Source organism: Methanosarcina sp. WH1 (assembly GCF_000970005.1).
Lineage (GTDB): Archaea > Halobacteriota > Methanosarcinia > Methanosarcinales > Methanosarcinaceae > Methanosarcina.
On record NZ_CP009504.1, the window covers coordinates 3,689,515 to 3,747,185 of the forward strand.

At 41.9% G+C, this 57,671-nt stretch carries 55 protein-coding genes and 1 pseudogene; 32 read left to right on the forward strand and 24 right to left on the reverse strand.

Annotated features, from left to right (window positions below):
* Window positions 1-45: 45 nt before the first annotated feature.
* The 4 genes from MSWH1_RS16260 to MSWH1_RS16275 all read right to left on the reverse strand — a co-directional run bounded on the left by MSWH1_RS16260 (window position 46) and on the right by MSWH1_RS16275 (window position 4,965).
* The gene (locus MSWH1_RS16260; RefSeq protein ID WP_048129949.1) at window positions 46-1,032 is read right to left on the reverse strand and encodes a polysaccharide biosynthesis protein; all 987 of its coding nucleotides are present in this window, start codon (window positions 1,030-1,032) and stop codon (window positions 46-48) included.
* Between the two features lie 181 nt (window positions 1,033-1,213).
* The gene (locus MSWH1_RS16265; protein WP_082088192.1) at window positions 1,214-2,536 is read right to left on the reverse strand and encodes a glycosyltransferase; all 1,323 of its coding nucleotides are present in this window, start codon (window positions 2,534-2,536) and stop codon (window positions 1,214-1,216) included.
* Window positions 2,537-2,796: 260 nt separating this feature from the next.
* Window positions 2,797-3,768: a glycosyltransferase family 2 protein gene (locus tag MSWH1_RS16270; protein ID WP_048129951.1), complete on the reverse strand. Its 972-nt coding sequence runs from the start codon at window positions 3,766-3,768 to the stop codon at window positions 2,797-2,799.
* Between the two features lie 210 nt (window positions 3,769-3,978).
* Window positions 3,979-4,965: a glycosyltransferase family 2 protein gene (locus MSWH1_RS16275; RefSeq protein ID WP_048129952.1), complete on the reverse strand. Its 987-nt coding sequence runs from the start codon at window positions 4,963-4,965 to the stop codon at window positions 3,979-3,981.
* A 1,093-nt stretch (window positions 4,966-6,058) separates the two neighbouring features.
* On the opposite strand from MSWH1_RS16275, the gene MSWH1_RS16280 reads away from it, so the two are divergent.
* Together MSWH1_RS16280 and MSWH1_RS16285 are read left to right on the forward strand one after the other, a co-directional pair.
* Window positions 6,059-6,946: a DUF1616 domain-containing protein gene (locus MSWH1_RS16280; protein WP_048129953.1), complete on the forward strand. Its 888-nt coding sequence runs from the start codon at window positions 6,059-6,061 to the stop codon at window positions 6,944-6,946.
* Window positions 6,947-7,621: 675 nt separating this feature from the next.
* On the forward strand, window positions 7,622-8,827 hold the full coding sequence (locus MSWH1_RS16285; RefSeq protein WP_231591837.1) for a CPBP family intramembrane glutamic endopeptidase: 1,206 nt from the start codon (window positions 7,622-7,624) through the stop codon (window positions 8,825-8,827).
* Between the two features lie 261 nt (window positions 8,828-9,088).
* Here the strand turns inward: MSWH1_RS16285 and MSWH1_RS16295 are convergent, their stop codons facing one another.
* Window positions 9,089-9,334 carry a hypothetical protein gene (locus MSWH1_RS16295; RefSeq protein WP_048129955.1) on the reverse strand — a complete coding sequence of 82 codons (246 nt, stop codon included), beginning with the start codon at window positions 9,332-9,334 and terminating at the stop codon, window positions 9,089-9,091.
* A gap of 918 nt (window positions 9,335-10,252) precedes the next feature.
* Entirely contained in the window at window positions 10,253-10,450 is a 198-nt protein-coding gene (locus MSWH1_RS16300; protein ID WP_082088194.1) for a hypothetical protein, read from the reverse strand.
* A gap of 661 nt (window positions 10,451-11,111) precedes the next feature.
* Here MSWH1_RS16300 and MSWH1_RS19760 point away from each other — a divergent pair.
* Together MSWH1_RS19760 and MSWH1_RS17690 are read left to right on the forward strand one after the other, a co-directional pair.
* Window positions 11,112-12,266, forward strand: a complete 1,155-nt coding sequence (locus MSWH1_RS19760) for a hypothetical protein (protein ID WP_052723195.1) — start codon at window positions 11,112-11,114, stop codon at window positions 12,264-12,266.
* Window positions 12,267-12,498: 232 nt separating this feature from the next.
* Window positions 12,499-14,595, forward strand: coding sequence for a TIGR04279 domain-containing protein (locus MSWH1_RS17690; protein ID WP_052723196.1), 2,097 nt, complete (start codon window positions 12,499-12,501; stop codon window positions 14,593-14,595).
* Between the two features lie 85 nt (window positions 14,596-14,680).
* Here the strand turns inward: MSWH1_RS17690 and MSWH1_RS16320 are convergent, their stop codons facing one another.
* Complete coding sequence (locus MSWH1_RS16320) at window positions 14,681-15,577, reverse strand: SDR family NAD(P)-dependent oxidoreductase (RefSeq protein ID WP_048129957.1); 897 nt, start codon at window positions 15,575-15,577, stop codon at window positions 14,681-14,683.
* A gap of 398 nt (window positions 15,578-15,975) precedes the next feature.
* Between MSWH1_RS16320 and MSWH1_RS16325 the strand changes: the two genes are divergently transcribed.
* The 8 genes from MSWH1_RS16325 to dapB all read left to right on the forward strand — a co-directional run bounded on the left by MSWH1_RS16325 (window position 15,976) and on the right by dapB (window position 22,422).
* Complete coding sequence (locus MSWH1_RS16325) at window positions 15,976-16,863, forward strand: DUF1616 domain-containing protein (protein WP_048129958.1); 888 nt, start codon at window positions 15,976-15,978, stop codon at window positions 16,861-16,863.
* A 2-nt stretch (window positions 16,864-16,865) separates the two neighbouring features.
* The gene (locus tag MSWH1_RS16330) at window positions 16,866-17,741 is read left to right on the forward strand and encodes a CPBP family intramembrane glutamic endopeptidase (protein WP_048129959.1); all 876 of its coding nucleotides are present in this window, start codon (window positions 16,866-16,868) and stop codon (window positions 17,739-17,741) included.
* A gap of 420 nt (window positions 17,742-18,161) precedes the next feature.
* A complete protein-coding gene (locus MSWH1_RS20395) occupies window positions 18,162-18,335 on the forward strand; it encodes a hypothetical protein (protein WP_231591838.1) in 174 nt (57 codons plus the stop codon).
* 467 nt (window positions 18,336-18,802) lie between these two features.
* Window positions 18,803-19,567: a heparan-alpha-glucosaminide N-acetyltransferase gene (locus MSWH1_RS16340; RefSeq protein WP_048129961.1), complete on the forward strand. Its 765-nt coding sequence runs from the start codon at window positions 18,803-18,805 to the stop codon at window positions 19,565-19,567.
* A 310-nt stretch (window positions 19,568-19,877) separates the two neighbouring features.
* Window positions 19,878-20,192, forward strand: coding sequence for a hypothetical protein (locus MSWH1_RS16345; RefSeq protein ID WP_048129962.1), 315 nt, complete (start codon window positions 19,878-19,880; stop codon window positions 20,190-20,192).
* Between the two features lie 299 nt (window positions 20,193-20,491).
* Window positions 20,492-20,686: a 30S ribosomal protein S17e gene (locus MSWH1_RS16350; protein ID WP_048129963.1), complete on the forward strand. Its 195-nt coding sequence runs from the start codon at window positions 20,492-20,494 to the stop codon at window positions 20,684-20,686.
* A 72-nt stretch (window positions 20,687-20,758) separates the two neighbouring features.
* Window positions 20,759-21,634 (forward strand): 4-hydroxy-tetrahydrodipicolinate synthase, encoded by an 876-nt coding sequence (gene dapA / locus MSWH1_RS16355; RefSeq protein WP_048129964.1) that lies wholly within the window; start codon window positions 20,759-20,761, stop codon window positions 21,632-21,634.
* Window positions 21,631-22,422: a 4-hydroxy-tetrahydrodipicolinate reductase gene (gene dapB, locus MSWH1_RS16360; protein ID WP_048129965.1), complete on the forward strand. Its 792-nt coding sequence runs from the start codon at window positions 21,631-21,633 to the stop codon at window positions 22,420-22,422. The genes dapA and dapB overlap by 4 nt, the downstream gene beginning before the upstream one ends.
* A 446-nt stretch (window positions 22,423-22,868) precedes the next feature.
* Here dapB and MSWH1_RS16365 read toward each other — a convergent pair whose 3' ends face one another.
* Complete coding sequence (locus MSWH1_RS16365; RefSeq protein WP_048130723.1) at window positions 22,869-23,297, reverse strand: hypothetical protein; 429 nt, start codon at window positions 23,295-23,297, stop codon at window positions 22,869-22,871.
* Between the two features lie 345 nt (window positions 23,298-23,642).
* Here MSWH1_RS16365 and MSWH1_RS16370 point away from each other — a divergent pair, with 345 nt between their 5' ends.
* From MSWH1_RS16370 to MSWH1_RS16400, 7 genes are read left to right on the forward strand one after another with little or no spacing between them, the layout of a single operon-like run.
* Entirely contained in the window at window positions 23,643-24,098 is a 456-nt protein-coding gene (locus tag MSWH1_RS16370; protein ID WP_048129966.1) for a hypothetical protein, read from the forward strand.
* A gap of 34 nt (window positions 24,099-24,132) precedes the next feature.
* Window positions 24,133-24,750 carry a DUF1673 domain-containing protein gene (locus MSWH1_RS16375; RefSeq protein WP_048129967.1) on the forward strand — a complete coding sequence of 206 codons (618 nt, stop codon included), beginning with the start codon at window positions 24,133-24,135 and terminating at the stop codon, window positions 24,748-24,750.
* Window positions 24,747-25,457, forward strand: coding sequence for a DUF1673 domain-containing protein (locus MSWH1_RS16380; protein ID WP_052723197.1), 711 nt, complete (start codon window positions 24,747-24,749; stop codon window positions 25,455-25,457). Before MSWH1_RS16375 ends, MSWH1_RS16380 begins: the two co-directional genes overlap by 4 nt.
* A gap of 5 nt (window positions 25,458-25,462) precedes the next feature.
* A complete protein-coding gene (locus MSWH1_RS16385) occupies window positions 25,463-26,092 on the forward strand; it encodes a DUF1673 domain-containing protein (protein ID WP_048129968.1) in 630 nt (209 codons plus the stop codon).
* Complete coding sequence (locus MSWH1_RS16390) at window positions 26,089-26,706, forward strand: DUF1673 domain-containing protein (protein WP_048129969.1); 618 nt, start codon at window positions 26,089-26,091, stop codon at window positions 26,704-26,706. The genes MSWH1_RS16385 and MSWH1_RS16390 overlap by 4 nt, the downstream gene beginning before the upstream one ends.
* Window positions 26,707-27,321, forward strand: coding sequence for a DUF1673 family protein (locus tag MSWH1_RS16395; protein WP_052723198.1), 615 nt, complete (start codon window positions 26,707-26,709; stop codon window positions 27,319-27,321).
* Window positions 27,322-28,041, forward strand: a complete 720-nt coding sequence (locus tag MSWH1_RS16400) for a DUF1673 family protein (protein WP_048129970.1) — start codon at window positions 27,322-27,324, stop codon at window positions 28,039-28,041.
* A 48-nt stretch (window positions 28,042-28,089) separates the two neighbouring features.
* Here the strand turns inward: MSWH1_RS16400 and MSWH1_RS20400 are convergent.
* The 4 genes and pseudogenes from MSWH1_RS20400 to MSWH1_RS16415 all read right to left on the reverse strand — a co-directional run.
* Window positions 28,090-28,680: pseudogene (locus tag MSWH1_RS20400) on the reverse strand (RNA-guided endonuclease InsQ/TnpB family protein); the annotation flags it as partial.
* Window positions 28,681-28,698: 18 nt separating this feature from the next.
* On the reverse strand, window positions 28,699-29,190 hold the full coding sequence (locus MSWH1_RS20405; RefSeq protein ID WP_231591840.1) for a hypothetical protein: 492 nt from the start codon (window positions 29,188-29,190) through the stop codon (window positions 28,699-28,701).
* Between the two features lie 131 nt (window positions 29,191-29,321).
* Window positions 29,322-30,566 (reverse strand): IS110 family transposase, encoded by a 1,245-nt coding sequence (locus MSWH1_RS16410; protein WP_048129971.1) that lies wholly within the window; start codon window positions 30,564-30,566, stop codon window positions 29,322-29,324.
* A 276-nt stretch (window positions 30,567-30,842) separates the two neighbouring features.
* Entirely contained in the window at window positions 30,843-31,316 is a 474-nt protein-coding gene (locus MSWH1_RS16415) for a DUF5788 family protein (protein ID WP_048129972.1), read from the reverse strand.
* 31 nt (window positions 31,317-31,347) lie between these two features.
* On the opposite strand from MSWH1_RS16415, the gene MSWH1_RS16420 reads away from it, so the two are divergent.
* Window positions 31,348-31,725: a hypothetical protein gene (locus tag MSWH1_RS16420; RefSeq protein WP_156148222.1), complete on the forward strand. Its 378-nt coding sequence runs from the start codon at window positions 31,348-31,350 to the stop codon at window positions 31,723-31,725.
* A gap of 235 nt (window positions 31,726-31,960) precedes the next feature.
* On the opposite strand, the gene pyrI is transcribed toward MSWH1_RS16420, so the two are convergent.
* The 3 genes from pyrI to MSWH1_RS16435 all read right to left on the reverse strand — a co-directional run bounded on the left by pyrI (window position 31,961) and on the right by MSWH1_RS16435 (window position 33,938).
* Window positions 31,961-32,431, reverse strand: a complete 471-nt coding sequence (pyrI, locus tag MSWH1_RS16425; RefSeq protein ID WP_048129974.1) for an aspartate carbamoyltransferase regulatory subunit — start codon at window positions 32,429-32,431, stop codon at window positions 31,961-31,963.
* Window positions 32,428-33,354 (reverse strand): aspartate carbamoyltransferase, encoded by a 927-nt coding sequence (gene pyrB / locus MSWH1_RS16430; protein ID WP_048129975.1) that lies wholly within the window; start codon window positions 33,352-33,354, stop codon window positions 32,428-32,430. Before pyrB ends, pyrI begins: the two co-directional genes overlap by 4 nt.
* A 104-nt stretch (window positions 33,355-33,458) precedes the next feature.
* Window positions 33,459-33,938, reverse strand: a complete 480-nt coding sequence (locus MSWH1_RS16435) for a DUF5788 family protein (protein ID WP_048129976.1) — start codon at window positions 33,936-33,938, stop codon at window positions 33,459-33,461.
* Window positions 33,939-34,283: 345 nt separating this feature from the next.
* Between MSWH1_RS16435 and hxlA the strand changes: the two genes are divergently transcribed.
* Together hxlA and MSWH1_RS16445 are read left to right on the forward strand one after the other, a co-directional pair.
* Complete coding sequence (gene hxlA / locus MSWH1_RS16440; RefSeq protein WP_369798616.1) at window positions 34,284-35,555, forward strand: 3-hexulose-6-phosphate synthase; 1,272 nt, start codon at window positions 34,284-34,286, stop codon at window positions 35,553-35,555.
* 224 nt (window positions 35,556-35,779) lie between these two features.
* Window positions 35,780-36,556 (forward strand): A24 family peptidase C-terminal domain-containing protein, encoded by a 777-nt coding sequence (locus MSWH1_RS16445; protein WP_048129978.1) that lies wholly within the window; start codon window positions 35,780-35,782, stop codon window positions 36,554-36,556.
* 545 nt (window positions 36,557-37,101) lie between these two features.
* On the opposite strand, the gene MSWH1_RS16450 is transcribed toward MSWH1_RS16445, so the two are convergent.
* From MSWH1_RS16450 to MSWH1_RS16460, 3 genes are all read right to left on the reverse strand, one after another.
* Complete coding sequence (locus MSWH1_RS16450; RefSeq protein ID WP_048129979.1) at window positions 37,102-37,674, reverse strand: DUF1847 domain-containing protein; 573 nt, start codon at window positions 37,672-37,674, stop codon at window positions 37,102-37,104.
* 211 nt (window positions 37,675-37,885) lie between these two features.
* On the reverse strand, window positions 37,886-40,681 hold the full coding sequence (recQ, locus tag MSWH1_RS16455) for a DNA helicase RecQ (RefSeq protein ID WP_052723199.1): 2,796 nt from the start codon (window positions 40,679-40,681) through the stop codon (window positions 37,886-37,888).
* A gap of 1,378 nt (window positions 40,682-42,059) precedes the next feature.
* On the reverse strand, window positions 42,060-42,206 hold the full coding sequence (locus MSWH1_RS16460; RefSeq protein WP_197074605.1) for a hypothetical protein: 147 nt from the start codon (window positions 42,204-42,206) through the stop codon (window positions 42,060-42,062).
* Between the two features lie 271 nt (window positions 42,207-42,477).
* On the opposite strand from MSWH1_RS16460, the gene guaA reads away from it, so the two are divergent.
* From guaA to MSWH1_RS19500, 5 genes are all read left to right on the forward strand, one after another.
* Window positions 42,478-43,395: a glutamine-hydrolyzing GMP synthase gene (gene guaA, locus MSWH1_RS16465; RefSeq protein ID WP_048129981.1), complete on the forward strand. Its 918-nt coding sequence runs from the start codon at window positions 42,478-42,480 to the stop codon at window positions 43,393-43,395.
* A 45-nt stretch (window positions 43,396-43,440) separates the two neighbouring features.
* Window positions 43,441-44,481, forward strand: a complete 1,041-nt coding sequence (locus MSWH1_RS16470; RefSeq protein WP_048129982.1) for an archaeosine biosynthesis radical SAM protein RaSEA — start codon at window positions 43,441-43,443, stop codon at window positions 44,479-44,481.
* A 124-nt stretch (window positions 44,482-44,605) separates the two neighbouring features.
* Window positions 44,606-45,946: an MFS transporter gene (locus tag MSWH1_RS16475; RefSeq protein ID WP_048129983.1), complete on the forward strand. Its 1,341-nt coding sequence runs from the start codon at window positions 44,606-44,608 to the stop codon at window positions 45,944-45,946.
* A gap of 588 nt (window positions 45,947-46,534) precedes the next feature.
* On the forward strand, window positions 46,535-46,753 hold the full coding sequence (locus MSWH1_RS16480; RefSeq protein WP_048129984.1) for a PLDc N-terminal domain-containing protein: 219 nt from the start codon (window positions 46,535-46,537) through the stop codon (window positions 46,751-46,753).
* Between the two features lie 99 nt (window positions 46,754-46,852).
* Window positions 46,853-47,047, forward strand: a complete 195-nt coding sequence (locus MSWH1_RS19500) for a hypothetical protein (RefSeq protein ID WP_156148225.1) — start codon at window positions 46,853-46,855, stop codon at window positions 47,045-47,047.
* Between the two features lie 252 nt (window positions 47,048-47,299).
* Here MSWH1_RS19500 and MSWH1_RS16485 read toward each other — a convergent pair whose 3' ends face one another.
* Window positions 47,300-49,345: a heavy metal translocating P-type ATPase gene (locus tag MSWH1_RS16485; protein ID WP_156148226.1), complete on the reverse strand. Its 2,046-nt coding sequence runs from the start codon at window positions 49,343-49,345 to the stop codon at window positions 47,300-47,302.
* A 599-nt stretch (window positions 49,346-49,944) separates the two neighbouring features.
* Here MSWH1_RS16485 and MSWH1_RS16490 point away from each other — a divergent pair.
* Window positions 49,945-50,604, forward strand: coding sequence for a hypothetical protein (locus MSWH1_RS16490; RefSeq protein WP_231585508.1), 660 nt, complete (start codon window positions 49,945-49,947; stop codon window positions 50,602-50,604).
* 233 nt (window positions 50,605-50,837) lie between these two features.
* On the opposite strand, the gene MSWH1_RS16500 is transcribed toward MSWH1_RS16490, so the two are convergent.
* Window positions 50,838-51,065 carry a DUF2892 domain-containing protein gene (locus tag MSWH1_RS16500; protein ID WP_048129988.1) on the reverse strand — a complete coding sequence of 76 codons (228 nt, stop codon included), beginning with the start codon at window positions 51,063-51,065 and terminating at the stop codon, window positions 50,838-50,840.
* A gap of 209 nt (window positions 51,066-51,274) precedes the next feature.
* Here MSWH1_RS16500 and MSWH1_RS16505 point away from each other — a divergent pair, with 209 nt between their 5' ends.
* Window positions 51,275-52,549 carry a YcaO-related McrA-glycine thioamidation protein gene (locus tag MSWH1_RS16505; RefSeq protein WP_048129989.1) on the forward strand — a complete coding sequence of 425 codons (1,275 nt, stop codon included), beginning with the start codon at window positions 51,275-51,277 and terminating at the stop codon, window positions 52,547-52,549.
* Window positions 52,546-53,211, forward strand: coding sequence for a TfuA-related McrA-glycine thioamidation protein (locus MSWH1_RS16510; protein ID WP_231585509.1), 666 nt, complete (start codon window positions 52,546-52,548; stop codon window positions 53,209-53,211). Before MSWH1_RS16505 ends, MSWH1_RS16510 begins: the two co-directional genes overlap by 4 nt.
* A 183-nt stretch (window positions 53,212-53,394) precedes the next feature.
* Here the strand turns inward: MSWH1_RS16510 and MSWH1_RS16515 are convergent, their stop codons facing one another.
* On the reverse strand, window positions 53,395-53,652 hold the full coding sequence (locus MSWH1_RS16515) for a hypothetical protein (RefSeq protein WP_048129991.1): 258 nt from the start codon (window positions 53,650-53,652) through the stop codon (window positions 53,395-53,397).
* Window positions 53,649-54,572, reverse strand: coding sequence for a hypothetical protein (locus MSWH1_RS16520; protein ID WP_048129992.1), 924 nt, complete (start codon window positions 54,570-54,572; stop codon window positions 53,649-53,651). Before MSWH1_RS16520 ends, MSWH1_RS16515 begins: the two co-directional genes overlap by 4 nt.
* 193 nt (window positions 54,573-54,765) lie before the next feature.
* Here MSWH1_RS16520 and MSWH1_RS16525 point away from each other — a divergent pair, with 193 nt between their 5' ends.
* Entirely contained in the window at window positions 54,766-55,224 is a 459-nt protein-coding gene (locus MSWH1_RS16525) for a universal stress protein (protein ID WP_048129993.1), read from the forward strand.
* A 55-nt stretch (window positions 55,225-55,279) separates the two neighbouring features.
* On the forward strand, window positions 55,280-55,795 hold the full coding sequence (locus MSWH1_RS16530; RefSeq protein ID WP_048129994.1) for a ferritin: 516 nt from the start codon (window positions 55,280-55,282) through the stop codon (window positions 55,793-55,795).
* A gap of 250 nt (window positions 55,796-56,045) precedes the next feature.
* Here MSWH1_RS16530 and MSWH1_RS16535 read toward each other — a convergent pair whose 3' ends face one another.
* Window positions 56,046-57,026: a radical SAM protein gene (locus MSWH1_RS16535; protein ID WP_048129995.1), complete on the reverse strand. Its 981-nt coding sequence runs from the start codon at window positions 57,024-57,026 to the stop codon at window positions 56,046-56,048.
* A gap of 78 nt (window positions 57,027-57,104) precedes the next feature.
* Window positions 57,105-57,515 (reverse strand): DUF5320 domain-containing protein, encoded by a 411-nt coding sequence (locus MSWH1_RS18630; RefSeq protein WP_048129996.1) that lies wholly within the window; start codon window positions 57,513-57,515, stop codon window positions 57,105-57,107.
* Window positions 57,516-57,671 lie beyond the last annotated feature (156 nt).

The window sequence follows — 57,671 nt, forward strand, 5'->3', positions numbered from 1 at the left end:
AAGAGAAATTTATGAATTTAGCAAAAAATGTGGAACACTCTAAATTTAGTCCAATGAGCCGGCAAATTTAATGAGATCCAGAGACTCTTTTGCATCCAATATTTTTGTGTTGGCAGATGTGAAAGGCTCAGGCATAACAACATCTTTGCCGTGATAGAAGTAGTCTCCAATGTTTGCATCCAATTTTGGAATCTTCATGTATTCAATACCATCATCAGTAAATGTGGTCGCTCTACAAAGTTCTTCAGGAGTAAGGAGAGTTTCGTCCATTTTCTCTCCGGGACGAATCCCGATAATCTGTTTCTCAAGCTTTTTCCCATAATGCAATTCAAGTGCTTCGACAACAGTTTTGATAGTAGCTGCTGGAGGTCTTATAACAAAAAGATCCCCACTTTGTCCGATTTCTAAACACTTTTTTGAAAGATCAACAGCATGGCTCAAAGGAAGTAAGAATCTTGTCATGTCTTCGTTGGTTATTGTAAGAGGTAAGTTATTTTTAGCCTTGTCGACGAATAGGGGAATTACGGAGCCCCTTGAACCAATAACATTACCATACCTGAGATTTACACAAACAGTGTCTCCTGTATGAGCACTCATCAATTTTTCAGCTAGAGCTTTACTCATACCGTAAGCATTAATGGGATAAACTGCTTTGTCGGTGCTTAAATTTACGATTTTTTCAACACCGCATTCTTCAGCAGCCTCAATAACATTTTTTGTACCTAGAATATTGGTATTAATAACCTCTTCCGGAAACTGTTCACCTGTTGGGACATGCTTCAAAGCAGCAGCATGCATTACGTAATCTACATCTTTGAAATGTTTTAAGAGCCTGCTCTTATCTCTGATGTCTCCTACAACATACTCGATATTATTGTCGTTTCTTTCAACAAACATATCATGCTGCTTTTTTTCATCCCTGCTGAAAACAACGAATTTTATATCACAATCTTTTGAAAAATTGATAAAAGCATTCCCAAAAGAGCCTGTACCACCTGTTATTAAAATTCTTTTTCCTTTAATAAAATCCATATCAGATCACTCTTTTAAATAAAACAATACTGAAAATGTCAAACTATTGAATCAGGTCTCATAAACTAGACCCATGTTTCGCGGATTAACAATTCAAGGTATTAAAATGAAACAGATTAAATGCATATAGATTAAACCGGTTTTAAAATTAACATAGCCCTGTACTTGTACGTATGTTCTTTCAAAATACTCTGCCTGGCTCTTCACCGATCTTCAGCCCTTTCTTCCTCAGAGGAGGACAACAACTATTCAGAGGTTCCCATGGCTTCATCTTCGATGTGCTCACTTCAATCATCATCTCAGCCCTGAGCCCGTAAGCAGGTTCATTCAAAATACTTGGCACTGTTCCTTTTACCGACGTAACAATCGTTTCAGCCCTGTGCCTGTATGTATGATCTTTCAAAATCCTCTGCCTTGCTCGTTCACCGATCTTCAGCCTTTCTTCTTCAGAGGACAACAACCATTCATAGGTTTCCACAGCTTCATCTTCACTGTTGACAACGATAATTTCCTTACCAATCTCAAACCATTCCTCTATCCCATTATAAGGCTGGGAAACTATGCAGGCTCCATAGGCTGCAAGCTCGAATGGTCTGGCTGTGGCAGAAGCATAAACATTTGTGTGAGACCATCTGGTAATGTTCAGGTTGATCTTGCTTTTGCAGCAGAATTCACGGAAGGCGCTGTATGAGACAGGGCCGACAAGGTTTGCATTGCCCATGTCTGTCCCGAAATTGCCACCTCCAACTGCGAAGTTGGCATCCAGCATTCTTTTGCTGGGATTTGAGATCATATTTGTCATCCATTCTTCCCTTAGTTCACTTCCATGGCCGTAGAATGAGACGTCAATGGTCTGTTCCACATTTACGGGGGCGAAAAGGTCAGGGTCTGCTGCGTAGTATAGAGGGATTACTTTTTTTGCACCGGCTTCCTTGAGGTCTTCGATTACGCCTTTTGAGTTGACAAAGAATACGTCGTATTCGGAAAGATCGGCTTCTAGATAATAGTCAAACTTAAAGCCGCGAGACATTGCATATTTTGGAAGGATTGTGGGCATGTCTCCATCGTAGTAAAGGCATGAAATCCCGAATTCCGTTTTGATCTCGGAAGGAATTCCGGTGATATGGTTGAGGGGGATATTCATGAAAAGGATGAAGTCAAGATCTTTTTCGTTGTTTATGATGTCCCATAGTTGTTTTTTGATCTTGGGCTTGATACTGAGGTTTATCAGGTTTTTCATGATTGGAGAAAGAAAAAAGTTTGTTTTTGAAGAGTCAGTAACTTTTCCCGGAGATTTCAGGAAGTTATTGTACAGAATGCTTTCAAACTTGCAAGAATTCTCATAAGTCCTCCACCAGAGGCTTTCCACTGCCCCTCCAAGATAAGGGACCACTATAACTTCATTTCCGGTTTCGTGGAGAGCTTTCAGTAACTGCCACCATGAAGGTGTGCACCCCAATTTGTACTTCAGGTCTATAGTGGAGACAAACGCTAATAGTTTCATTGAATAACCCTTCTGTTTCAAAATAATTAAACACTTATTTAAAGCTTATCCGTATTTTTGACTTTTCCAGATCGAATAAGACATTAATCCAATAATCTCACAAACGTCCCTGAAAGAACATAGAATCATGCGAGGTTGTAAGCCAGAGATTCAGCGCAGTGCCCCTTCAGGAAACCATATAAAAAGTATACAATGCCCTGAACTCGCCTGCTGCCTGAAGTTTTAGCGCATACACTTAATCAGAACCATTTCCGTGAAATTTAAGCTGTCTTCACTTCCCTCACAACCGCAGACATCGAATGCAGCAAAATCCCGGTCAGTGCCATAAAAGTCCCTACAATAATAAACAGGATCATGAGCATCGTAGGCCCGAAATTCAAGCTCCCTCCGGCAACAAAGATTTGCAAGAAGTTTGCTCCCATATACAGCCCTCCGACTCCGAGGACAATGCCAGGGGCGGTCAAGTAATATAGAGGCCTGTTGAACTCGATGTCTTTTAAGACCATGACAAGGACGCCTAAACCGTGCTTTATCGGGCTCATGGTTGAGCCGTCAACGTCATAGCGGACTCCGATTTCTACTTCTTTTATGCGGAGGCCGGAGCGGCCTGCATCGGCAAGCATTTCACTCTCGATTGCCATTCCTTTTGCGTTGAAGCGGAAGACATCTTTTATTGAGCCTGCAAATGCGCGGAAACCACTCTGGGAGTCTGTGATCTTGAGGCCCGAGTTCATATTTGTGGCAGTGTCAAGGATTGCCTGGCCGACCCGACGGTAGACTGGGGTGTTTTTGTCCGTATGGTTCAGGTAGCGGCTGCCGTTGACCATCTCGGCGTAGCCGTCGATGATTGGGGCTACCAGCCGGGGGATTTCAGAGGGGTTGTGCTGGCCGTCGGAGTCCATAGTAACTATAATGTCGGCTCCGAGGGCGGCTGCGGCTGTAAAGCCGGTTTTGAGGGCGCCTCCTTTACCCGTGTTGGTCTCGTGCACAATCACATGGGCTCCTGCTTTCCTGGCGACTGCGGCGGTCCTGTCTGAGCTGCCGTCGTCGACTACGATTACGTTATCTGCGTAGTGCCGGGTCAAGAGGACTATGCTGCCGATGGAAACCTCCTCGTTAAAGGCGGGGAGAATCACGGTTATATTTTGAGGGGTTGTTCCTCTCGTATCTGAACTTTCCTCATTTTTAGATATTAACTGGGCGCTCTTACTCATAACCAACTCATGATTCATTCGAATAACCCCATAATAATATAATCAAACGTAGGTAAAATTACAAAGATGTGATCACATATAAAGGTATTGTGTAGTGTAGATAACCTGATGATTATAAATATACCAATATTGTCATATAAATAATATAAATCGATTTAATTTTCAAATTAGTGAGCCTGCATCTTTATTTGCGTCTAGTTGTTGAAGATAATCAAACTGAAATACCGTCTAGTGAAATAATATATCAGGAGGGTCGGTTTGTCTAACCGGCCCTGCCATGGAATGTGCTATAATTCCCCTGAGAGCCATGTATGCCCCTGCAAGGAACAAGAAGACCATAAGGAATGTGTGCTCGAAGTTCAGGCTCGTACTGCCCAGGAAAAAGGCTTCAAGAAACTTGAAACCCATACAGAAGCCGCAGGTAGCGAGGGCAAAGCCCGGTACCGTATAGAAGTACAGGGGCCTGTTTGCTTCCATATCTTCGGCTACGGTTTTCAGGGCTCTGACGATGTACTTTACCGGGTTTCCAGGTGAAGCTTCAGAGTCGTTGAGGACTCCGATTTCGACTTCCTTTATGCGAAAACCTGATCTGCCTATGTCAGCAAGCATTTCGTTTTCTATGGCGGTCTTTTTGCCGCTGAACCGAAAGATGTCTTTTGTTGAAGCTGCAAAGGCGCGGAAGCCGCTCTGCGTATCGGTTATTTTGAGGTTGAAGTTCATTTTTGCGGTGGTATCCTGCATCTTCTTGCCTGCACGGCGGAAAATGGAGGAGTTTTTGCCCTGATAGTTCAGGTAACGGCTGCCGTTGACCATCTCGGCATTTCCTTTAAGAATGGGGGCAAGGAGATTCGGGATGTCGGCAGGGTTGTGCTGGCCGTCCGAGTCCATGGTAACTATGATATCTGCGCCGAGGGCGGCTGCGGTTTTGAATCCTGTTTTGAGGGCTTCGGCTTTTCCTTTGTTGGCTCCGTGAGCAACCACTTCAGCTCCGGCTTTTCTGGCGACTTCAGCTGTCCGGTCAGTGCTGCCGTCATCGACAACGACCACATTGTCGGCATAGAGTCTGGTAAGAAGAACCAGGCTTCCGATTGAGACTTCTTCGTTGTAAGCTGGAAGGATAGCGGTTATATTTTGAGAAGATGTTCCCCTGAAATGCCGGTTCTCTTTATGGGCTGGGTACCGGGTACTGTTGCCCACAAGCTGTTCGTTACTCATTTGTATGACCCCTGTGAAATTGATATTATGAAGTAAAAATGATTATAGAGGCTCAAAAGCCCCTGAATACCGATTATGGTGTGATTGTATGAATTTCGAATCGACTGTGTAAGTTCCTAATATACTTTAATTTTTTAGATAGACATCTGGAACACAAATATATAAATTTATTGACAGAAGGACTGCTGCATAATAGTTAATTAGTAATAAAAAAGACGAGAGAGCCGTTAATTGGACAAATATAACATTATATGACCAAGATATTTTCCTGCAAAAAAAATAAGAAATATCAGGGTAAAAAATATAAATACTCAAAAATTAAAAAATGACCCAGAAAAAAACAGTATCGTGAGAACACTAGAGTTCCGTACTTAGGTACCACCTGTTTTCCAGGATTCCCGGGGATTTATTTCCAGAGGTCTGAAACTTTAGAGCCCAACTCAACTCCATCTCCCACTTGCCGCATCTGTATAAAAAAAAGAAAAAATGTGAAATAGAGTAATCTGGAAAAATAAATTGAATTAGACTACCCCAACTTGACAGGAGGAATGCACCCAAAAATTAAAGAAGTAAAAGCAAGAAGTTAAAGCAAAGACTATACATATTAATAAAATGAAAGAACTTTAAAGTAACACATATGAATAAAATGAAAAGAACTGTAAAGTTAAAGTAAAAATGACTGAGTAAAATGACTGAGTAAAATGACTGAGTAATGGTTGGGTAACATAATTGTGAAATTTGCCCTGTTAACCAGCTTGTCTGAGCATTGTGATGACAGCAAAATACCTATATCCTATACTTGATTATTGCTTTGGGATTTCAGCACGGCGTAATAGGCTTCAAAATAGAAATAAATAATCAGAATCAATTACATTAAAACTTGAGGAAGTAGATATATATATTCCATGAAATTAAGATTTCATGGGGTTTACACTTCTTCCTATAAAATGAAAAATAGCGAAAGAATAAAATGTATGAAAAAAAATAGTACTTCCCCGAAAGAAGCCGGAGAAATTCGAAAGAAACCGGAGAAATTCGAAAGAAACCGGAGAAATAGAATACCTTGTTGAAAATTATATACCGGATGACCTGAATGACCGGAAAAAAAGTTCCTTCAGACCTCTTGACCGTTATTGGGCTTGTGATCCTTACTGATCTTTTTGTACTTATGCCCGGATTAAGTGAAACTGTGTTCCGCAATATACTCGGCCTACCCCTTGTACTTTTCCTGCCCGGGTATGCCCTGATTGCTGCACTCTTTCCTGCAAAATCCGACCTTGACGGGATTGAAAGGACAGCCCTCTCTTTCGGGCTGAGTATTGCAGTCGTACCCCTGATCGGCCTCTTCCTTAACTACACTCCGTGGGGAATACGGCTTCTGCCAATTCTACTCAGCCTATCATTATTCACATTTGCAATGTGCGGGCTTGCGTACCTTAGGCGGGTGGAACTTCCCGAAGCTGACGCATTTGAGGTGCCCTTCAAGAAAACGGCACTTGGGCTTAAAGCCGAAATCCTGGAAAAACCGGGATCAGGACTTGACAAAGCCCTTACAATTATTCTAGTTCTGTCCATCCTCCTGTCGGTTGTAACTCTTTTCTATGTAATACTTACCCCGAAAGAAGGGGAACACTTCACAGAGTTCTATATCCTCGGGCCTGAAGGGATAGCTGACAACTACCCGACAAACTATACACTCGGGGGAAGCGGGACCGTAATTGTCGGGATCGTAAACCACGAGTACAGCCCGGTAAATTATACAATGGATGTAAAGCTTGAAAACAAATCCCTTCCCCTCCCCGAAAATCTGCAGCAGATCACGCTTGCCCATAACGAGACCTGGGAAGAGCCCCTGACGCTCAGTCCTCCGATCGAAGGAAAGGACATGAAGCTTGAGTTCCTGCTCTTCAACGAAACCGACAAAAACACACCCTACAGGGACCTCCATCTCTGGATAAACGTAAACTCAACAGATAATTAAGGGAGAATAAATTAAGGGAGAATAAATTAAGGGAGAATAAATTAAGGGAGAATAGAAACTCAGCAATAGATGAGGGTGCAAATGTCTCTGAGACTGCAAAAACGTGGCTGGAAAGCAACAGTTTCCAGAGCTCTCAGACTGGCAACCTTAATATTAAATACCGGCTGCCCTTTCAAGCTTTATCTGCCTTCATTCCAGAGCTTCCTTTTGAAGAAACTCATCCGAACTGGGCATTATCTATAAATTCTCTTAATCAGTAGAGAGTATGGGCAACAGGTCATGTCAACTAACCCGCTAAATTTAAAGATTTAACGGGTTTTCTGCTGAGGTTTTATGAGTGAAATACATTTACACAATTCCTGCGGGATTGTGAACTTTTTTTGCTTTTGGATTTCAATATCCGACTGAGGTCGGATGTGAGAGGATAGTGATGAAAAGTCCAATCATTCCAGCTTTCAGGAAGTTCACAAAAATTAAAATTCATCATTAGTTCATCATTTAAAATAGCCAACTATCGACAAAACTTTATACAACATTCACAATAAATGCTTGTATAATATGAGATCTGCATAGTATCCCTTAAAATTTTGTAATAAAAAAACCAGTAAAAAATTTTAGTAGGAAATACACAAAATAGGTCTGAACCTGCCCCGATTTGAAAGAGGAGAAATTTCCGTGCAAAAGTTAATTAATTCTCATAAAAAACAAAAAGAACTGAATCTTCTAATTATCGTTTCAGTTCTGATTCTGGCTTTACTGGCAATTTCTCCGGAAGCCGCATCAAGCAGCAACCTGGAGTTATCACCTTCTCCGGAGAGGGGGCCTGTTTCAGAACAGATACGTGCCGACACCCTGGAAGAAACAGGAGATTCCGGAGTTGTTATAACCTCGAATGAAGATCCTGAAACACCCCTGAAAATGGGACAGTATCTACACATTGGGTATACGATAATGGGAATAGGGGCAGCAGTTCTGGTCCTCCTTGCATATCTGCGCATGGATCCGGGAGAGCCCAGACTTGCAAAAAATTTTCTTGGGGACCTCCGTTCGCTTAAAATCTGGAAAACAGCCAGGACCGAAGAGTCTGAGGAACCTGCAGAAACTGATAAGGAAAAAGACGAGGTCAAAAAACTCAGGCTCCTTACCGCATTGCCTGTCCTGAGCATAACCCTTGCCGAAATCCTGATCTTTTCAGGCAGGATGGGAGCAGCTGTCTGGATACATATAGGTACCCTTATTGCTCTTTCCCTTTCCAACATATTAATAAGAGATCTCGAAGTCCACAAAATCTATCAGGCCATGATGTTGCTTCCGGTCCTCAGGCTGATAAATCTGTCAATGCCCATTTTTTATGAAACAACCCTTTATACCTTCGTTTTCATCTACGGCCCCCTGGCAATCCCCCTGGCAATCATAGTAATGAACCAGCAGTATTCCCTTGAACAGATCGGGATTACTCAGAAACACATAATACCCTACATGCTTCTCTCAGTCCCACTGGGTTTCCTGCTTGGACTTGGAGAGTATCTGACCATCAGGACAGATTACCTGATCCCTGATCTCACCTTCACAAATCTTCTCAAGCTTACCATTATAATGGTTTTTTTCGTGGGTCTTGTAGAGGAACTGATCTTCAGGTCAGTCCTGCAGACCAGGCTCGAAGATGCGCTCAGTGTGCGGGAAGCCTTGTTAATTTCAAGCCTTCTGTTCGGGCTAATGCACTCCGGATACGGCACCTACCAGGAAATCCTCTATACCGGCTTTGTAGGATTTATCATGGGTTTTGTATATTATAGAACAAAAAGTCTGCCCTTTATTACTGTGCTCCACGGTTTTGTCAATGTTTTCCTTTTCGGCATCCTGCCTCACCTGAGCATTTGATCTTGTTTATCAACCCCAAGAGAAATCATATAAAAATTCTTTTTTTGAGAAAACTCCCCCGGGCAATCGGCACTCAACCTCCTTTTTTTAGATCTGCCTCCGGAAAAAATCCTGAAGACCCTGTAGAAGAAAAAAAGGGGAATGGGGCCTTAAGCAAAACCCGAAGAAAAGGCCATTCCTGAAGAGAAAAAGACTCAGTAAAAACAGTCCGGGCATGAAAAAATTAAATGAAAAAGAGAATTCTTTTTTCAAAAATCGGAATTAAAGAATCGTGGAAACCTTGAAGATGACAATTGCAGTAAAACTCAAAAGCAAAGGAATAATTGCCACATTAAAAGAACTGTTAATTAATTTATTCCAGTATTTGGACGCCGAAAGGACTTCCTTAAGAGAAAGGAGAGCAATAAGTCCGACAACCATATCGGACCCATACTGAGGAAGTCCTGGGATCGTAACCATGTAAGATACAGTTTGAGTAGCACTTGATGAGATTATACTTAACAACATACAGACGCCTCTATAAACACAAAAGCATATACCTCGAATAGTTCAGAATCACCTGTATAAGAATAAATTACTGATATAATATTAGATTATTGGCATAATAATACAATATACTATAAAGTCCTTATACTAATTCCAAATTTTAAGATTAGGAAGGTTCTTTGGCAGCCCTCAAGTCAAAGGACTACATTTTTACAATTAAGCAAAGTAAGGTTATGACTTAAGTCAGGAAGTATTTAGGCTCGTAACACAGAAACATTGGCATAATAGTACAATTATACTATAAAATTCTTTCTACAAATTCCTAAATTTTAAGAGGAGGAAGGTTCTTTGGCAGCCCTCAAGTCAAAGGACTACATTTTTACAATTAAGCAAAGTAAGGTTATGACTTAAGTCAGGAAGTATTTAAGCTCGTAACACAGAAATAAACATCATGAGAGAGAAAATGCTGGACATAAGAAACTCGAATTCCACAAAATCCAGGGCTTCAACAAACAAAATAAAATAAAGAATTGATATAAAAAATAGGCAATGAAACTGTGCAAATAATCCGGGTCGGGTCCCTGCAGACAGTTGTTAAAAAGTTGCCCCTTGTAGCCTATATTAGTCAGCTTTTCCCTATGCTCAATCTCGCCCTGGTTTTTATCAATTTTCCGGCATTAGTATTTCCTTAAGTTATTTTATTTTTAGCAGCCCTCAATATTGTTTACTTTTCTTTGCTTTTCTTAGCTTTTGAATATTCTCGCATCCCGGTCCTTCAGACATTCCAGATTTCAGGCTCTTGACCCTGAATTCATGAAAAAGAAAATCGGCAGATAAAATACAGAAAAAAAGTCACTAAAAAAGAGAAAAGTAGTGCAGAAATGCACGAAATGAGTTTATTGGTGGCAAAAAAGAAGAGATGATTCCGGAAGCCCGGAATTAAATAATCATGGCAACCTGGAAAATGACAATTGCAGTAAAACTGAAGAGTAAAGGCAGGATTGCCATATTAAAAGAACTGTTAAGGGACTTGTTCCAGTGTTTGGATGCCGAAAGAACTTCTTTTAAAGAAAGAAGGCCTATCAGCCCGATAACTACCGCTGCACCGAACTGAGGAAGCCCGGGACTCGTAACCATGGAAATCGCACTCGACGAAATTATGCTTAATAGAATAAAGATACCTCCCATAAATAATGACTTAGACACACACAATACTTAGTTAAATTAGTCATATAGAAAGAGCATATACTATATAAAAGTTTCTTGAAAGATTGAATAATTAGGATGTGATATTGATTTGATATTGATTTGATTATTATCATAGAATTATAGACAAAAATCTCACCGAAATTGGAAAACAAGGAGAAAAATCAAGATACATAGACCTAAATACAGTTTAAGAGAGAAATTTATCAGCCAAGATTAATTATAAACGTAGAGAAGAAACGCAAGAAAAGAATATAACCATTAAATAACATTAAAGAAGTATTTGATAAAAACAAAAGAGAGTTAAAATAAAAATTATACATATTGTTAATTTTAAAAAAAAATAGGTAGTAGGCAGAACTCAGGATATACTATTAAAAAAACAAACAAAATATAAAATTTTATAATTAATTTGTAGAAAATTTAACTCACTATCAATAGAAATGTATATAACATTCACAGTAAAAACCTATAGAATATTCTTTTAATAGCATAATTATAAATGTTTATTTTTGTTAATTATGTCAAAAAATTTAAATAGACACATGAGAAACATAATTAAAAAGTTCTGGTTTGAAAAGGAGTAGTGCCCGTGCAAAAATCCATTAACCCCCATCAAAAGCGAAAAAAAACTGCCTTTATGATCACCTCCCTTTCGGTTCTGATTATGGCTTTACTGATAATCTCACCTACAGCTGCAGCAGTTAGCAACTGGGATTTATCCCCTGAAAACCCCGTTCTTGGAGATACCCTTCGAATTAAAGGGAGTGCATCTCCAGAAGAGGAAATCGAAATACAGGCAACTTTTGAAAAAGCTGTTCCAGTATCCGGGGGGGAGTACGAGTGCATATTGGAAGGCGTGAAAATCCCTGAAGGGTTCGAAAATCGCTTTACGGTCCAGGCCAGCGGAGCCAAAAACCTCAATGTCAGAGTAAAAATAGTGGTCTGGGTGACAAAAAGCTCAGAGGCTTCTGGAAATACTGCAGTAGTCTCACAGTCAAATGTACCTCCAGGGACATACAATATAAAGATAGATGGGGACGCTAAAGAAGGAGTTTCAAATGTGAAACTGAAGGTTACGGCTCTTCAGGGTATAGAGGCTGATTCAAATGGAGAATTCAGTTACTCATATAACACAAAAGCGATTCCACCTGGGGACCTTGAGATAGAAGTAGGGGGAATAACAAAAACAGTAACCATTAAGTCTGAAGAAGATTCAGGCTCAACTTCAGGTGATTCTTCAACAGATGATTCTTCAACAGATGATTCTTCGACAGATGATTCTTCAACAGATGATTCTTCGACAGATGATTCTTCGACAGATGATTCTTCGACAGATGATTCTTCGACAGATGATTCTTCAACAGGAGATTCCTCGACAGATGATTCTTCAACAGGTGATTCCTCGACAGATGATTCTTCAACAGGTGATTCCTCGACAGATGATTCTTCGACAGGTGATTCCTCGACAGATGATTCTTCAACAGATTCTTCTTTCTCAGGTTCTTCTTCCAAAGAAACCAAACCTTCCATGAAACCAACAAACTCCGAAACTGTGAAAGAAAGTGGGGTTTATGAAGATTTAACTTCGGATGAAAGTCTCGTAGGGGGAGACAATCAAGCACAGCTTCCCGGAAATAATACCCAAACTTCCGAAGCTTCAATACAATTTGAAGATAAATTTTACCTGTTAGCAGGAATGGTAGCAGGACTTCTGATCCTGATAGTATATTTAAGGAAGAAATGAAGTAAAAAAACAACAATGTCAGGTGATTATACAAAAAATATTGCTATCTTTAGAAAGAATAGTCAAAAAAAAACTAAACAAATAAATTGGGGGTATATACCTGAAAAAAAGTATACTGATAATTACACTAAGTATATTCATATTAACCTCTGCAACAGCAATTGCAGGCAACAACGAAAGAGGTCCAAACCCCATTGGTGATATAAACTTCACCGATAGGGTTGTTTATTTCTTGGACCACACCAACAACCCAGCGGAAGGAAATTGGATTGCAATAGGTTCCTCCGAAGAGAGAAGAATTCAGCTTCCTCAGCCGATAAAACTTACATACAATAGCCCGAAATCAATAGAATATGGGGAAGCTTCTGGAACTCTGTATAAAGACGAAAATGAAAGTTACACTATAATATACCCATCATCTTATGCCTATACCACCCATCCAATTTACCTGCCTGGAGAAAATATCGTCATATCTTTTTATGGGGAGTCCGGACTGGAAGGAAAGGTGGATATATACCTTATCAAAGCGACCCGGAACTTAATGTTCGGGGCCTTCGACGCCTTTTACACAAAAGATGTAGGAGACTTAAACAGATTCTTCAACAACACCGTGGACGAGAACTATAAAAAATACTCTGCTGTGCTCGGAAATAATGGGGATTTGTTAAATTATAATTTAGGGCCACTTGATGCGGGACAGTACAGTATAATTATGACCCAGGAAAATGAAGACGGCAGTCTGACAGTATTTTCTGCAACAGCCTTTGTGGTTATGGAACATAAACTACTCGTTTCAACTCCTGGAAGCATAGTAAACTGGGAAGACCCGAACATGAACGGTCTTGAAGATCTTGAAGACATTTTTGCAGACCTGAACATAAGCATTCCTATAATAGATCTTGAAGACCTGTACACGAGCATGCCTGTAATCATAGAAAACGGGAAAGACCTAGACTTAAGCATGGATCTTACGAATGCTCCAGACGAAAATAACTGTATTTATGGAGCAGTACTCATCAATGAACAGGCATATGAGGCAAAAATAGATATCAATTCCGATGGCACAAGAGGCGGCACATCAGTAATAGTAAATGGTGTGGACGTTATAGATGAGTTTGACATAAACTCCTCAAATTTCAGGTCAAAAATGACTAAAAACGAGCTTCAGAAAGAAATCCAGGTCCTGATAGGGGAAGAAAAAGGTTCCATAGCAATAGGAGAAAGAGGCCAGAAAACATTATCACTTACCACTTTTGATCTGCCTGCGGGCCACTATTACCTCTTTGTAGGAGCATATTGTCCGGGAAAGGAGCTTATAGGGCTTACTCAGCTCAAAGTTTTGATTATACCAAAGGGCTACCCTGGCGGAGATGATGGTCCTGGTGGAGACGATGGTCCTGGCGGAGATGATGGTCCTGGTGGAGACGATGGTCCTGGCGGAGATGATGGTCCTGGCGGAGACGATGGTCCTGGCGGAGACGATGGTCCTGGCGGAGACGATGGTCCTGGCGGAGATGATGGTCCTGGTGGAGACGATGGTTCTGGCGGAGACGATGGTTCTGGCGGAGACGATGGTTCTGGCGGAGACGATGGTTCTGACGGACACGATGGTTCTGGCGGACACAATGGTTCTGGATGGAAAGATAAAGAGTCTAAAGAACCTGAGGAAAATGTCCGAAGCAAGGAACAATGCAAGAAGTTCGTTACAAAGAACAGCTATGTAAAATTCGAATTCGCTGAAAAAAATACCTGCGTTGATTACCTGGAATTTAAATCCAAGATAACTACTGAAACTACAATAGCCACTATCGAAGAACTGAAAGAAAAATCTACACTTGTGCCCATCGAACCCGAAGGAGAAATCTATAATTACTTCAATGTCCGGATTGGCGATGGTGAATTTTCAAATTCGGATAACCTTAGGAACGCTATTGTAGGGTTCAGGATAAGCAAAGACTGGATTGATGAAAACCACATCAATAGCGACTCAATAACCCTTCAGCACTTCGACAAAGATAAATGGACATCCCTTCCAACTAAAAAGATTAGCGAAAACAAGAATTATATTTACTTTAAAGCTGAAACTCCCGGTTTCTCTCAGTTTGCAATATCAATTGAAAAGAATGCGACAGGTACTGAGGCGGGAGGAGAAAATCAGGGATCTTCAGAAATTGTGCCACAGAAAGAACCAAAAGTAACAGACGAGACTGGCACTGCAGCTCAGGAAAATAAAAACCAGACAATTTCGAAAATTGCTACCTTCTTTGCAGGGTTACTTGCAATCCTCATTATAGGTGCGATTATAATGAAAAAAAAGAAACCTGAGTAAAGATAAGATACATAAAAAAAGGTAAAAACAGGAGACCTTGTGTCTTCTGTTCTAATTTTTTTGAAATAGATAAATTCTTACGACTTTAAATAAGGCTCTTTAATCCCTGTTCCAGTTCGATCTCACCTTTCCACCAGCCGGAAATTTTTGAGACATCTGCCCTGGAGTCTCGAACATCTCCTGCCCTTGATCCGGCATGAACGATCTGGCTTGAGGAACCGGTCAGTTTAATAATAGTCTCAGCAAGCTCGAGGACTGTTACACTTTTTCCCATAGCCACATTGAAAAACTGACCATCCCCGTGCTCGAGAGCTGCTGCATTTGCCCTGACAACATCTCTTACATGAACGAAATCCCTGCTCTGAAGTCCGTCACCGTAAATAAGAAGATCCTTTCCTGCCTTTGCCCTTTCCAAAAAAATGGGGATCACGGCAGCATACGGAGATTTCGGGTCCTGACGTGGGCCGTATACATTAAAGTAACGCAGGCAGGTAGTCCGAAGCCCGTGCTCCTCATAAAACATTCTTGCCAGGTATTCTCCGTCCAGTTTGGAGATTGCATAAGGCGAGGCAGGTTCAGGATACATAGCCTCTCTTTTAGGAAGCTCAGGGTTATTTCCATAAACTGCAGCTGAGGATGCGGTCACAAATTTTTCGACTCCTGCCCTGACACATGCCTGCAATACATTAAGTGTTCCAAGTGTATTTATCCGGAAAGCCTCAACTGGATTTTCACAGCTTAGCGGCACTGATACGAGAGCAGCTTCATGAAAAACGCAGTCCATACCCGAGACAGCCTTTTCGACCGAAGAGGAATCACAGATATCCCCCTGAACGAATTCGACATTCCTGTGCTGAGGGACATTTCGGGAAAAACCCGTAGTGAGATTATCAAGTATCCTCACACTATGTCCTGCTTCTGCGAAATACTCAGCTATATGGGAGCCTATGAAACCTGCTCCTCCTGTAACCAGCACATTCATGTTCCGAAAGAAGGAAAAGGTACAAAATAAAATTTTCCATGCCGGCCTGAAAGTTCCATAGTTTTGGATAAAAAAAATGAAAGATAGAAGAAACAGAGATCATCAGGAGAAAATTTTATCAGAAGGGAAAATTTTTTCATCGAAAGAAGCTTTATGAATACAGGGGAATTAAAAAAATTGGGGAAATTCAGGCCACCACGATAAACCAGCTGATCAGTAAAGTACAGTTATCCGTACAGCTTGAGGGAACTGGATAATTTCCAGAAAATAAATTCAAATTAGTGGCTTACTTATCGGTTTACCAGAACAATTGAATAATCTATAGGAGATTGGCGGGAAGCTCACATAACTATAAATTATAGGAAGAGAGTATACTAAATATTTTAGCAGTGATAAAAATGGCTGGAAACCGACAATTGCCTCTGGATCTGCTGCTTGTAGCAGGTCTTGTAATCCTTACTGATATTTTCGTACTTGTGCCCGTACTTAGCGGGAGCTTTCTGCGCACAATCCTTGGACTTCTCCTGGTCCTTTTCTTACCGGGGTATGCCCTGATAGGGACTCTTTTTCCTGCAAAAAAAGATCTGGAAGGAATTGAGAGAGCCCTGCTTTCCTTAGGGTTAAGCATTGCCGTAGTCCCACTCATGGGACTTGGAATGAACTACACTGACTGGGGAATCAGGGAAGTTCCCGTACTCACAGGGCTTTCAATATTTACTCTTCTCATGTGCGGGGCGGCATGCTACAGAAGACTCCAGCTGCCTGAAGCTGAAGCCTTTGAAGTCCCGTTCAAAGCGTCTATCCTTGCCCTGAAGGCAGAGCTTCTGGAGAAGCACGGGTCCGGAACCGACAGAGCCCTTTCAATCTTACTGGTAATTTCGGTTCTGGCCTCTCTTGGCAGCCTTGCTTATGTCATAGGAAATCCCAAAGAAGGAGAGTCATTCACCGAATTTTACATCCTGGGACCTGACAGAATGGCTGAGAACTACCCCACAAACTACACCCTCGGAGACAGTGGGACAGTAGTGGTAGGAATTGCAAACCATGAGCACAGAACTGTAGATTATACGATGGAACTGAGGCTTGAAAATCGTCCCCTGCCTCTTCCGGAAAACCAGAAATATATCAGCCTTGACGATAACGCATCCTGGGAAGAACCAGTCACTTTTACTCCACCCATAGAGGGAAAGGATATGAAACTGGAGTTTCTGCTTTTTAATGATACTGAAAAAAACGTACCTTACAGGAATGTCCATCTCTGGATTAATGTTACAAAGGAGGCCTGACGATGGCACCTCCAGAATATCCACCCTCGGAACTGGAAGCAGGAAAGATCTCTTTGCCGGAGCTTGGGAAAATGTTTAAAATGAAGACTGATGAAAAAAACGGGTTCCTAAAAAAAATATTTTCCGCAGGAGGTCCTGTTATTGCTATTGCTTTTGCCGAACTGTTAATTTTTAGCGGCAGAATAAAAGAAGCCGCAATAACCTATACATTACTTCTTATCATCTTTTCACTTTCAATAATAGTTTCAAAAAAACTGGAGATACGCAAAATTCACCAGGCGTTTATACTCCTGCCCATTCTTCGCCTGGTAAACCTTTCAATGCCTATCTTCTTTGAATCCAACCTTTACTCATTCGTATTCATATATGTACCCATGGCAATTCCGGCAATTATAATATCCGTTTATCAGGAAATTCCGGGGGAAAGAAAAGTAGATTTACTCAAGAAAATGAAAATTTATCTGCCCTCTTCTATCCTTGCAGGCCTGATTTTTGCAGAGTTAGAAAATGTATTCATTCAAGCCAGGCCTCTTATTCCTGATCTTTCACTCATTAACCTGCTGGAACTAACAATTATAATGATTTTTGTAGTCAGCCTTACAGAAGAATTCATCTTCAGAGGGATTATCCAGACAAGGCTGGAAGAATTCTTAGGCCCTGCGGGAGGCATCCTGCTAGCAAGCCTTTTATTCGGGATAATGCATTCAAGCTATGGCACACCTTACGAAATGGCATATACTTTTCTTGCAGGTGGCGTACTCGGGTATTTCTTTTACAGGACAAAGAGCCTTGCTCTCGTAGTAATGATCCACGGTTTTATAAACATATTTTTATACGGGCTAATTCCTCACCTGGGGCCTGGACTGGGACTGGTATAAGAACTGTTGAAAAAAGTATAAAAGAAACTACATATTACAGGGCACATAACTTAAGTAAGTTAATAGAGAGTGAACTACCCCACCCTGCTTTCTGATGAAAACGAGGGCGGAGCTTCCTTCGAATGATTACGTCACTTGGATATTTGCAGTAATGCAAGTATCCATCTGTAATCCTGTTTGTCGAAGATTATCAGAAAATTTCTGATAGCTTGTCCACTGAAGTCTATGATGCTCAAACCAAACAGAGCAGGACCAGAGCTCCTATTTTATTTATTCATTATACCAACCCTGTTTTTCAGAGCTGCAACCTCTCCTGCCGCTGCAAAGGTAACAGGCTGAAAACTAAGCCCCGAGAACCCTGAAATTGGGGACACCCTTATAATTAGCGGGCTTGCCTCCCCTGAAGAAGAAGTGGAGATTTTGGTTTCCTTTGAAAAGACTGTGCCTGTATACCTGAGAGAGTACAATTACAAGGTTCTCTCAAAGACAGAGAGCGCCTGGACCGGTAACGGAACAGCTACTGTATCCTATTCAGGGGTTTCTCCAGGAGCATACAGGGTTAGAATAGACGGTATAGCAGAAGATGAGGCTTAACCTGAAAATCACAACAATTAATGAGATGAAGATACTGCTACGGCTACAACTGCTGGAAAAGTTCCATCAAAAGATTCAGCAAAAGAGCGGGAAATTCAGGAGTATGAAAATCAGGCTCTCAGATTCTTCTATTTGCTTGCCGGAATCGTAACAGGTGTTGAGATTTTACTGGTAGTCAGGAGAAGAAGTAAGAGAGGGAAGAAGTAAGAGAAAAAAGAAGTAAGAGAGGGGAGAAGTAAGAGAAAAAAGAAGTAAGAGAGGGGAGAAGTAAGAGAAAAAAGAAGTAAGAGAAAAAAGAAGTAAGAGAGGGGAGAAGTAAGAGAAAAAAGAAGTAAAAGGAAAAAGAAGTAAGGATTACCGCCCTCTTTATGCCCTGTGCCCCACAGAATATATAAGTGTGGCTCTCTTTAGAAGGAGTCAAAAGTTCTTTATTAACGAGATTTCAGGGCATTTTGGAGAAAAAGGATATGGAAAGGCACTCAAATCGCTTCTGGGAAATTGATTGCCTGCGGGGTTTTGCCGTTATTTTAATGCTTGGATATCATTTTCTCTATGACCTGGATTTTTTCGGGCTTGCTGATATTGAGTTAAGGTCCGGCACTTTTCTTTATATTGGTAGGGGTTCAGCTTTCCTTTTTATTCTGATATCCGGAACCGCTCTTTCCATAAGCCATTCAAGAGCTCTTGCTAATGAAGTCTCAGGAAAGCCTGCAAAAAATTTTTCAAAATACCTTAAAAGAGGGCTGAGACTTTTTTCAATGGGGATGATAATCACAGGGATAACCTGGTTTTTTTTTCCGGGACAGTATATTCTCTTCGGGATCCTGCACTTTTTCGGAGTCTCTGCAGTGCTTGCTTACCCTTTCCTGAAATACGAAAGAGAAAACCTGCTTTTCTGCCTGTTTTTTACAATTATAGGATTCTACCTCAAAGAGAGAACTTTCGGATTTTCTGCTCTACTCTGGATGGGCTTCAAGCCTGAAGGCTTCATAACCCTTGACTATTTTCCTCTGTTTCCCTGGTTTGGAGTGCTCCTTGCAGGAATTTTCCTTGGGAACTCTCTTTATAAAGGTGGGAATAGGAAGTTTGAAATCCCTGAAGCAGACAAATTTTTGCTTTTGAAACTCATTTCCTGGGTAGGAAAACATTCTCTGTTCATATATTTCATTCACCAGCCTGTTTTCCTCGGGTTTTTGCTTCTGAGCGGGCTCCTTGACCCGGGAATGCTCTAGATATATTCTACGTGCCCGGTTTATTTCGTAAAAAACTGCTTTTTCGCCTGCTTTTTTGGCGAAAAGGGAATTAACAGAAGGAACTTAAACCTGCTGGTTTTATATATAATATAGAATACTTAATTTTACATTATTATCCGGCATCAATATACAGTGTATCAATATACAGTGTACCAATATACAATGTAACTGCTCATTAGTATATTATTCACATAAATATTATTCACATAAATATTATTCACATAACCGATAATATTTTCATATCTAATATTGTCCACTCATATCGCAACACTTAGAAATGGAGAAAAGAATGTATCTGGAAATTGCAATGCTTGCCTATTTTGTAGTCCTCTTCCTGACAATTCGAGATATTCGAATATTTAAAAGGACAGGATATCTTTCCTACAGGAAAGGTGCCCTCCGGGGGCTTGCAGCTTCTTCCTTGATCCTATTAGGGGCAATCAGCATTGAGATAAAGCCGGAGCTTGGCCTGCTCATTGTTTTATTCGGGCTTATTATTAACCGCAAAGGAGTAAGAGAACCTGTTTTTAAAAGTGCAGGAACACTTGACCGCTTTCTTGGAAAGACTGATTATGTAAAGAGCAACAGTAGAAAGAAAAGATGAAGAGGCAAGAAAAAACATTTACAGAAAAGGTAGAGACATTCCAAAAAATACTTTTTCACCCCAAAACTTATAAATCTCAAGTCACCTATTAGTCGACGAAATCAGTATAGTCAATTTTTTGAATCCAGTTTCCGCTAAATCATTAATATGAGATAGAAGAAAACCCATGTCATGGAACGCTTCCTTCTCCAGCTTCACGTTAACCGCTTCACGTTAACCAGAATTCACAGGGAAACATGGTTAGACAAACCACAAAAACTTGAATAACTGGAATAAAAAACAAAAACCGAGGAGATACGATGGGAAATATAAGACAGACAAACATCAAAAGAACTGCATTTAGCCTGCTTGAAAACTACGGAGAAGTTTTTACAAAAGACTTTGAGACCAACAAAATCCTTATGACAAAGTATACGACCATTGAAAGCAAAGTAATTAGAAACAGGGTTGCAGGCTACGTCACAAGAAAAGTTGCACGCATGAAAGTTTACTGAATAAGTTTACGGAATAGATAAAGAACTTATTTTTAAAGAACTTACTTCCAGGGAATAGGCAGGAGTATCTATATGTTTGAAGGAGCAATGCCTGCCCTGATCACTCCTTTTACAAAAGATGACAGGATTGACAGGGAAGGGCTACGAAGAAATATCGCATTTGTGGAAGAGGGAGGAGTTTCAGGGATCGTACCCTGTGGCACAACCGGAGAATCGGCTACCCTTTCCGCTTTGGAGCATGAAGAAGTAATCGACATTGCAGTGGAGTGCGCAAAGGTTCCTGTAATTGCAGGGACAGGTTCAAACAACACAGAAGAAGCCCTCCAGTTTACAAAGCACGCCGCAGATGCGGGTGTTGATGGCGTACTTCTTATCTCACCTTATTACAATAAGCCCAATCCTGCAGGTCTGCTTGCTCACTTCAAAAAAATTGCAGAGGCAGTAGATATCCCTATGATCCTCTACAATGTCCCCTCCCGGACAGGACAGAACGTGCCTGTGGATGTTATCACCAAACTTGCAAAGGTAGAAAACATTGTAGGAATCAAAGAAGCCAGCGGGAACGTCGGCAAAGTTTCCCAGATCCTCGAGCAGACTATAGATGACGATTTTGTGGTTCTCTCAGGCGAAGATGGGCTGACTCTTCCGATTATTTCCATGGGAGGCAGCGGAGTTATTTCAGTCGTTGCAAATATTGTGCCTGACAAAATGTCGGGAATGGTAAATGCAGCCCTCAAGGGAGATTACGAGACTGCAAGAAAGATTCATTTCGAGATAGCTCCTCTGATACGTGCCCTTTTCCTTGAAACAAACCCAATTCCGGCTAAGAAAGCTGCAGAGCTTGTCGGGCTCGCGAGCGGGCACCTGAGGCTTCCACTCGCTCCCATGAGCGATGCCAACCAGTTAAAGCTTGTAACTGAACTCAAGAAACTGGGGATAATGAGATGATTAACGCAGCAGTACTCGGAGCCTGCGGCAGGATGGGTTCCTTAATTATAGAAAACATTACCTGCTCCACCAACATGCAGCTTGTTGCCGCTTTTGATGTGGGCAACATAGGAAGGGATGCAGGAGAATTTGCCCATGTTGGCAACCTGGGAATCCAGGTTTCAGATGTTAAAGATCTAGAAACCGTCCTGAAAAAGACTCAGGCTGAGGTCCTTATCGACTTTACTATAGCCGGTGCAACCATTGTAAATGCTCCTGTTGCTGCAGGATGCGGAGTAAACCTGATAATAGGAACTACAGGCCTGACTCCGGAACAGCGGGAAGTAATTGATGAAGCGATCCGGAAAAACAAGGTACGTGCAGTCATATCCCCTAACTATTCCGTAGGCGTTAACGTATTTTTCAAGATCATTAAGGAAGCTGCAAAGTATCTTGCAGACTATGACATAGAAATTATCGAAGCTCACCACAACCAGAAAAAAGATGCCCCAAGTGGGACCGCTCTTCGCGCAGCTGATGTGGTCAGTGAAGCTCTGGGCGGCAAAGAATACGTATACGGAAGGGAAGGTCTCGCCCCCCGCGGGAAAGAAATCGGCATCCACGCCTTGCGCGGAGGAGATATCACCGGAGACCATACAGTACTCTTTGTAGGAAATTCCGAAAGGATTGAGATCCGGCATATGGCTCATTCCAGGCAGATCTTTGCCAAAGGCGCAGTCCGTGCAGCCGAATGGATCTGCAAGCAGGAACCTGGGATATATTCCATGGACGATGTACTCGGGCTGTAAGGCTTAGTTTGAAGAAATTAATTGTACAGGCTGTGTCTGAAATCATTCGGACCAACCTCTATTCCAGGCCTTAACCGGCCCAGAGTCCTTCTTTTTCATCTGATTTTCTCGAGTTTTTTCGGACTTTTTGAAAATATCATTATTTCACTGGAAATAATTTTTACGTCAAACGTAGCGAAAATTATAAATTATAGTATATAGGAAATAGGATGGTGCTTACTTTTAGGTACCCGACCCCTGAAGTCTGAAAACACCATATCATCCCACAACACAGACAAGGTTACCTACCTGCAAGCAAATTTCCACATAAAAACCATCCTTTCCAGGAAATGCAGGCTCCAGAAAATGAAAAGCAGCGGCTGAAAAACAGATTCTCATGAACCAGATGGAGCCCTGCAAAACCCGGAAAAACTCATTTTTTACTGAAAACAAACCTGAAAGGGGTCTTAAACAGCTGTCTCCACTATGGAAAGGGGCTGACCCTCCGCATAATCAGCGTAGAGTTCTACTTCAACAGTGCCCCAAGAATCAACTTTCGTACTATACGTTTCCGTAAACCTGCCGTCCAATGTGAATTTGAATGTGTAATCCACCATTTGAACCCCCATCTCCCGGGACCTGAAGGGTTTGGGATAGCTGATTTTTTCACCAGGGGCCAGTTCGTATGTTTCATTAAGCACGGAATTATTCTCCGAATCAAAGACCTCCACCCTGAGTTCATGCGCCCCTTCATCCATATTTCGGATGCAAAAAAGCGGAGTTGGAGGCCCGACTATGTAATAGGGGTTGGTTATGAACCGCACTACAAAAAATACTGACAGCAACAAAACCAGAATCGACGCACCTATAAAGGCTTTCCTTTTGAGATTTTCCATCGGCTTTTGTTCCTCCAGATTAACTTTGATTCCCATGATCAATTATTTTCAGTAATTCATCAAGGACGACAGTTTCACCCTGGAAGTTTTTGTGGAAGTAAAATCCAAGCCTTCTCAGAAAACGTTGCCTATACATTTAAAATGTAATTTTTATATTCGTTTATAAATCGCCATAGTCGAAAACAAATTTTAACCTTGTTCCATAAATATTTTATGGTCAGATCATCAAACTATTCCAGAGAAAACTTCAGGATCCCCACAATCTGGTAGAAATTTTCATAACTGGAACTCTAAAAAGTTACAAAGATAGAAAGGTATAAATAGTCAACATCTAGATGTTTACTTATGTTCCTTCCGGCAGGTGAAAAACAGTTTGAATTCTGGGTCCTGCGCCGAAACGGGCTCCCGAATATCAATATAGCAAAGCGTTTCGGGGTCTCCAGACAGGCAATATCAAGAGCCCTCCTCAGTATGGATAAACGCATTGAAGAAACTCTACTTGAGATGGCCAGAGCAAACAGGATAGAAGTAGAAAAGCTGGACTCAAAGAAAGGGATTCTCTTCGGGAAATCCGTTCCTTTCAAGACCAGCGCAATAGTCTTTATCTCAGTAAAACATGGAATGCAGGTCTGGTACGAACATGAGGGAGAATGCGGGTCCTGCGAAAGGTACAGGGAATGTATCGAACTCCTCTGGGACTTTGCAGAAGAAATGCAGCTCAAACTCCAGAGTTCGGAAGACCCCACAAAAATAGCTGACGAATTGTTCGGAAAATTAAAAGAATTGGTGGAACAGGCCTGAGTTCAGCCAGATAAAATTAAAGGAAGGGTAAACGATGGATGTATTCGCAAAGAGTATAAGGAAACTAATGGGCTGGTGTCCGAATGCAAAAATCGCTGAAGCAGGATCCTGGATTAGTCCTGCTAACTTTGAAGCATACGATCAGTCTGAGGGAAAAAAAGCCAGAAGTCCAGAGGTTCCGAGTCAATTTTCCCGGCTTGACGTCCGACTCCTCATGCCAACGCTGTTCTTAACTCCTTTTTACATAATAATGCTGTTCCTAAAGGGTGTAGATTCAGATGCCTTCTGTTTGGGTATTTTGCTTTCTTTACTGACATATTCACTTTGCTGGAAAAAGGTGATGCAGCAGTACGATGCCATTGCAAAAAAACCCATTGTCGACTCTTCCCCTAAAATAGAACTCTTCTTTGCTTCCTTATCCATAATTATGTTTTTGCTTTTGCCTCCCATGGTTTTCTTGTCTTATATACCCTCTTACCCTAACGCTCAGTCACTGTACTCTTTTATTGCAGGACCTTGGATTCTTACTATGTGGGGAACCTCTCTTCAGCTAGTTTATTGGGAGAAGAAAAATCACATGAGAATTCATATGAAAAATGAAAATGGCTTCCAAAAGACGTATACTATCGGGGAAAAAGAGGAAGAACTGTGAGCTTTAAAGTCGAAAACATAAAAAAGCTCATGGGATGGTGCCCGAATGCAAAAACGCTTGAAACCCAACATTCCATCTGCCCTGAATATTCGGAAGCTGATAACCAATCCAGGGGAAGAGATGCAGGAAATACCCCTATTTTACCCTCTGGTTGGTGGAACAAACGTCATAATAGGTCATTAATAGCTTCCTCCGTGTTTACCCTCTTTTCCATATATTGGATCGGATTCCAGGGAGTTCGTCCCATGGATAAAGGTTTCATGTCCGGGTTAATTTTCGGAATTATCTTTAACCTGACCTTTTGTGTCTGGAGCTGGAATTATCTGGATAACATAAAGAACTCAAGCAAAAAAACAAAAATTATAACTGTATCGTCAAAATGGAGAATTGTAAATCTAATTCTTTCCCTGGTATTTCTGTATCTCTTATTTTCACAATTCAACCGGGGATTCGTTTTGTTTTTAATCTCTGCTTTTTGCTTGATAGGTTTGATGTACTACTTTAAGTTTGATCCAACTCCCCTGGTGTTTCTTTTTTACTTCGGTTCACTCAACACGGCATTTTCATCTGGCATAGCCGGCATTTGTTTGACAGCTTTTCTGTATTACCTTACGGATGTATACTGGGAAAAGAGGAATGGAAAAATAGTGCTTGTATATGACCGTAAAATGTCAGAGATCTGTATCGTAAATGCAGGAGCGGAGTAACAACCATGTCCCTGGAATACATAAAGAAACTGATGGGCTGGTGCCCGAATGCAAAAACACTTGAAACCGGACCTCGAATTAGCCCTGCCAACTTTGAAGCATATGCTCAATCCGGAGGAGAAAAAGCCAGGACTCCTGGGGTTCTGAATCAATTCTCCAGGCTCTTCTCCAGGTTTGACGTCAGAATCCTTCTGCCAATGATTTTCATAACTCCGTTTTACATAAATTCGCTGTTCCGAACAGGTGTAAATGCAGAGGCTCTCCTTTTAGGCCTTTCACTTTCTCTACTTATTTATTTGCTCGGCTGGAAAAAGCAAATGCGACAGTACGATACCCTGGCAAAAAAACCCTTTATTGCTTCTTCCTTTAAAAAAACATTATTCTGGATTTTCTTAGTCCTGATTTTGGGTTTGATTTTGCCTATGGTTTTCCTGTCTTATATCTTGTCTTATATACCCTCTTTTCTTAACGCTCAGTCACTGTATTCTTTCATTGCAGGAGCCTGGATTCTTATGGGGGGAACCTATCTTCAGCTAATTTACTGGGAGAGGAAGAACCATATGAAAATTTATATAAAAAGTGAAGGGGGGTTCCAAAAGCTGTATGCCCTTGGAGAAAAGGCGGGAGAACTGTGAACCTGAATACCGAATACATTAAAAAATTGATGGGCTGGTGTCCGAATGCAAAAACACTCGAAACTCAATATCCCACCCACCCTGAATATTTTAGTGCGAATACCCGGGCCAGAGGTGAAGATTCCGGAGACCCGGAAAATCCCGGTTGGTTTCGGAAACTGAGCAGCAAGTTCCTTCTGGTTGATTCTTTTCTTACACTTGCATATTTCCTTGTAATGGCCCAATTGGGGGCAAATACAGCGGCTTTCCTTGCCGGATTATTCGTTTCCGTAACGTTTTTCATTTTTGCCTGGAAGAAGCAGATGCAAAGCTACGATGCTCTCGCACAAAAACCAGTTCTCGATTATTCAGGCAAGAAAAACCTGTATAGACGACTGTTTCGAATAATAACTCTAGTTTTTTATGCCACACTTTTGTTCTGGATTTTTGCGGGAGGTCCGGAAAGGGATCTTCTCATGAAAGGAACCCTGTCTTTCTTTGCAGGCGGGCTTGTCTCCCTGTGGCTTTGCTATCTCCAGATACTCTGCTGGGAGCGGAAAAACCATAAAACGATCTATCTCAACAAAAGCGGTGGAAAGCGGAAAAGATCGTATGTGATCAGGGAGGAAAGATAAGTGCCTTCAAAACTTGTTGTTTTCGAGCAGATCAAAAAGCTTATGGGCTGGTGCCCTTATGCAAAAACACCTGAAAGCGGGTACCTAATTCCCTCTGGAAATTTTGAAGCAAATGCCCGGGAAGGAAGAGAAAAAACAGGGACATCGAAAACCCTGTATGGGTACAGAAAAGCAAGCACCTGGATGCTCCTGTTAAACGCGATTTTTACCCTCCTGCATCCCGTGCTGCTTACCATAACAGGCCTGAACCGGGGGGCTTTTCTTGCCGGACTTGGCATTTCCATGCTGGTAGGCATCTTCGACTGGAAGAGGCAAATGAAAAGATATGATTCCCTGGAAAAAGAACCGATGCTCGATTACTCCGGCAAGATGAAATTGTTTAAAAAATGGCACGGAATTCCAGGTCTCATATTTTTGCTCCTGACTTTTTACCTTTGGTCTGAGATCAGGAAGTTTGCCCTGCCGTTTCTCTATTCTTTCTTTGCAGGCTCCCTCATTTTCCTGTTGTTCTGTTACCTGCAAATGATTTACTGGGAGCGGAAAAACCACAAAACGCTCTACTTCAAAAGTTGCGGGACCTGGAAAACCTTGTATCTGGTTAAGGAGAGAAAATAGATGCCTGCTAAAGCTGTTGTTTTTGACCAGATCAAAAAGCTGATGGGCTGGTGCCCGGCTTGCAAGAAAATGGCACAGCAAACAAAACAGCCCTTCGATTTTGCAAACGTGACCCCAATTTCCGGAAAAACAGGAAATTCACCGGAATTCAGAACTTCAAATGTAATTTTTCCTGCAAATTCAAATCTGGTTTTTGTACTTTTTTATATAGGCATCAGCCTGCTTCTGAGATATCCGGAGGACATTACACTTTTCCTGGCAGGTGTCTTCCTGCTTAACACCTGTTACTACGTTCTATTTCTCAAAACTTTCGAGGCAGCAGTTCTGGCAGACAGATTCGGGGTACACCTGCAGGTCTTCAGACTGAAGAATTTAGAAATTCCTTATGAAGAGATTGAAAGTGTGGCTTCATACAAGCATGAAAAACGTTCAAAGGAAATGTCCATACTTCTGGGAATTGGAGGAATTGCCATTTGTGGATTCGTGATCTACATGGTTGTAGTAGAAGGAGAATGGAAACCACTTCTGCTATTGATCTCCCTGTTTCCCTTCTTACTGCTTATGCAGAGGAAACAAAAAACCCGGTTATTGGACCTGAATACGCAGCTGTACATAAAAACCAGGCACAAAAAATGGTATGAATGGACTCCTTATTATTCCTTAGTCACAGATGAAGCCTCGGCTGCAGAGCTGAAATCATTTATTGAAAGGCATTTGTGAAGGCGTGTCAATGACTCGCCATTAAAATGGCAAGCATGTGAATAACGGTTAAACCGTTTCCACGTTTGGCTGATTGACATGCAGCCTACTCAGGCAAGATATACCCGCTTGAGCAATGTTACGAGAGGCATTAAGGTCACTATGCATATCAAAACCACAAGCTTTACAATGGTAGGAACTACCTTTCCTGTTACTCTTACGGATATCTCCACATTTGGAGCATTTCTGAGAAGAGTATCTGGGATCAATGTAGATAACAGCCTTACCAAGAGCTTCTGCTTTGTATTCCAAAAACTGAGCAAGCTGATAAAAACTCCAATTGTTGAGTTTTCGAGTAAACTCTTTTCCCTTTCTGGATTGGACTCTTATACTTGTCAGGTCTTCGAGTGCAAAGACGTCATGAGACATGTTAACTATGGTTTTCGAAATGCAGTGATTTACGTCAGTCACAAACCGTCTTTCTTTTCTGCTAATCTTCCTGAGAAGACGTTTAGCAGACTTAGTGCCTTTGGACTGCAATTTCTGTCTGAGAAAAGCATATTTAGCTCTGACATTTTTAATTTGTTTTCCGTTAAAAAAAACATTGTTAGAGCAAACGGCAATGTTCACGATACCCCTATCAATTCCGAGAACTTTGTTTCCAGAACGTTCAGGAGATTATTTTCTAAAAATAATATGCAAGAAAAAAGCATCTTTCCTGTTATCGTATTTCAAAGTAGAACTCCTAACTTCCCAATTAACATACTCTTGATAATATTTAGGGACATTGAAAGTTGCTTTGATTCTTCCATTTATAGTAGCAATGCTTACACTTCCATGTTTCAGATTGTAAGTAATTACTCTCTGATTATACCTGATAGCAGCAAAAGGCTTTGCAGTTGGAAGATTTTTAAGTTTGACTCCTTTAAGAGCTTCGCAAGCAACATCTCTAGCTCCCTGAACAAGAGAAGAAGGAAGTTCTGGATGCCTTTCTCGAATATCGTTATAGGTAGCGTGATGGATAGATACCTTACTATTGGTTTCATGTTCAAAACCATATTTAGCGACCTCGTTAAACACAGTGTTAAAAAGAATAATTGTTTTCTTGAGGATAGGTTTATCTTCCTCAGAAACACCGAGTTTAAGTTTAATCGTTCTATCCACATTCATATATTACACATGATACATTATATAGGTAACAGAGGTGTAAAAAGCAGGTATTGGGTGTTGACGCATTCCTCCCGCAGCTAAAGCAACGGGTATCCTGCTTATTAGCATGAAAGTATATGAGGAGATCTTCCTCACGTACTCTCTCTTTCGTCATTTCTCGCAATTACATATATTTCACTCATTATTTTGATCCTTTCATCAACTGAGAATATCTCAGTCTCAACTATCTTTCTCTTTTGAATTTCCCTCTTTTTATATCCAGTTTCATCTTCATACATCTCCTCGTTTGTGATCAGATGCCATATGATTGTTGCAATTTTTCTTGCCAGGGCAATAATCGCCTTTGAATGCCCAATCGACTTCTTTTTTCTGTTGAAAAACTCTTTTAACCTGCTATTTTTCGTTCTTGCTGCTGCCTGAGCAATCTGTGTTAGAATCCACCTTGCTTCCTTAGATCCTCTCTTAGTGATTCTTCCGTTGTGGTATTTATCCGCTGATTGGTACACATTCGGAACCAGTCCAAGCCATGAAGCAAGCTTATCCCCTGAAGAAAAATCTTTGAAATCACCTATTTCAGCAATAAGAGTTGCCGCTCCAAGTTCTCCTATTCCTGGAACAGACATCAAAATTTCCATTTCTTGCTTATGATTTCTATACGCATAATTGAAAATTTCTTTTTCCAAAATTTTTATTTCATTGTCAAGATGCTTTATGATATCCAGACAGATCTGAAGCCTGAATGCAGCACCCTGAGAGATTTCTCTGTCCAGAATTTCCCTTATCTGATCACTTTTTTTACGAACATTTGGGGAAAGGCTTGCAATAATCTGGTCAACGCTTTTACCTGAACAAATTCCTGCTAAAATTGTTCTACCACTCTTACCAAAAATATCTGTTAGCACATTCTTCAGATTAAACATTTCAGGTGCGAGTATGGCGTGAGCTTCATTTTTTATATCTGTTCTTTTTTGTACAAGGTTATGGCGAAGCCGGATACATGAACGAAATGTTCTATGGTTTTTTGGGAAAACTCTTGATGGTTGAACCATATTATTCAATGCAAGTTGTGCGATGAATTCGGAATCGATCTTATCTGTTTTTTTGTGTGTAAACGCCTTCATATCTCGGGCATTTCCAACTATAACAGGTAGATGTTTTATCAACGCATCATAAATCGGAACCCAAAAGTCACTCGTTGATTCACAGGCAACAACGTCACATTTATCTGATATAACCCAGTTTTTAAAAGCTAAAATTTCGTCAGGGGTTCTAGAGAAATATTGTTGTTGTTTTTCACCAGATCTACTGAGGATTGTAGCAATGAAAAAGAGTTTGTGAATGTCTAAACCACAAGCTTTGTTAATGACTTCAACCAATTTAGATCACCAAATTAGATCACCAAATTAATTTGGGCAGTAGAATTGCCTCAAAGGCCAATTTAGCATCCGTGATCAAAGTCACATTTGAGCCTTCGATGGCAATTCACTGGTTAGTTTTATCACGGCTTCGAAGAACCAAAATAAGTACAACCTTACTGCCTAAGAGAATGATGAGGTTGATAGGTAAAAAAGGTAAGGAAAAAAAAGTACTTTCATTTCTTTGTGCCTGTTATTCGAAGAATTTCATATGCGTTTTATCAGAAAACAAACTCATCATTTTAGACTTTTAATCAGCTCCTGAAAACGCTTTTCGTCCACAACCCTCTGGGTATTGAGCATTTTCTTAAATTCATCGACACTTTTTTCCCCGCCTTTCCCCTCAAGCTTATCTTTCAGCTCCATTGCCGCCCGCAAAAGCCCGACCGCTTCTTCATAAAGGGCTTCTGCCTCAACCCGTGTAAGTTCTTCGGTTTCGAGCAGTTCCTCATCTGCTTTTGCCCTTTCCTTCAGTTTAGGGATAAGAGCCCTGATTTTGGCAGCTTCGTCGGGATTGAGACGTTCTTTTTCCCCAAGATCCCTGACCATGTCCCGGAGCCTATACTCCTCACCCTCAATCTCCACACTTTCAGGGATTTTCTTCCCGGCCCAGGCAAAGTCGCTCCTGAGGCTCCAGAGAAGTCTGTTGCGTTCCTGAGAACCAAGAGATTCTGTTTCGGTTTTGTTTGTTTTTGTCTCATCTTTCAGCATAAATTAATTCCTCAAATCCAGATATACCTTTATGATTACTCCGCAGACCTCATATTCTTTTCCATTCCTGCCTGGAAAACAGTTTCGATCTACATTGAAAGTGACCAAAGAACAGGCAATAGCAATCATGCAGATACCTGTAAAAGGGAACAAGACTTACACGATGTTTGATACACTTGTTGCTGCTAAACTGAATGTAGCTGCTAAATGTCCTTCATGCCAGATAAAGAATACAATCACAGACGCAAACCAGTGGATGGGGGCGGTCCCGTACTTTGGTCCAGCGGGCAGTGGTGTAAAGGCAAGCAGCCCCATGTGGCAGGATCGGACGCAGGTAGGGAGGTGCCCAATTACATCCGGAGAATACCTGTATAAGAAGCTTGATGCCTACAACAATGGGCAGTTATAATAAAAAACAAATGAGCTTAATTAAAGAACAGCATCAACGGAACTAAAACCTCGTTCAATCTTATAATCTTTTACCCCACCGAAAAGCCGGTGGAGTTTTAGGATAAAAAACAGAACAAAAAATTATATTTTTAACCGGATTTAGATTCTCCCTCCGGTTACAGCAATTTATAATAATTTTCAAAAGCTGTACTTTTTTCACGAAAAAATCTAAGGTGAAGTTTTCATAAAAGTTTTTACAGCAAATTTTCCGCAATCTCTTCGGAAATCACGTGATCACAATACAGGCAGTGAAGGGAAACCCCTTCTTCTTCAGACTGCAGTACTGAAAATTTGGATTTAATGGGTTCGCTGCTGTTAGAGATGCAGTTTAGATTCGTACAGCGGACAACGCCTTCCACATAAGACGGAAGCACGACCTCATTTTTCTGAATCACTTTAAAGTCCCTGATGATATTGATTGTAGCTTTAGGAGAAATCAGGGCTATTCTGTTAAGTTCCTCAATACTGAGCTCCTTGCCCTCGATCTTAACAACATCTTTTTTGCCTCGCGCCCCGGGAGCGTTCATCACAAAACTGATAGTTTCCCGAAAAGCACTGGAAATTCCCAGGATGCGCAGAACATTTAGAGCCTGTCCAGCCTTTACGTGATCGATCACAGTCCCGTTTTCGATTGCCTGAACCTTCAGGTTCCTTTTTTCATTCACTCAATCACCCCCATTGCCAGAGCAAGCAATGCCATCCTGATAGGAACTCCATAGAAAGCCTGCTCGAAATAGCGTGCATGAGAGGTTTCATCCACCTCAGGAGAGATCTCATTGACCCTCGGAAGAGGATGAAGGATTTTAAGGTCAGGACCTGCGGCTTTTAAAAGGTCACCTGTGATCCTCAGACTGTTTTTAACCTTTTCATATTCATCAGGATCAGGAAAACGCTCCTGTTGAACTCTTGTCATATACAGGACTTCGACATCCCCTATTATTTCCTCAAGAGAATCGGTTTCCTTTACACAGATATTTTGCTTCCGAAGACCCCGGACAATTTCGGAGGGCATCCTGAGTTCCGGAGGTGAAACAAAGGTCATTTCTGCTCCATAAAGAGACAGGGCATGGCAGAGGGAATGGACGGTTCTCCCGTATTTAAGGTCTCCCGCCATGGCAATTTTCAGGCCTTCAAGATGGCTTTCCCTGCGGATTGTATAGAGGTCAAGAAAAGTCTGGGTAGGATGATGGACAGAGCCGTCTCCTCCGTTGATCACAGGGACACTCGCAACTTCCGTAGCCATTCGTGCCGACCCATCAAGAGGATGACGCAGCACGATAAGATCAGCATATTTACTGATTACGCGGATAGTATCGGCAAGGTTTTCCCCTTTCATGACAGAGCTTGCCTCGACTGAGCCCAGGTTCAGGACCTGACCTCCAAGCCTCCGCGCAGCAACCTCAAAAGACAGCCTTGTTCTTGTGCTTGGTTCAAAAAAAAGAAGCGAAATGATTTTACCATCCAGCAACCGGGACCTTTCCTCGCCCCTTGCCACAGGTTCAAGTTTTTCTGCGGTATCCAGAACATAGTCGATTTCCTCCCGCGAAAAATCTTTCATTGATATGACGTGTCGGTTCTTAAATGACATCCAGTTTTCATAAATGGTTCCCAGAGATATAACCTTTGCTCCGAAACTTTCCCAGGTTAGAGCTGCAACAATTAAGCATCATCTGGCACATCAGTTATGCCATTTCACTTTGATACGTTCTTTATGAATTCAAGCCAGAGCCTGGCATCCCTGACTCTCTGGTTGATAAATTGCTCCTGGAAGCGTTTTGAACTCTCTTTAAGTGCTCCACTCTCAATATCTCTAAGATCCGTTATCGCACGCAATAAGCCTGCAGTTTCGTGGTAGAGAGACTTTGCCTTTTCCTCTGTAAGAGGTGCCTCTTCAAGCTCTTTTTCGTCCTCTTTTTCTTTTTCCGAAATAATATCGATGCATTTATCTATCTGGGACTTTTCGCTTGCAGTAAGGTTTTCTTTCTGAATCAGTCCCCACACGTAGTTATGAAGCGGGTGTTTTTCTCCTTTAATTTCTACATAATCCGGAATACGTTGTCCGACCCAGAAGAGCCGGGAATGTAGAGCTGACAACAACTGCTTGCGTTCCGCATCTGTTATATACTTTTGAGAGGGGTCTTTGTTATCATCTGTTTTAAGGATCTTTTCCATAAACTATCCCCGAACTAGATTGTTCTCCCTTATAAAAAATTTTTTGTGACAACTATTTAGTGATGAGTTTTCAGCTACACGTGTGAAAACTGCAAAAACAAAAACATTCAAAGGAAAAGTAACCAGAATAAAAAGCAATATAGATAATGAAGAGCTCACATATTGAAAATGAGCAGTAAACTATGAACAGAGATAATAAGTAAATCAAAAAGGTAATAAAGGTCATAGTAAAAATTCAGAGCATATAATAAAAATTGAAAAAAATAAAAACAGAAAGGAAACCGATACAAAAACTCAATTTTTCACTTTATTCGGTTTCCCAATAGAGGTGATATTATCGTTCCCATAATTCAGGTTGCACTTGATCTTCTGGAACTTGACCGCTCAGTTGAGATTGCAAAGGAAGCAATCGCAGGAGGCGCTGACTGGATCGAGATAGGGACCCCCCTGATAAAAAGTGAAGGCATGAACGCAATTCGCACCATGAGAAAAGCTTTTTCGGACAGGACAATTCTTGCCGACATGAAAACCGTAGATACAGGAGCAATGGAAGTCGAGATGGCTGCAAAAGCCGGTGCGGATGTAGTAATCGTCCTCGGCAGTGCGGATGATTCTACAGTTCTTGATGCACTCCGTTCAGCCCACAAATATGGAGTAAGGCTGATGGCAGACCTGATATCGGCTCCGGATCCTGTAAAAAGGGCAGTAGAGCTCGAAGCTCTGGGTGTGGACTATGTGAATGTTCATGTAGGCATAGACCAGCAGATGATTGGAAAAGACCCGATATCCATATTAATGGAAATTTCAGAAAAGGTGAGTGTACAGCTTGCAGTAGCTGGAGGACTTGATGCCAAGAGTGCAGCTCAGGCGATCAGGGCAGGTGCCAGGATTGTGATAGTGGGAGGAAACATAACCCGCTCTGACAATGTGACCGAAGCTGCAAGAAAAATAAGACAGAGTGTGGACTCTCCTGGGTCTGTAGATATCCGGAACAGAGTAACCGTAGACCAGGAAATAAGAGAGATCTTTAAGGAAGTCTCAACCTCGAATATTTCGGATGCGATGCACGGAAAAGGGGCAATGAAAGGTATCCACCCTCTTGTAAGAGGGAAAATGATAGGAACTGCAATTACGGTGCAATCTTTTCCCGGAGACTGGGCAAAAACAGTCGAAGCCATTGATCTCGCAAAAGAAGGAAATGTAATAGTAATTTATAATGAAAGTAAGGACATTGCCTGCTGGGGAGGGCTTGCAACCCTGAGCAGTCTGAATAAGGGAATTGCAGGTGTGGTAATAGAAGGGGCTGTAAGAGACATTGACGAGGTGGAAACTCTCGGGCTCCCGATTTATACCAGCAATACAGTTCCCAATGCCGGGGACCCGAAAGGTTTTGGGGAAATCAATGCTGAAATCACCTGTGGAGGCCAGACAGTAAAACCCGGGGATTATATAATCGGCGATGAAAGCGGAGTTGTAGTTGTCCCGGGAGAACGTGCCTACGAACTTGCAAGAAGGGCAAAGGAAGTCAATAAAACCGAAAAGAGAATCTTTGATGAGATCCGGAGAGGTGGAACTCTCTCAGAAATCCTGAAACTCAAGAAATGGGAAAAACTTTGAAAAAAGCCATCCCTGAAAGCCCCTGAAACCCGGAAAAGCAAGAGTAAAAGCCAGGAGTAAAAATCAGGAGTAAAAGCCAGGAATAAAAATCAGGAGTAAAAGCCAGGAATAAAAACAAAACTAAACTAAGCAAAACTGAAAAAAATACAGAAAAGAATAAAAACCAGTACGAAAAAAGATTGTAACCGGAGAAACACACAAAACAAAAGAGTAGAAAAATATACATGATCGAAATTTTGAAATTGGCAGTCTGCCTGCCTTTTCTCTTTTATTCTTCCTACCTGGACCTGAAAACCCGCAGGGTTCCAAACCGTGTATGGAAGCTTATGCTTTTCTCCCTTTCAGGTTTCTTAATATATGAGATAGTGAATGGAGGAGTATCCTTTCTTCTCCAGTTAGTTTTTTCATTTTTTTCCAGTTTATTTCTGACTTATCTGCTTTTCAGAGTCAGGGTTTTCGGAGGCGCAGATGCAAAAGCCCTGATAGCAATCGGGATTCTGTGTCCGGTTTACCCTGTCCTGGAGTTTTACGGCTACACTTTTCCCCTGCTTGGATTTCCCCCTGCCGGACTCTTTGCACTTACTGTTCTTGAAAATTCCTTATTTCTTACCGCTGCTGTTCCTTTAGGACTTTTCTGTTACAACATCCTTCATTTTACTCCTGATATGCTCAAAAAACCATTTTATATGCTCTTTGCATACAGGATAAAAATTAAGGATCTGCGAAGGCTTCTGGATAAAAGCAGACATATCCGGCTAGCTGAACGTTTTGAACTGAATAACGGGAAGTTATATCCTTCTTTTGCAGGCAGAGGAATTAATGTAAACCATAATATGGTTTCCCGACTTGAAGCACACGAGGAGCAGGGACTCCTTGGCAGCACTGTATGGGTAACTCCAGGACTTCCATTCATGCTTCCCATAACAGCGAGTTTTATTATGGCAATTATATTAGGAGATCTCATTTATTATTTCCTGAAGGAACTTTTTGCTTGCTTTTAGTTTCTAAGAGCTTGTCTTAAAATTAAATTTGATTCTACAATGGTGACAGTAATTACCATTTGAACTGAAAAACGATATCATTAAACTGTTAAATGTCTAAAGTGTAATTTTTAACCATGATGTCTAATGTATTTGCTTTCATACATCAAGCGAGTAAGCCTGATGTAATAGATTTACAGTCTGAATTTAAAGTCAGCAATGAACACTATCCAAAATGACCACTATCCAAAATGACCACTATCCAACTGTAGAAATAGTTTGAATTTTAAAACAGCCTCTTAGAGATCTCCTCTCCGAAATACTCGAGGAATGTCCGATGCCTGCACTTATTCTTCGCAGTAGGCTTCAATCTGCCTTAACTACACAATGATGTGCCTTCAGGCATAATAGAGTTAAATAGGAGGATTAGAAAAGTGGATACCCTCCATCACCCTCCTTTTACCCCATTCCCTCTTTTGTAAATTAACTCCAATTACAAGCCTGAGAAACCTATTATTTCCATTCCTTTCCCTATTTGTTTTTTCGTACTCTTTTGTGTTATCCAGTCATTCACTTATCCCAAACCTTTTTTTCAGGTAATACCCTGAATAGACGGCTCCCACAGGGTTATGAGCGAGCACTCTGTCCTTGACCACCAGTGTCGTAACAGGGGCTTTGGAGTGCTGCGTGAAGAGGATATCGTGCCCGATGCAGAGCCCGACAATGATGTTCAGGTCGGTTTCACTTTCATTCAGGACTTTTGCCTGGCCTATGGGATTGCAGGTTGCTTCAAAGCCTTCCCCGTATAATTTATCGAGACCAAAATCTTCCTTATCAATCCCACAGACCTTGCAGCAGACCGAAAAGACCTCGAAATCCCTGGCAAGAATCCTGTGGATAGTTTTTGCTTCCCTTTGAAGTCCGATGCAGAAGGCAATCCCGAGTTTTTTGTAGCCCATCTTCTGCGCGTAAAGGATAAGTTCTTCAATCCGGGTCTTTTCCATGTAATAACGGGCTTCGATCTCAGCCGAGACCTGCATGGAATTCAGATCCCCACCTTCGTAGGAAATCTCGTCCTTAATGCTCGTGCAGTCCTTTCCTTTATAGCAGTTTTTTTCATCACAGAGTGCGCACTTCATATTTTTGCTCCTTTCTGGGTTACCAAAGTATAGATAACTGATAAAAGTAACTTTGAAGAATCCTGTCTTCTTACTTCATACTCTGAAATTTGGACTCGTCCGGAATTCCAGGTATCCCCTTATCTTACTTTGGATAGTAGTAATTTATAAAAGTAAAAATAAATTTTAAAAAAATGATTCATATTATGAAAAAATAAATTAAGTTGTGCCTTCAAACTGAGAAAGGTATTTTAGATAGAAGGAGCGCGCTTATAAGCTTCAGTTCCTCCTCCGGACAATTATCCCCCATCCGCGCCCTGAGCAGGGAGTCAAACTCAACCTCCAGTACTTCCAGTGCCGTTTTTATTTGCTGCTGCCTTTCAGGAGGCACAAGCCCGTCAATTTTCCTGATCTTTCCGGCAAGTATCAGCCTCTCAAACTGCCGGTACACATTTTTAACACTCAAACTTTCGATTTCTGCAATTTCACCAATATCGAGCCCCTGTAAATAGAGCGAATACGTCTTTTCAAGAGAATCCTTTTCAAAGAGATCAATTTCAGAGGGACCTATTTCAAGAGAGTCCGCCTCAAATGAGCCATTTTCAAAAAAATCGTCAGGACAATTCGTCTTGGGTACATCGGCAACAGCCTCAGGAGAATTTCCTTCAGGGATGATTTCATTAAGGCTGCCAGAAGAAGAATCTGCTTCTAACCAATCCTGGATACTCACATCCAGACACCTTGCTCTCTTTGTAGGCAACCTGTGGACTTCGGGAGGTGTTTTGAGAGGCACCTTGGAAGGTGATGTTTCTGGTACTTTGAGAGATGATATTTTCAAAGCTTTCTCTTTACCGGTTTCCGGAACAGGAGTTTCAATCCCGAGACCTTCGGTTTCAATTTCGAGTTCTGAAAATGTACTTTTGCGGATGGGACTCTTTGGAGCTTTCCTCTTTTTTTCCGGTTCAATCTCACGATCCCCGGAAACCTCAGCTTTCTCTGCAGAAATCAACCCATAGTCGTTACAGTAATCCCTTATCTCCTTAAGGAAATCGTCTCCGTATTTCCGGAGTTTATGGTCTCCTACCCCTGTGATAGAATGAAACTCTTCAGGGCTTTGCGGGAGCTTTGTAGACATCTCTTTCAGGCTGGTATCGGAAAAAATGATGTATGGAGGAAGATTTTTCTTTAAAGCAATCTTTTTTCTCAGGGCTTTTAGCCTCTCAAAAAGAATGGGATCATGCTCTGTTCCCGATTTTGAAAGTTTTCCGGAAGTTGCTTTTTTAAGGACCTCAGAAGCAGTTGAATATCTTTCGGCAGGAAGCTGTGTAGGAAATTGTATATCATCTTCGCCTTTTCCTGTGATTTTGCCTGCAGGTGCTGGCGAAATAGAACCCTCTGGAACAGAACTCCCTTTAACCCCGGCCATAAAACCCTCAGGACAGACAAGTTCAACGCTCTCCGATCCCTTCAAAATTTTCCTGCTCATAGAGTTCAGTTTCAGGACAGGATACTGCGTCCCGCTTACCTCAAAAAGCCCGGTGTTCAACATTTCGGAAGCAAGCGACCTCCACTGATCCTTTGTGAACTCCTTGCCGCTGCCATGAGCTTTCAGTTTATCATGCCGGTTTTGCTTGATCTTTTTATTCTTGGAACCTGTGAGCACATCAATAACGTAATTGGTACCGAAGCGCTGATTCAATTCCTGAATACAGGCAATCAGTTTTCTGGCAGCCTCGGTCCCGTCAAAAGTGTCTTTAGGCCTTAGGCAGGTATCACAGTTACCGCATGCCGCTGGAAACTCTTCCCCGAAATATTTCATGAGAGTCTGGCGCCTGCACTTATTTCCTTCGCAATAGGCTACCATCTGCCTTAACTGCACAAGGGAGACATCCTTTTCTTTCTCATTTGTTTTCTGTGCGATGAAGTACTCAATTTTAAAGCGGTCTCCCCTGCTAAAAAAAAGGATGCATTCACATGGACTGCCGTCCCTGCCTCCACGTCCGGTTTCCTGATAATAGCTCTCAAGGTTCCGGGGAAGGTCGTAGTGTATTACAAACCGGACATTTGACTTGTCAATCCCCATTCCGAAAGCGATTGTAGCCACTATTATGTCCACATGATCTTTTATGAACATCTCCTGGTTTCGAGCACGTTCGGAATCTGAAAGTCCGGCATGATAGGGAAGAGCCCTGAACCCGGCAAGGTTCAGCTTTTTTGTAAGGGTTTCCACGTTGTTCCGGCTCTGGCAGTAAATGATTCCGGCTTCACCCCTGTGCCTGAGCAGGTAATCGGTAATCTCGGAAAAAGTATCTTTCTTGGGCCTGACCTCGTAGTAAAGGTTACTCCGGTTAAAGCTGGCAACATAAGGACCTTTTTCCGGGTCAATAGCAAGTCCGAGCTGAGATATAATGTCTTTTCTGACCCTGTCGGTGGCTGTAGCCGTTAGTGCAATAACTGGCACATCAGGAAAGCCTGTCTTCGGGTCCCTCAGGAGTTTCATTTTCCGGTACTCAGGCCGGAAGTCATGGCCCCATTCCGAAATACAGTGCGCCTCATCGATTGCAAAAAGGCTAACCTTGCCCTTCTTCAGGAACGCAAAAGTCCCTGGCATCATAAGCCTCTCAGGTGCAATATAGAGTATCTTCAACCTGTTTTCAAGAAAAGCTGTTTTAACATCCCGGATTTCTCTGGCACCCTGGGTACTGTTCATGCATGCTGCAGCAATCCCATTTGCCTCAAGCCCGTCAACCTGATCTTTCATAAGGGAAATAAGGGGGGAGACCACGACAGTTACCCCGTCCAGGAGAAGGGAAGGCAGCTGGTAGCAAATAGACTTGCCGCCTCCTGTAGGCATAAGCACGAAGACGTCTTTTTGGTCCAGAACATCCCTGATAATGTCCTCCTGCAGGGGGCGAAAAGCAGTATATCCGAAGTACTGGCGGAGTACAGAGTGCATTCTGGCAGACATCAATACCCTGGACTCAAGTTCATTTTTACTATCTTTCAATACTCCATAATCAATGCCCATTATCTCATCCCTGAATTTGTAGAACTTATACCATGCCAGAATATAAAAATACCAGGAAGATATTTGGAAGTGCACAATAGCTACGCTTATTTGTGAATCCGCGACGCTGTGATGTTTCAGTTTCATCTTATTTAAGTTGCAGGTATGCAGGGTGAAAGTATTTACATTTAGATATCTAAAAAAGTGGTATTCTTTTGCTTTCAAAAAACGAAAGATAAATTTCTTTTTTAAAACCTGGAGAAATAAAAATCTGGAACTTATTTACCAAAGAATTAAGAGCAATACTTTAGAAAGAAATTTATGTGATGATGTCGTTTAACTTTATGGAGAAATCGCTTATGTTTGGAGGATGACCCATATTTGAAACTGGTGAACTTTGGAACTGCAGTCCGGAAGTCAACAAAGGGGACTTCAGGTAAGGCGACCCGTTCATTCCGAATGTTAACCAGAGTTATTCCTTGAACATGAAGAGTGCTCCTGCCCCTATTCCCATCCCCAGGTACCGTAACACTTAAAGTACCCTGACTAAGAGAAAAAAACTCACATGAACATAACGATGATGGTGCCTTTTCTTCATGAGATGATAGGACTTAAGAAGAAAAGGTGAGGCCGCTAAGGCGGAAAAGCAAATGTGGAAGTAAAGAACGGGGGGAATGAAACGGCTACCATACCTCAAAATCAGGCATCCTCAGCGCCTGGGAATCAACGCCTGATAAGAGGTAATAGAATGAGGGGGAAGAAATGTAGCCGCACATGTCAATCTTTACTTCCACCATTTGCAAAATATCTTATTTTAAATACTGGCTCATAATATTTGATTGTCATATAATATTCAGCCGATTTTATATCAGCCGACCTTAATTCTAAGTAAACCTCGCGCCCACCCGCCTCCAGGTGCACAATCATCGGAAACAAACTAAAATGAAATGTTCGAAGAATTAATCTATAAAACTTCACCTTAAAAATTCACGATTAGCCAGCAATAACCATAAGTAGAATAAACAATACTCCCAACATCAATATAAACATCAGAGACATCCATAACTTTAACGCCTTGTCTGTATTCAAAGTTCCAACCCCTCTGTTCTTAGTTTGAGATGTACTGATTTATAAATGCAAGAACAAATATTCAGAAACATGAGTATTTCGTATCAAGTTGAGAATTATAGTTCCAGTTTTGCTATTATTACCCCATGATTTATATATATTTCACTGAACACTCCTATCACCAATTCCCCATCTTTTCGTTATAAATGTTTTTGGAAAAGCTTCGTATATAATTGTTATTTTTTATATTTTGGAAAGGATTAGAAGGTCAGAAAGTGGGGAAAAAAATAGTTAAGAGGAACTTTGAACACAGGAATTATTAATTCCTGAATCATTTCAAAAAAGCCTTTTCCAGATCTTCCAGATCAAAAGCTGGAAATTCCAGGTCCGTCTTACCTTCAATACTTTTCGCAACCAGACAGTAGTGCATTTTCCATTTGCCTTTCACCCTGACCGCCTTTTCTCTCAATTTATCCATGATCTGCTCGGCCTCCCACTGGCGAAGATCTTTCCACTTGACCTCGCAGAACAAAAGTGTTAGTTCAGAAAAGGACATTAAAATATAAATTCCTGATAAATATATCTTGATGTGAAACTTTCCTTGACTATACCTTTAAATATCAAAAACCCCATGCACAGACTCATATATCACAATAAAATAGAATCAAATCTTAATAATTTTCATACATTCACCAATCACCATCATTTCTTCAAAGGAATTAGTTTAGCATCATTAAAGGAGCATTTCAATGGTAAAACCCGATAAATTCATTCCAAAAGCAATTGAGAAAATCAGCCAGGAAATAAAAGACGGAAGAGCAATTATTGCGCTCTCGGGCGGCGTGGACAGTTCTGTTTGTGCGGAGCTGGCTTACAGGGCAATCGGAAACAGGCTGCAGCCTATCTATATCGACACAGGGCTCATGAGGAAAGGAGAAACCGAGAGGATAAAGCACATCTTCTCTCACATGAACCTGGACATCGTGTATGCAAAGGATAGGTTCCTTGCAGCCCTGAAGGATATTACTGACCCTGAAGAGAAACGGAAGGCCATAGGCGAGACTTTCATCCGGGTTTTTGAAGACGAGGCAAAGAATCTTGCAGCCGATTACCTGATCCAGGGCACGATCTATCCTGACCGGATCGAATCCGAAGGCGGGATCAAGTCTCACCACAATGTTGGAGGGCTGCCGAGCGTAATGGACTTCAAGAAAATTGTTGAACCTATCGAGGACCTTTACAAGGATGAGGTAAGGGAAGTCGCCTGGGCACTCCAGCTACCGGAAGAGATCTGCGAGAGGATGCCTTTCCCGGGTCCCGGGCTTGCTGTACGCATTCTCGGAGAGGTTACCGAGGAAAAGCTTGAAGTCGTGCGAGAAGCAAACTTCATAGTAGAAGAAGAACTTCTTGATAGGTTCTGCCCCTGGCAGACTTTTGCGGCTGTGCTCGGAAAAGGCACCGGAGTAAAAGGAGATGTCCGGGCTTATGGCTGGATCGTGGCTGTAAGGGCTGTAGGGTCAAGGGACGGAATGACTGCAGAAGCACTCGAACTCCCATGGGAGGTCCTCAAGACCCTCGAATCGAGGATCACTTCCGAAATTCCGAAGGTAGCCAGGGTAGTGTACGATATCACTCCAAAACCACCTGCAACTATCGAGTTTGAGTAAAACCGGAAAAATAAATATTAATCCATAATAGCGAGTTCTAAGCCCATGTCCCTTAATAAAGCAGTACTGGATATCCGGCAGCGGATAAAAATAAAGCCATCACCCACGAATGAACCTGCGGCAAGCTGGACCGGAGCAGACCTTGTAAACGGGGTTCAAACAAATGTCATCACTATAATCTTCAAAAGTGCAGGCTGCCGCTGGGGAAAAGCCGGCGGCTGTACAATGTGCGGCTACGTCTATGAATGTGCAAGTGAGCCCCCGTCTCTCGAAGACTATAGCGCCCAGCTTACAAAAGCAATGAGGAAAGCTGAAAAATTCCCTGAGTTCATGGTCAAGATCTTCACATCAGGCAGTTTCCTTGACGAACAGGAAGTCTTCCCTGAAGCTAGAGATGCGATCCTCAAGACCCTTGCAGATGACCCCAGGGTCGTCAAAGTGCTTGTTGAAACCCGCCCGAACTATGTAACCGAAGAGAATGTACAGGCCTGCCTCAACATCCTTAAAGACAAACCCTTCGAACTCGCATTCGGGCTGGAAACAAGTTCGGATAAGATCCGAAGAGATTCCATTAACAAGGGTTTTACATTCCAGGACTTTGTCCATGCAGCAGAAATTGCAAAAAAATACGGAGTAACCATAAAAACTTACCTTATGCTCAAACCTCTCTTCCTTTCCGAAAAGCAGGCGATGGAAGACATCATACGCTCCATAGATGATGCAGCTCCTTATTCTGACACCATATCCATCAACCTCTGCAACGTCCAGAAAGGCACCCTTGTCGAAGCTCTCTGGGAAAAAGGCCAGTATCGCCCGCCCTGGCTCTGGAGCATAGTAGAGGTCCTGAAAAAAGCAAAGACCGCCCATCCAGACCTCCCCCTCATGTCCGATCCCGTCGGCGCAGGCTCAAAACGCGGCCCCCACAACTGTAAAATATGCAGCCCGGAAGTTGCAGATTCTCTCAGGACTTTCTCACTCACCCAGAACCCTGCAGACCTCAGCACAACAGACTGCAAATGTAAAGAACTCTGGAAAAAAGTCCTGGAAATCGAAGACTTCACCTACGGAACTCCTATTTTAGATTAATGGGAGAAAAAAGGGAGAGGGAAAGATTCCTGAAGATGCAAAGGAAAATGCTTCCGGGGATAAACAGGAAAAAAATAAACCGGAAAATATAGGAACAGATAAGGAAAACAGGAGTCAGGAAAATATTCCTGACCCTCCGACAGGAGAGAGTGTTCACCTTCTTCCCCTCCTTACTGTAAACTTCATAGGGACTCTGGGTTTCAGCATTGTTCTCCCCTTCCTTGTATTTCTGGTAAACCGGCTTGGAGGCAATGCTTTCATTTACGGGCTTACAAGTTCCATGTATCCTGTTTTCCAGCTCATAGGCGCCCCTATTCTCGGCAGGTGGTCTGACATTTACGGGCGTAAAAAAATCCTTCTTTTAAGCCAGCTGGGAACCTTGCTTTCATGGATTATCTTTCTTGCAGCCCTCTTTCTCCCGGCTTCCATCCTTTTTAAAGTTGATTCTGAAGTCCTGGGAACTTTTGTCTTCACCCTGCCCCTTGCAGTACTCTTCTTTGCCCGGGCTCTTGACGGGCTGACCGGAGGAAACGTGTCCGTAGCCAATGCCTATCTGGCAGACATTACCGAAGAAAAAGACAGGAACCGGAATTTCGGAAAAATGTCGATTTCCTCAAACCTCGGGTTCATAGTGGGCCCTGCCCTTGCCGGGCTTTTGAGCGTAACAGCATACGGAGAAGCAGCTCCAGTCCTGGGCGCAGTGATAATTTCACTTATAGGGACAGCACTTATCATATTTTATATCCCTGAAAACAAAGAGTGTTCTCTTAAGGAACCTGCCGATTCTGAGGACATACGAAAAGTCTTTGGCTACGAAATAAAGGAGTGCAGGGCTGCGCGGGAAACCGGAAAGCCTTCCTTCAGAGAAGTTTTAAAGCTTCCGAATATCCCTTATATGTTCGGGCTTTACTTTCTCATATTTCTCAGCTTCAATATTTTCTACACCGCTTTTCCCTTACATGCAATCGCAGCTCTTGACTGGGGGATCGCAGAAATGGGAATATACTTTACTGTTCTGAGCGCCCTTCTGATAATTGTGCAGGGATCTATTCTCCCAGGACTTTCAAAAAGATATTCAGATGCCTCGCTTATAATAGTCGGAAGTCTGATGCTCGGCACGAACTTCCTGCTGCTTATCCCCGGAAACCTCTTTCTTACCTATCTTGCAACAGGGTTTTTCGCGCTTGGAGACGGGTTTATGTGGCCTTCTTTCCTCTCCCTTTTATCAAAAATTGCAGGAAGAAATTACCAGGGCACGGTACAGGGGTTTGCCAGCAGTTTTGGAGGGCTTGCAAGTATAACAGGGCTGATCCTCGGCGGGCTATTATATGAATTGTTTGCAGGAAGATCCTTTTTGCTTGCAGGTATGGTAATTTATATCGTATTTTTACTCACTTTCAGGCTCAGGCGATTTGAGAAAGAGCTAAAAACTGAACCTGACATTTTATCCTTCGGGCTCAGCTGATAAAAACCACTAAAATTCAGACACTCAGGTTCAAAAAAATTCGTGATTTATACAAACTAATTATGCCCGCAAAGCAAAGAGTTTGATACCAAAGAAAAACGGGTGGAAACTGGAAAGAACGACAGGTTCTCGATTATTTACATTCCGGTAGATCCGAATGCTGTAATCGATTTATGTGAACTATCATTTCCAGGAAAATGGAAGCACTCTGAGAAATGTTGACAGAAAATTATATGAAAATGTGTCATATAAAAACCCGATTTTGCTTGAGTTTCCAAAAAAAAAGAATCCGCATACAAACTTAACGTAATGATAGAAGATAAAAGATGGGCTGTGCTATACAAAAGCTGGATGGAGGTTCACGCCGGTTCAGAGGAGATGAAATGAGGAGAAAGCAGAAAAACCAAACTATAGAAGCAAGTAGAAAAACCAAACTGTTTAAGTAAATATGGCTATATATTGAAAATGGATTCGATTCAAGTAAAGAACTCCAGAATGCAGCCTCAGAGTAGAGAAAAATATCAAGGTAAAGAAAAGTAGGGCTGAAAAACCCAGACTAATAAAAAATCCAAAATAGGACACGGTAAAATGTTCGGCTATTCCCTTATTCTCATTATTTTCGGATTTGTTTTTCTTCTGTCTTTTATTCTCTGGGCCTGGACCCTTGTTGACTGCCTGCGAAAAGAAACGGATAAAGGGAATACACGCCTTATTTGGGTTATAGTTATTGTTTTTACGTATATTGTAGGAGCTTTTCTTTACTACCTTATCAGGCAACCCAAAAGAGTCAAAGAACTCGGCAGATAATTCAAGAAAGAATTAAGGTGATTCCTGAAAGAAGGTGATTCCTGAAAGGCTGTTTGAAAGTCTGAAAAGGCTGCATTTGAAGGATAGAATATCAAAAATATGGAAAACAAGGCTTTCATACCTGATATCCAGAGGAATCTCGGAACTCATCATTATCGGATAATCACCTCTACCATCAGTCCGATGGAATTCAACGCAGCTCCCTCCATAAGGATAGATATTCCTACAACTACCAGAACCAGCAGGATAATCAGGAATGTATTGCTTTTGCCTTCTCTGTCTGTGATACTTTAACCCCCTTTAAACCAAACCTGAATTTATCGGTTAAAATAATCAGCTAAAATAATCAGATAGAATAATCAGATAGAATAATCAGATAGAATAATCAGATAGAATAATCAGATAGAATAATCAAGCTTCATGTCCACTGCTTATTATTTTCTTCTTTTTCCCCGTACATGCTTTGAGATAAATTTGATTCCTGAAGAAACCAGTGCTGCCAGAGCCAGCATTTTCATCAAACCACGAATTATTCCGAACATAAAATCACTCCATCTTTAACGCTCTTGCATTTATAGCTACGATCACAGTACTCAAGCTCATGAGAACTGCCCCTACGGCAGGGTTCAGTAAGATGCCGTATCCGTAGAGTACACCTGCTGCAAGCGGAATTGCAAAAACATTATACCCGGTTGCCCAGAGCAGGTTCTGGTACATCTTAGAGTAAGTTTTTCTGGAAAGCTCAATAATGTACAGCACATCTCTGGGATCGTTTTTTACCAGCACGATATCGGCGGTTTCGATTGCAACATCCGTGCCTGCCCCGATAGCAATTCCCACATCAGCCTGGGAAAGGGCAGGGGCGTCATTGACCCCGTCTCCGACCATTCCGGTAACGTACTGCTTCTGAACTTCCATGACTTTTGCTGCCTTTTCGTGAGGAAGAACTTCTGCAAAATAGTCATCAAGCTCCAGTTCCCTGGATACCCAGGCAGCAACATAGCGGTTGTCCCCGGTAAGCATCAGGCATTTTATACCTGTTCCTTTGAGCTTTGAGATTGCTTCCCTTGACTCTTTCCGGATAATGTCGGCAAGGGCAAGGGCTCCAAGTACCTTATTTCCTTCAAGCAGAAATATAATGGTTTTTCCCTGCTCCTTAATTTCTTCAATTTTCTCGGACTCAATTTTCCCATCATTCAGGCTGATTCCTTTTTCTTCAAGGTATCCCGGGCTTACTACAAGGAATTTCTTGCCATCAATAATACCCTCGATTCCTTTTCCGGGAATAGAACTGAACTTTTCGACCTGAACAGGATCTATCCCATTTTCCCTGGCACTCTCAAGGATTCCCCTTGCAATCGGGTGTTCCGAACTTGCTTCAAGGGAAGCTGCGAGGCTGAGGATCCTTTTGTCGTTCATTTTGTCGCCCTCGCCTGAGAGAGAAAATACATCTGTTACTCCAAACCTTCCTTCGGTGAGAGTGCCTGTTTTATCAAAGATTACTGCTTCAAGGCCCCGGGCTTTTTCAAACGCCTGCCGGTCCCGGATAAGGAGTCCGGATTTTGCTGCCAGGGACGTTGAAACCGCAACCACAAGCGGGATTGCAAGCCCCAGGGCATGCGGGCAGGTGATAACCATTACCGTAACTGCCCTCTCCAGGGCAAAGACAAGTTCATGACCGGAGAAGATCCAGAGGACGAATGTAAGAGCTCCTGCACTCAGGGCTATGATCGTAAGGTACATCGCCGCCCTGTTTGCCAGGTCCTGAGTCTTTGATTTGCTTTCCTGGGCTGTTTTGACGAGTTCAACAACCTGGTTGAGGTAGGTGTCCTTTCCTGTTTTTTTGACCTCCACAACAAAAGCCGCCTCTCCGTTAATCGAACCGCCGATTACCTCATTCCCCGGGTTTTTCGTGACAGGCTTTGACTCCCCTGTTAGCATTGATTCGTTGACACTGCTTATCCCTTTTATAACAGTCCCGTCAACAGGAATCTTTTCCCCGGGCTTGACCAGAACCCTGTCCCCTATTTTTAATCGGTCAACCCCCACATCAACAGTTTCGCCATTTTTCTTCAGGTGAGCAACCGAGGGCATGATTTTTACAAGCTCTTCAAGGGCATTTGAAGCCCCCATTACCGAACGCATCTCAAGCCAGTGCCCGAAAAGCATTACATCGATAAGGGTCACAAGTTCCCAGAAAAAAACTCCTCCGGGAAGCCCTAAGACCACCGCAGAACTGTAAAAATAAGCCACACTGATAGCAACGGCTATAAGGGTCATCATTCCCGGAGATTTCTCTGCAAGCTCGTCTTTCAGCCCTTTGAGAAACGGGTAGCCACCATAAAAATAAACGACAGAAGACAACAAAAAAATAAGAATATCCGCACCTGGAAAGCGAAACTCAAAGCCAAAAAAACCCTGAATCATGGGGGAAAGCAGCAAAACCGGGAAGGTCAATATGAAAGAAACTATGAATCTTTTTCTGAAATCCGCAAGCATATGAGCATGATGATTGCCGTGTCCCTTTCCCCCAGACATTTCATGCCCCTGATGCTGCATTCTTTCATGCTGGTTATGGTTCTCATGTTTCATGAAAATTTCCTGACATTTCCCCAGAATTGTGTTCTTTGTTGGATAGGGAGAGCTCATTTGTTTGAACGTTAGAACTATCAGTGTCCGTTCTCTTCTCCTCAGCCTGCATAAGCCCTCATACCCCTGATTATAATATTATTTACCCTTACTTATAATAGTATTTACCCTGATTTTAATTTTATTTAAGATATTATAATCCCTTAATATATTATAAAATAAGGGAATCAAAAATCCTGCATCGAAAAATAATAGAATTGATTTAAAAAAGTTAGATGGAAAAAAGAAAACATAAAAATAAAATAAAAAAACTTTAGTAAATTTGTTTACTCTTAATACCCCGACGCACAGTGAATATCAAAAAAGAGAGCATAATAAAGCAAACGACCCCGATGAAGACGGTAGACCAGAAAGCTACATCCGCAGGAATGTAACTAAGAGATCCAAAGTCTTCAAACAATGTCGACATATTATAACATATATACTCACACGTGATAAACCTATCTTACCACCTTAGAAAAGAAAAAGAAAGACGAAAGAGTTCATTGAAGCAGATCAAAAGACATTGAAGCAGATCAAAAGATAAAAATAAGCTGCTTCCAGTGAATCCGGAAACAAAAATCAGAGCGGAAGTTCAGGTGAAATCACATAAAGGAGGATTGTGTTCAAAATATTTAAGTATGTTTCCGCCATTTATCTTAAGGGGCAGCAACATGTTGGATCAACAAAAAGAAATTGAGTGCGAATTATTTGAAATATATAATAAAAATCTGGATCAATTTTTTTCACTAATAAAATTTATGTTTGTAATATTTGGATTTTATGCTATAACATTCTCTAACGTATACGGTAAACTCAATATACACACATTAGATAACGTACCAATTATTTCAATTTATTCTCTTCTTGCGTGTTTACTATTCATCGGCATAGCACTTATTGTTCCGTTTTCACAGCTGGTGCTCCCAAAGGAACGCAAGTTCAAACAAAGAGAGAGCTCGATTCAATTTCGAGAGGAAGACGAACTTAAAATACACAATAAAAAATTGTTTTTAATAACTCTAAAACAAGAAAATTATTACATAAGTTCATTTTTGCTGGTTTTGCTTTCTCTTATTTTCTTCTGTGGTCATTTTGCACCATTTGCAATTTGTGTTTCAATTCCGGTTTTCATAATCTCTGTTTTTTACCATCTTACATTTTCCGAATGGATGAAAAAAGAAAACAAAAATATCAAAATTGTAAAACCTCACAAAGGATAGAAATGTATTTTCCTTTGAATCATATCGTATTCATACTTCCCTGCTGCCTATATTTTCTTAGTTCAATAAGCATCGTACAGAAATGTTTCTGCATCTTTAACTTGAACAATTTTAAATTGAACAATTTGTGAGCGGGACTATTTTCTTCATTGTGTATACCTGACTTCGCCGCTAAGGATAAACTCCCCATACTCTTAACTCCCCATACTCTTAACCTCCCCATACTCTTTTTGTTATTTTTTCTTTGCCGTGTTGATCCTGAGAATAACATAAGGAGTACAGTGTCTCAGGATCGAACTGAAAAGTCCCGTAAAAGTTACCAGCGCAACAATCCACTTCAAAGGAGAACTTTTTACAAGATTCATTGCAAGAGCAGTAATTCCAAGTACTCCGAGAAAGGTTCGGAGTATCAGATCAAAACCTCCTACATTTTCTTCAAGAAACAATTTTTTGAGCTCCATCGGACAAAAACCCCTTATAAACCCTCTTACATACTTATAGATCCCTTCAATATATAGCGTTATTCTGTTTGTATTCTGTTTGTATTCTGTTCATATTCATTTGTAAAAAGAAGTCTTGCACAGGAAAACTGTGAAATATCCCTTTAAAAGGTCCGTAAATTTCCGAAAAATCACAAAATATATAACAAGAAATGAGAAGGTTTCTAACTATGCCCGAGATAAAAATTGACAGGTCTCTCTCATACATCGAAGGCACCCAGCGTGTGTATGATGAAACTACAACCCTTGAAAACACTAAAGATCAGATAAAAAAAATAGGTGTTACCCGAATTGCAGACATAACAAACCTGGACAGGCTCGGGATTCCTATCTTTTCGGCAATCCGCCCCAGTGCCGCTCCGGGAGCTATCAGTATCTACTCAGGCAAGGGCTCGACCGAGCAAAGGGCCCGGATTTCAGCAATGATGGAGAGTTTTGAGCGTTGCCTGGCAGAAAGGCCCGGTGTGAATGCAAACATTGAGGGGGGTATTTCTGCCCCGGCCCTTGTGGATTCCTATACCTCTGCCATAGAAAACCGCAACGTGCTTAACCCAAGCGCCCTGCTCCTATCCCAGCCCTTTGACCCCAGTTCCCTTATGGAATGGGTCGGAGCATATGATATGATGAACAGGGAAGAGACATTCATAAGCGCAAATGCAGTTTTCCACCCCTACGATGCACCCGGGCAGTGCCAGAAACTTTTCTTGAGCAATACGAATGGACTGGCTTCAGGAAACGTGCTTGAGGAAGCTATCCTGCACGGGATGCTTGAAGTTATAGAAAGAGATGCTATCAGCACAGCCCAATTTACCCGTAATCTTGGAAAGGAGATCGTGCTGACAGAAGAAGACGGATACCTTTACGAGCTTGCCCGAAAATTCAAAGAAGCAGGAATTGAACTCAAAGTATGGCTTGTCCCGACGGACACCGGAATCCCTACAGTTATTGCAGCAACTGATGACGTAAAATTAAAAGATCCTGCTCTTCTGGTCATGGGAGCAGGCTCCCACCTTAAACCTGAGATTGCAGTTGCAAGAGCAATAACTGAAGCTGCGCAGTCGAGAGTTGTCCAAATCCAGGGCGCAAGGGAAGACACAGACAGGGAGGGCTTTATCCGAAGTGTAGGGTATGACCGCATGAAGCGCCTGAACTGGTTCTGGTTTGAAGAAGGCGAAAAAATTTCCCTTTCCGAAGTACAGGACCTCTCCAGAAAAAGCCCTGCTGAAAGCATCGACGTAATACTTGAAAAGCTAAAGGGCCTTGCCGAAAAGGTGCTTGTCGTGGACCTCTCAAGAGAGGAAATCGAAGTGCCTGCAGTCAGGGTAATCATTCCGGGTTTTGAACTTTTCACTATCGACCGCGACCGTACGGGAAAAAGAATTGCTGCAGGGAAGAAAAAAGAATTTTCCAGAAACAAAAACGAAAAGCCGTGGAAAAGAAGATGAAAGCAAAAGCAGTTATCTTTACCGGTAACAGCATCAGCCATGAGGATGCAAAAAAAATCCTCAGGGCAAAATACCAGCCCCCGATACGCAGGTTCCAGCTTGAAAAGTTTGTCCAGCAGGGGTATAAAGTATTAGGAATCATTGACGGGATTTTCTTTGACCGGGCTGCAGTAGGACACAGAGAAATCCTATCTGCCCTTAATGCAGGAGTAAAAGTTGTGGGGGGTGCCAGCATGGGGGCTCTCAGGGCTTCGGAACTGGACACACACGGCATGATCGGCGTAGGGAAGGTTTACGAATGGTACAGGGACGGGATTATCGAGTCTGACGACGAGGTAGCTGTAAGCACCAACCCTGATACATTTGAGCCCATCTCCGTGCCCCTGGTAAACATCCGGGAAACCCTTAAAGCCGCTCTAACTATCGGACTTGTAAGTGAAAAAGAGCACGATAGCCTCCTGGACCTTGCTATCAAAACTTACTACCCTGACAGGAGCTATCTCGGACTTACAAAAGAAGGGGCTAAAAAAGGCCTGATACCGGAAGAAAAAAGGAAGATACTCCTTGATTTTTGCATTAACAGCGAAGTTGACGTAAAAAGGCAGGACGCGATTCTTGTGCTTGAAACCGTAAAAAAATTAATTGAAGAGGCTGAAACTTAAAGTCTTACGAAATCAACTGTTTCGGCTCTTCAACCCTGTTTTTTTCAGATATCTTCAATGAATTTCCTATTATACATTTCTCTTCAGTTTATACATTTCTCTTCAGTTTATACATTTCTCTTCAGTTTATATTTCAGGACTGTTTTCAGATTTTCAGGTAAATCTCAGCTTTTTAGGCACACCTCAGCGCTTTACTATATACAGCCTGATGATGTAAAGGCTTACGAACAGGACAATGAAATTATACACAGCCTTGAAAATAGGGATATACTGATACTCGAACCAGATATCGATTACTCGTGTTAAGGAGAAATAGAGCTGAAAAGTTGCCACAAGCAGGAGCAACATGGCAATCACAAAAACTCCTTTCTTGAAGTTATCCCCAAGGTCTGACCCCTTTGCCCCTTTTGTCTCTGAATTGAGCTCTTCTGTTTCACTCATCCAAACCGCCTCCTTAAAATTGCTGCCGAACAGAGCAGGACTGCTGACAGGAACAGGCTGAATCCTGGAGTTGCTTCTTCTCCTGCATAGTCCTCTTCAGGAACCATTCGAGGTTCATCCGCATTTTCAAATTCACTGGTCTGAATCTTCCTGGTTTCCGTGGAAGTCTTATCTTTAATCTTAATTGTCGGGTTGAGCTGGATATAATCTTCTCCGCGCCTGACAATAGTATCATTGTTCCAGATCAGCACTTCGACAACATAGTTGTATTGGTCCGGCATGGTAAGGTTGACACTCCGGATAACTGTTGTTTCGGGCTTTATTTCTCCTGTCCGGACCCAGACCTTATCTGCAAGGAGCCCTGCGTCAATTTCCCGGACCTTGACAAGCATACGGAGGTCCTGACTGGTTTTTTTGCCCTCGTTTGTCAGATATAGATCACTTTCAATGAAGACTTTTTTGTCTTCTACCTTCCTGACCCGGAAATCCATTTCGGAAATTTCAAGCCCTATATCCTGCACGTCAGCAGGCAGAAAATCCAGGTTGTAGACATTGATTTCTCCGATGTCCTTCTGAGTATCTTCTTCGAAGAGAACCGAACGTATATTATATCCTCCGGTCTTAGGCAGGCTCAAGCTCTGGCTTACTGCTTTTGTTTCCCCTTTTTTTAGCTTCCCGAGCTGTACTTCCTCCTGTACTTCAAGCAGCCCGCTATCTCTGTTGTAAACTTTCAGAAGAAGAGAGGTGTTTTTCTCCATATCCCCCTGGTATTTTTCTACGTATGTCGTGATATTGAGGTCTACAAAAGAAGTCCCTGCACGATCTGCCGAGATGTCCATATCCCTGATATTGTAGTAGTTTTCCTCTTCAAAATTCCGGATGCAGCCACTTCCTGAAGCGAAAAGGAGAAGAATAGACATCAAAATTAACATTTGGGTTAATTTTATTCCCTGTTTTCCCAAGGCACATCCTCCTCTTCATAAATAGTATTAATGAGTATATAATTTTTGTTTTTATGGATACTTTTTCCTTTCCCCGGAAATAATGGGATGAAAATTATTAATATGGACACAATTATATTCAAATGGGGGATAAAAATCAGGGGGCTGAATAATGGAGAGCAAACTCTATAGAAAAATACAGATTGCAACCGATGGCTCTGAAAGTGCCAGAAAAGCTACAGATGCCTCAATTGAGCTCGCTCGCCTGAGCGGAGCAAAAATTTATGCTGTCTACGTGATCGACAGATCAATTTATTCTTCGGTTCCTGAAGATCTGAAGTGGGAAGAGGCAATGTATTCCCGGTTCAGAGAGTTTGGAGAAGAAGCCGTATCTTATGTGAAAAAAACTGCAAAAAACGCAGGTACAGGCTTGCAGGTAGAACCCACCCTTCTCGAAGGGCATCCTGCAGAAGAAATTGTCAATTTTGCAGAGAAGAACGGAATGGACCTGATTATTGTTGGCTCACTTGGAAAAAGTGGAATAGAACGCTTCCTGATAGGCAGCGTATCTGAAAAGGTAGTCAGGAGCGCAAAAGTCCCGGTACTTGTTGTACGCGAGAAGGGACAGTAAAATAGGTATTTTGCGGAAAAAATTAGATCGGATTCAACAAAGTGAGGGGAAAATAATGCTGAACGAAAAAATGGAAAAAGCACTGAATGAACAGATTAACAGGGAACTGTACTCTTCTTACCTTTACCTTTCAATGGGGGCATACAGCTCGTCCATAGGATTGTCCGGGTTTACCCACTGGTTTAAGGTACAGGTCAAGGAAGAAACCATCCATGGGATGAAGATCTTTGATTACATCAACAGGCAGGGAGGAAAGGTCAGGTTAAAGGAAATCAAAGAGCCGCCTGTGGAGTTCGGCACACCGATAGAGATGTTCAGAAAGACCCTGCAGCACGAACAGTTCATTACCCGCTCAATTAACGACCTGGTGGACCTTGCCCGTTCAGAAAAAGATGAAACTACGGCTTCCTTCCTTCAGTGGTATGTCGAAGAGCAGGTAGAAGAGGAAGAAAACGACAAAGAGATTATTGATAAATTGAAAATTGCCGGGGAAAACAAAGAGGCTCTGTCTGCACTTGATGCTGAACTGGCAAAGAGGCTCCCTCCTAAGGATGAGGAAGAAAGTATCTGAAAGCAAAAACAGGAGTAAAAAAGCAGGAGAAAAACTTAAGAAAATCTGAAAGATATCAAAGGTTAACATAAAATAGTCAGAGACATTCCTCATCCTCAGAGAACCTTGACAACGGTTTCGATTCCGATGGCTGCGATATATTTTCCCGCAGCCAATTGCATTTTTCTTTTATCCATACTTCCATATTCCACTTTACCCGTAACTTATTTTACTGGAACTTATTTTGCCCCGTAACTTATTTTACTGGAACTTATTTTGCCCTATAATACTCCCCGGTTTCCGACTCTATTTTCTCTATTTTGCCTTCACCAAGCAACTTTTCGAGGACAGGAGAAAGGCGTCCAGGACCCATGCTCAGACCCTGCCATGTCTGTTCGAAGGTACAGGGTCTTCTAAGAAGAAGTGCATAAACTTCCTCCTCCAAGTCTCGGTGTAAAACCTTTCCCCTCTTATTTTTCCCCTTTAAAACCAGCCTTACTTTTTCGTCTCCAAACTCTGAAACAAAGCGCTGAGTAATTTCCTTCAACCTCTCCTCAGAGACTGGCTTCACCCATTTTTCTGCAGGAGGACGGCTGACTGTCAGAACCTCGATCTCATCAGGGCATATATACCTGATTGTTTGTACCAGTTTTTCGACCTCTTCATCAGTACTATTCAAAGGCTCACCTGTTTCGCTTTCGAGAAACATGACCTCAAGTGCCAGCCTTTTTCCGGCCCCGGCTTTCGCAAGTTCCCGCAGACCTTCGATTATTTCCTGCAGGGCTATGCCGGGAGCAGGTCTGTGTATCCTTCTCCAGGTATTTTCATTTCCGGAAACCAGGGTTGCAACAACCAGATCCGCCTGAGCCAGGTTCTTCCGAACATCCTCTCTTCCCACAAGAGAAGAATTCGTTATTATACAGACAGGAACCCCACTTATTTTCTTGATAACCTGGACCATCTCCCCCAGAGAGAGGTTCAGAGAAGGTTCACATGTTCCGGAAAATGTGATATAGTCCAGGTTTTCGATATCTTTATTGAACTTCTGGAAGCTCTCAGAGACTTCTTCCGGAGTCACTGCTTCCTTCACATCTTCAGGACTTTTGAGTTTTGACTCAACATGCCCTAGCTGACAGTAGATACAGTCGTAGTTGCAGTTCTTTTTAGATCCTGCATTCTTTATTACATCTACTCCTAGAGATCTTCCAAGCCTTCTTGAAAGAAGTGGTCCGTAAACGATTCTTGAATTCATTTTTTAACTCTTCCTTTTTGAACAATAAGAGAAGAAAAAAGTGAAAAATCCACCAGATTCTGTCCTTATAATCATTCTTCACTGCTTCCCTGGCAGAAGAGCCTTAAATTTCCAAGAAAGGGATTTAAGTTCCTGTTTAAGGAGATTTATCCGGTTTTCAAGTAAATCGGCTTCATACACGGCCTGTGACTGAGAAGGGGCGGCGTAATAGTATTCAGGATATGTATCCAGAACAGCAGACTCCCTGGCATTCACGACCTCGGGGGCACTCCTGCACCTGTAACCCCTGCCCTTACCGGCACACCCCATCCCACGGCCACTTCCAGATCCGGATTTGCGTCCTCCAGATTTCTGTCCTCCAAATCTCCTTCCTGCCCCTGAGGGAACTCCTTTTGTGTAACCAGGAGAATCATTACCCGTACAATAACCCAGGTTCCTTCCTGTCTTTGACCCATTGCCCGTTGGCCCGGTCCTATTTCCATTTGGCATTTGCTTTCAACTCCTTTATATTGAGAGCGCTGGAAAAGTCAGAAGTTTACACCTAAATTCACACAGTGCCTAAAAATCCAATCAAAAGATATGGATCATGAGACCTTTTGGAATCTATTGTCAGTATTTAAATGTGCCAAAATTTTGGCAATTATC

Excerpts from the sequence above, each read along its gene's own strand:
- MSWH1_RS16265 (WP_082088192.1), bottom strand. The coding sequence starts at position 2,536 with ATGAAACTATTAGCGTTTGTCTCCACTATAGACCTGAAGTACAAATTG.
- MSWH1_RS18630 (WP_048129996.1), bottom strand. The coding sequence starts at position 57,515 with ATGCCAAATGGAAATAGGACCGGGCCAACGGGCAATGGGTCAAAGACA.
- MSWH1_RS16270 (WP_048129951.1), bottom strand. The coding sequence starts at position 3,768 with ATGAATCATGAGTTGGTTATGAGTAAGAGCGCCCAGTTAATATCTAAA.
- MSWH1_RS16525 (WP_048129993.1), top strand. The coding sequence starts at position 54,766 with ATGGAGAGCAAACTCTATAGAAAAATACAGATTGCAACCGATGGCTCT.
- MSWH1_RS16420 (WP_156148222.1), top strand. The coding sequence starts at position 31,348 with ATGATTACTCCGCAGACCTCATATTCTTTTCCATTCCTGCCTGGAAAA.
- MSWH1_RS16510 (WP_231585509.1), top strand. The coding sequence starts at position 52,546 with ATGAAAGCAAAAGCAGTTATCTTTACCGGTAACAGCATCAGCCATGAG.
- dapB (WP_048129965.1), top strand. The coding sequence starts at position 21,631 with ATGATTAACGCAGCAGTACTCGGAGCCTGCGGCAGGATGGGTTCCTTA.
- MSWH1_RS16295 (WP_048129955.1), bottom strand. The coding sequence starts at position 9,334 with ATGTTGTTAAGTATAATCTCATCAAGTGCTACTCAAACTGTATCTTAC.
- MSWH1_RS16280 (WP_048129953.1), top strand. The coding sequence starts at position 6,059 with ATGACCGGAAAAAAAGTTCCTTCAGACCTCTTGACCGTTATTGGGCTT.
- MSWH1_RS16320 (WP_048129957.1), bottom strand. The coding sequence starts at position 15,577 with ATGAATGTGCTGGTTACAGGAGGAGCAGGTTTCATAGGCTCCCATATA.
- dapA (WP_048129964.1), top strand. The coding sequence starts at position 20,759 with ATGTTTGAAGGAGCAATGCCTGCCCTGATCACTCCTTTTACAAAAGAT.
- MSWH1_RS16275 (WP_048129952.1), bottom strand. The coding sequence starts at position 4,965 with ATGAGTAACGAACAGCTTGTGGGCAACAGTACCCGGTACCCAGCCCAT.
- MSWH1_RS16480 (WP_048129984.1), top strand. The coding sequence starts at position 46,535 with ATGTTCGGCTATTCCCTTATTCTCATTATTTTCGGATTTGTTTTTCTT.
- MSWH1_RS16470 (WP_048129982.1), top strand. The coding sequence starts at position 43,441 with ATGTCCCTTAATAAAGCAGTACTGGATATCCGGCAGCGGATAAAAATA.
- MSWH1_RS16485 (WP_156148226.1), bottom strand. The coding sequence starts at position 49,345 with ATGAAACATGAGAACCATAACCAGCATGAAAGAATGCAGCATCAGGGG.
- MSWH1_RS16345 (WP_048129962.1), top strand. The coding sequence starts at position 19,878 with ATGTATCTGGAAATTGCAATGCTTGCCTATTTTGTAGTCCTCTTCCTG.
- MSWH1_RS16325 (WP_048129958.1), top strand. The coding sequence starts at position 15,976 with ATGGCTGGAAACCGACAATTGCCTCTGGATCTGCTGCTTGTAGCAGGT.
- MSWH1_RS16300 (WP_082088194.1), bottom strand. The coding sequence starts at position 10,450 with ATGGTTACGAGTCCCGGGCTTCCTCAGTTCGGTGCAGCGGTAGTTATC.
- MSWH1_RS19500 (WP_156148225.1), top strand. The coding sequence starts at position 46,853 with ATGGAAAACAAGGCTTTCATACCTGATATCCAGAGGAATCTCGGAACT.
- recQ (WP_052723199.1), bottom strand. The coding sequence starts at position 40,681 with ATGGGCATTGATTATGGAGTATTGAAAGATAGTAAAAATGAACTTGAG.
- pyrB (WP_048129975.1), bottom strand. The coding sequence starts at position 33,354 with ATGTCATTTAAGAACCGACACGTCATATCAATGAAAGATTTTTCGCGG.
- MSWH1_RS16260 (WP_048129949.1), bottom strand. The coding sequence starts at position 1,032 with ATGGATTTTATTAAAGGAAAAAGAATTTTAATAACAGGTGGTACAGGC.
- MSWH1_RS16415 (WP_048129972.1), bottom strand. The coding sequence starts at position 31,316 with ATGCTGAAAGATGAGACAAAAACAAACAAAACCGAAACAGAATCTCTT.
- MSWH1_RS16350 (WP_048129963.1), top strand. The coding sequence starts at position 20,492 with ATGGGAAATATAAGACAGACAAACATCAAAAGAACTGCATTTAGCCTG.
- MSWH1_RS16445 (WP_048129978.1), top strand. The coding sequence starts at position 35,780 with ATGATCGAAATTTTGAAATTGGCAGTCTGCCTGCCTTTTCTCTTTTAT.
- MSWH1_RS16460 (WP_197074605.1), bottom strand. The coding sequence starts at position 42,206 with ATGGATAAATTGAGAGAAAAGGCGGTCAGGGTGAAAGGCAAATGGAAA.
- MSWH1_RS16435 (WP_048129976.1), bottom strand. The coding sequence starts at position 33,938 with ATGGAAAAGATCCTTAAAACAGATGATAACAAAGACCCCTCTCAAAAG.
- MSWH1_RS16505 (WP_048129989.1), top strand. The coding sequence starts at position 51,275 with ATGCCCGAGATAAAAATTGACAGGTCTCTCTCATACATCGAAGGCACC.
- MSWH1_RS20405 (WP_231591840.1), bottom strand. The coding sequence starts at position 29,190 with ATGAATGTGGATAGAACGATTAAACTTAAACTCGGTGTTTCTGAGGAA.
- MSWH1_RS16515 (WP_048129991.1), bottom strand. The coding sequence starts at position 53,652 with ATGAGTGAAACAGAAGAGCTCAATTCAGAGACAAAAGGGGCAAAGGGG.
- MSWH1_RS16385 (WP_048129968.1), top strand. The coding sequence starts at position 25,463 with ATGTCCCTGGAATACATAAAGAAACTGATGGGCTGGTGCCCGAATGCA.
- guaA (WP_048129981.1), top strand. The coding sequence starts at position 42,478 with ATGGTAAAACCCGATAAATTCATTCCAAAAGCAATTGAGAAAATCAGC.
- MSWH1_RS16375 (WP_048129967.1), top strand. The coding sequence starts at position 24,133 with ATGGATGTATTCGCAAAGAGTATAAGGAAACTAATGGGCTGGTGTCCG.
- MSWH1_RS16370 (WP_048129966.1), top strand. The coding sequence starts at position 23,643 with ATGTTCCTTCCGGCAGGTGAAAAACAGTTTGAATTCTGGGTCCTGCGC.
- MSWH1_RS16535 (WP_048129995.1), bottom strand. The coding sequence starts at position 57,026 with ATGAATTCAAGAATCGTTTACGGACCACTTCTTTCAAGAAGGCTTGGA.
- MSWH1_RS16400 (WP_048129970.1), top strand. The coding sequence starts at position 27,322 with ATGCCTGCTAAAGCTGTTGTTTTTGACCAGATCAAAAAGCTGATGGGC.
- MSWH1_RS16500 (WP_048129988.1), bottom strand. The coding sequence starts at position 51,065 with ATGGAGCTCAAAAAATTGTTTCTTGAAGAAAATGTAGGAGGTTTTGAT.
- MSWH1_RS16520 (WP_048129992.1), bottom strand. The coding sequence starts at position 54,572 with ATGTCTATTCTTCTCCTTTTCGCTTCAGGAAGTGGCTGCATCCGGAAT.
- MSWH1_RS16530 (WP_048129994.1), top strand. The coding sequence starts at position 55,280 with ATGCTGAACGAAAAAATGGAAAAAGCACTGAATGAACAGATTAACAGG.
- MSWH1_RS16365 (WP_048130723.1), bottom strand. The coding sequence starts at position 23,297 with ATGGAAAATCTCAAAAGGAAAGCCTTTATAGGTGCGTCGATTCTGGTT.
- MSWH1_RS16330 (WP_048129959.1), top strand. The coding sequence starts at position 16,866 with ATGGCACCTCCAGAATATCCACCCTCGGAACTGGAAGCAGGAAAGATC.
- MSWH1_RS16450 (WP_048129979.1), bottom strand. The coding sequence starts at position 37,674 with ATGAAGTGCGCACTCTGTGATGAAAAAAACTGCTATAAAGGAAAGGAC.
- MSWH1_RS16340 (WP_048129961.1), top strand. The coding sequence starts at position 18,803 with ATGGAAAGGCACTCAAATCGCTTCTGGGAAATTGATTGCCTGCGGGGT.